Raw genomic sequence first — 57,671 nt, forward strand, 5'->3', positions numbered from 1 at the left:
GTTCACGCCCGTCATATTCCGTCTCCGATATAGGCGAGGATGTGTTGCCTATGCTGTTGGGGCTGATGTCGCTGAGCCCTAGCGTATGAAGGCTTTGATGAGTGAAATCACGCCTCGTCAGCTTCGCCAATGCGCGTGTAGTGTGCATCGGACGGGCCACCAATTCGCTATACTAGGATTTGCACTACTATCTTTCCGTTAGCGTCGGGCCGGTTAGGCACGGCAGGTCTAGATAGATCGCTTGGCTGACGATTAGCTGACGGAGAGTTTCAGAACCGTCCCGGGTTTGGCGAAGGCCATTTGGTTTGAGTCACGCGGCTATGGCTGGTTCTTGCAGCATGGCGTAGTATGGCACCGTAAAGTTAACCACGGCTGATGAAGATGTGCGAACATGGGCCATGTCAGAAGTTGCTCGTGATCCGCTTTATCGTTGCCACCGCTTTCCCGCCGAGATCATTGCGCACGCGGTATGGCTCTACTTTCGCTTTCCGCTCAGCCTGCGCATGGACATGTTGGCGGCCCGCGGCATCATCGTCACGCATCAGACCATTCGAAGCTGGGCGGAGAAATTCGGGCGGCATTTCGCCCGGGAGATCAAGCGACGGTCAGCCGGCTGCCTGGGCGACAAATGGCATCTCGACGAATGTGTGGTGGCCATCAATGGCAAGAAGCAGTGGCTCTGGCGTGCCGTCGATCAGGACGGCTTCGTCCTCGAAGTGCTGGTGCAAAGCCGCCGAAATGCCAAGGCGGCAAAGCGTCTGATGCGCAAGTTGCTGAAGGCTCAAGGGCGGACACCACGAGTCATGATCACCGACAAGCTCCGGTCCTATGATGCCGCCAGGCGCGACCTCATGCCCGGTGTCGAACACCGGTCGCACAAAGGCCTCAATAATCGAGCGGAAAATTCGCACCAGCCGACCCGACGACGCGAAAGGACCATGAAACGCTTCAAGTCGGCACGCCAGCTTCAGCGGTTCGTTTCCATCCATGATCCGATTGCCAACCTGTTCCACTTTCCCCGCAATACGCTGTCATCGGCTCAACATCGAGACCTGCGTAACGCCGCCATGCAAATCTGGAACAAAATCGCGTGTCTCGCCGCAGCGTGACAGCCGTCCCGGCCAGCTATCGCTGCATCAATCCGCTGATAACTTTACAGTGCCGAAGCAACCCCCGTTTGCTTAACAGCTGCAAAGTCTAAGGGCGGGCCGCTCCTCAGACCACGGTCATAACGTCTAGTGCACCACATCGCGGATTTGGAAAAACTTTCGGGTGATGCAGGCGTGCTGTCGGGTCGTCAGGTTGTCGGGCAGTACCCAAAACCCTAGAGCAGCATGCTCGATGCCGGCCATCGCGAGAATCAGCCACACCTGCGATCCAGGCCACTGCCGCTCTGCCAGGGGTTTCCCAGATTGCGCCTCTGTCTACTAAGCTGGTTGGAATCCACAAAATGCCGATGTTACGCCGGCCCATTTCGCATATCGGCCCGGTCGCTCAACAAGGACTTACAGAACGCCGGGGTGAGCTTGCCGCGGTGGATTGCGTTGTCGTAACCCTTCTTAGCCCGGGAGGTCTGCCACTGCCGATTATGGCCGCGCTGTTCATTGGACTTGACGTGGCAAGCGGCGAACTCGGCGCTGTCCAGCGTTGCCAACTGCTGCGCATATATCTTTCGTGTCGTGTGGATGTGCACCCACATTGGACTCGGTAGTGTACGGTTGCTCAGCGCCTTGGGCTGCAGCCTAATCTCGAACAGATTGCTCGGCTCTGGGTTCAACGCGCACGGGGGATCTGCAGGCGTCAACTCCCGGGCCGACCGCAACTGCTCAAGGTGGTTTTGCGAGGGAAATGGGTACCTCTTCATGCAATCCATGATCATATCAGGCTTTTGTTCGTCCCAAGCTTTAGCCAATCCCCGCACATTGGCCAACATGTCCCTGAACTGAACCGTTAGTCGGTGCACGTCGTCCATCTTTCCCTCCTTGGAGAGACGAGACGCCTCCAACGCTGGGAGGCAGGGCTCCATCTCGACAGCCTGCGTTTGCAGGCGCTGGACCACGAGGCCGACGGCGTGTTCGACGTCCTCGGGCTTCCCGGAGCGCGCTCGGGAGATCAAACTTTGCTGAGCAGGCAAATCGAACTTCAAAAGTTCGGTCGACCGTGCGACTAGTGACTTCGTGTTTTCCCCCGTCGTTGGATTTTGCAAGATCGCCAAGCGTGCTGCCGCGGACGACGCACTGTTCTGCGCCTCCTCTGCACTCACGAGCTTCTTCGTACCTAAATCCGTGCGTACGAGCACCTTGGCTGCTGGCGCAGGGTCGCTGACGGCCGCAGCGACTTGCGGCTCCGGCCGCCCGGCCGCCGAACTCCCGGCGCCAGCGGCCTGCTTGCTCTTGTCTTTTCCTTTTTTTCTGGGCGCTGTAGTGCTTTCGGCCACCATAGTCTTGCCGGCAGTTCCAGTCGGCATCGCAGCGGCAGCGTCGGCCGTCAGGTCAGGGGCTGGCGGCTTCGGCTGCAGTGCGAGGAGGTCCGTAACCTCGTCCGAAGCGATCCAGGCGTCGTCCACGATCCGGGTCAACAGTTCCAATGGGAGGCCAGCACCTGCTTGGTGATCCCTTAGCCTGTCAACCACGGAGTGCGAGGCCGACGCAAAATCCGCAAGCCGCTCCACAACTCCTTCCAGAACGGCGCAGTGTTCCGCGTCGAGCGGGCGCCCTTCCTTCCTCAGTACAGCTTCGGCCGTCGAGACGAATGCCGGAAAAACCTCGCCGATGAAGTTACCCAGCAGACGCGTTTGCCCGTTGTCACCGATGAGGAGTTCCCTGATGGGTGCTTCGAGCATGATCGCCTGCGGGGCCATGTTGACCTGCGCGAGATTGATCCGCGATTGCAGCTGCATTATCTTTGAATTGACAACCCAGCCCGAGTGCAGCCGCAGCGCGGCCTCTTCTTCCCGCCGCATCTCGGCTGTTGAGCTTGGTAAGTCGGCTGTCGCGACGCAGACGGCCCGCATCAATTCGTGGCGCTGTACTTTCTTGTCCCAACGCTCCACGCAGGCCACGGGATACTTCGCCATACTGGGAGCCGATCGGCTCAGCTGGTCGAGGGTGGCATTGGATTTGACCAAGTTGTGGAGAATGTCCTCCATCCGCTTCCGGTTCTGTTCCTCCTTCTTGAAGATCGTATGGGCCAGCTCGTTGGCACTGTCCGCCCGATGAATCACGTCGGCGCGGTAGTGACGCACATCATCGTCGGACAGAGTGCTGCGCGCCTCATCCTTGGGCAGGCTCGCGTAGCATTCCAGAAGTTCTGCGCCCGCATTAGCGAGCTGATCAAGCTCGTCTCGGAAGCCCTCCATCGGTTTTCCGCTATGCAGGCTCTTCTCTTCGAGAACTTGGATTTCGTCAATCAGCGAGCCCATTCGTCGCTTTGTCTCGTTGATGACTTCGCCTGACGAGGAACTGGGGACTGTCACACCCGAAGTTGACGGCTGGCTGGCGACCGGCGCCAGGGCTTCACCATCCGACGTTGAGGAAACACTGCGCCTCCGCGAACCGGCCGCACGTGGCCCGGCGGCTGCACGTGGCGCAGCCGCCGGGATTCGATGTGGGGGAACGGAAGGGCCTGAAGATTTGCCGCCAAGGTCATCATGGGCACCTCGCGCAGCGCCAGCCGAGGGTGAACCTTTACCTCCCTCAGAGCGCATCCGCTCCAGGACGGAACCGAACCCTTGGCTGCCTTCCCCGGAGGCAAGACCTGATTGCGAGCGCGAACTGCTCGATCCGGCTCCAGCATCTCCAATGCGCGATTTTCCAGATCGGCCAATGCCCGTCATTTTTTCATCTCCGATATAGACGAGAACGCGCTGTCTGTGGATTGGGGCTGATGTGTCAGCCGTAGTGCATCAGGGCTCTGGCGGGTAAGTGCAATCGCCCAGATGACAGGTGGCATGACGTCTGAGAACCAGCGGCATGTTTTCGTCAGTCGTCATGGCCAGCCCGGATCGACCCTGCCGCGCCGGTCCAGCCTGAACCCAATGCAAAACACACGAAGACCTGTCGATCTCCACGATAGGAGGCCGCGAAACTAGCGAGTACGGGCGTGCCGGCGCTGGAGACGAACTCGCATTGAGACCAGGCGGCGCCATGTGCGCAAGTGCTTGCCAAAGCCGTCGCTGCCCTTTGACCGTACCGGGTCGTTAGCTTGGTTGGAGCTTTCGGATGAGCCACTTTTCCGACCGTACATGGCATTCGTTCCCTTTTTGGCGGAAGTCTTTAATATGATTTTGAGTTGTTAGGTCTCTCTCGAAGAGAGCTACTCGAACGAGCTGACGGTGAGCTGACGCGCTGTAAGCTAGTTCCGGCGGGGCGATGCACATACTGCGTTCGCTTTTTCTCTCGGGGGCCGTCGAATTCCCTCGCCTTCGGCACTCGCGCAGCGCATCACGGATCGGAATTAACTTTCGGATGATGCGGGCGTGCTGTCGGGAATGCCGCCCTGTCGACTGTTGCGCACGATGATGATGGCGGGCGCAACCATCGACCTACTGGCCGGCCAAGCGTTTCTCGTGGCGGGTTTCCAAATCGAGACAAGAACCGCGCGTCATCACCGATCAGCGGCCAAGCGCGATCCGCGCTCGCCCGGGCTGCGTAACCTGACCAACTCCGCCCGGCCGAACGCTGATCGCTCCCTGTAGTCTCGGACGGTGAAGGCCGGCGAGGCCCCGGCGCTGATCCATGCCTGGTCGGCCCCACGCGGAAGGGGCACCTGTAGAGGCCAGAGCAGCACTGCGCCGCATAGGGTCCAATGCCCTCTGGCAGGTCGGGCACCGCTTCGCCATTGAGATGGAAGTCGGAGGCGCCCGCAGAGAAGCTCAAGACCTGGCGCGAAGTTGTTGGGCCGGTGTTTCGCGGCACCTGGCCACTTGACGCCGAACTCCAAACGCCGAGGGCCAACTTCAAGTTGGTTCAGATGCTACGGGCCACGGGAGACGCGTTTCCAGAGGCGGTCGACGATGTGATTCCCCTAATCACGCAAGAGCCTGCGGTCAGGGGCACAACCGTGTTCTCTTTAAGAGACGCCGATCCGGCACTCTACAAACTGGCCCCTAGTCTTACTGTGTCGTAAGTTTCGTTAACGACTGATTGCGAGAATGGCGATTCGTGCTTCATATGGAGGGAGCGATGGATCTCCAGGACGGAATCGAAACGAGTGAATCGCGTTTTGCGGCCTATGTCGAGACGCTGGCCTCGGTATTGGGTCATGCTGACCGGGTGGCGCCGCTGAAGGCCTATTGCACCGGGCTGCTTTTGCCGCGCGAGCGCAAAAGCGTCGAGCCGATGGCGGCACGGGTGGAGCCTGGGCGTGTCCAGGCGGCGCACCAGTCGCTGCATCATTTCGTAGCGAAGGCGGATTGGTCGGATGATGCCGTGCTGAGCCGCGTGCGGGAACAGGTGCTGCCAGCGCTTGAGCGTCAGGGGCAGATCCGTGCTTGGATCGTCGACGACACCGGCTTTCCCAAGAAAGGCAAGCATTCGGTTGGGGTTGCACGGCAGTATTGCGGGCAGCTCGGCAAGCAGGACAACTGCCAGGTCGCGGTCTCTCTGTCGGTTGCCACCGAGCAGGCGAGCCTGCCGATTGCCTATCAGCTCTATCTGCCGGAAAGCTGGGCGAACGACCCTGACCGGCGGGCCAAGACAGGCGTGCCGGAGAATGTGGTCTTCCGCACCAAGCCCGAAATCGCCCTCGCGCAGATTCGGGCGGCGCTGGAGGCCGGCGTCTCACGGGGCGTGGTGCTGGCCGATGCCGGTTACGGCAACGACACCGCCTTCCGCACCGGGCTGACAAAGGTGGGCTTGACCTATGTCGTCGGGGTCCAGTCCTCGATCCGCCTGTGGTCGCCCGGCACGCAACCATTGCCGCCGAAGCCGTGGAGCGGACGCGGACGCCCGCCCTCGCGCGTTCGGCGGCAGGCTGAACATGCGCCGGTCTCAGCCAAGGAACTGGCGCAAGCGCTGCCCGAGGACGCCTGGCACATGGTTACTTGGCGCGAGGGCTCCAAGGCGTCGCTTGCCTCACGCTTTGCCGCCGTGCGGGTTCGGCCGGCCCATCGCGACTACTGGCGCTCCGTCCCCCACGCTGAGGAATGGTTCCTGATCGAATGGCCGGACGGTGAAGTCGAGCCAACTAAGTACTGGCTCTCGACCTTGCCTGGAAAGACCAGGCTTGCCGACCTCGTCGATCAGGCCAAGATGCGATGGCGGATCGAGCGGGACTATCAGGAACTCAAGCAGGGGTGCTGTCACATTGATTTTGGCTTAACGGTTTGACGATAAGTCAGGTTGGCATGGTCGAAGCATGCGCCACCTACAAGAACCATCGCTTCCCGATCGAAATCGTTGCTCATGCCGTCTGGCTTTATTACCGGTTCGGGCTGAGCCTGCGCGATGTTGAAGAAATGCTGCTGGAGCGGGGGATCGTCGTCTCCTACGAGACCATCCGCCGCTGGGGAAAGAAGCACAGTCCCGATTATGCACGTCGCCTGCGCCGCAAGGCGCCATCGAAAGACGATGTCTGGCATCTTGATGAGGTAGCCGGGCACCGTAAAGTTAACCGACGGCTGATGAAGATGTGCGAACATGGGCCATGTCAGAAGTTGCTCGTGATCCGCTTTATCGTTGCCACCGCTTTCCCGCCGAGATCATTGCGCACGCGGTATGGCTCTACTTTCGCTTTCCGCTCAGCCTGCGCATGGACATGTTGGCGGCCCGCGGCATCATCGTCACGCATCAGACCATTCGAAGCTGGGCGGAGAAATTCGGGCGGCATTTCGCCCGGGAGATCAAGCGACGGTCAGCCGGCTGCCTGGGCGACAAATGGCATCTCGACGAATGTGTGGTGGCCATCAATGGCAAGAAGCAGTGGCTCTGGCGTGCCGTCGATCAGGACGGCTTCGTCCTCGAAGTGCTGGTGCAAAGCCGCCGAAATGCCAAGGCGGCAAAGCGTCTGATGCGCAAGTTGCTGAAGGCTCAAGGGCGGACACCACGAGTCATGATCACCGACAAGCTCCGGTCCTATGATGCCGCCAGGCGCGACCTCATGCCCGGTGTCGAACACCGGTCGCACAAAGGCCTCAATAATCGAGCGGAAAATTCGCACCAGCCGACCCGACGACGCGAAAGGACCATGAAACGCTTCAAGTCGGCACGCCAGCTTCAGCGGTTCGTTTCCATCCATGATCCGATTGCCAACCTGTTCCACTTTCCCCGCAATACGCTGTCATCGGCTCAACATCGAGACCTGCGTAACGCCGCCATGCAAATCTGGAACAAAATCGCGTGTCTCGCCGCAGCGTGACAGCCGTCCCGGCCAGCTATCGCTGCATCAATCCGCTGATAACTTTACAGTGCCCGAAGCCTTCCGACCATGAGGCGAATGGAGGCCAGCTTGAGGAAGGCGAGCGCCCTGGTGCGATTCGAAATTGAATTTGTCTTCCTCAGCCCCTTTTGGAACTCCGGCCCCTGGAATGGCCGCCACCGGCGTAGAGCTTGAACAGGAAGGGATCGAGTCCGAACAGCTTCGCCATCACCATCACGCCGCCATCGCAGTCCTGGATGTCGGCGGCATGAACGAGGGCGTGCATCAGGAGACCTTGGTATTGACGAGAATATGCCGCTTCTTGCCTTTGATCTTCTTGCCCGCATCGCGCTGCCCAAAGTCGGGCTCCCGCTGGAGCGCGTCAACCTGGAAGCGTGCTCGCTGACGGCCTGGCCTCACGACGGATTGCGCGCCGAAGGCCAGCCGGTGCATGTCAAGAGCTGGCAATGCCGGCTCTGGCGTTCTCTCCTCGTTCACCGCCACCCGGTGCTGAACGAAATGCGCAGCATCGAGAATATGGTCCGGACGATCCTGCGGGAGGCCTGTATCAACTGGGCACGCGGTCGCGAACCACCATCGCCGGTCGTGTGCAGGAGCTGGCCGGCGCTGACGCCGAGGTGCTGGAAATAACCGGTCGCTGACCAAGGTGTGTCGGGCGGAGCATGTGCACAGCTAGCGCGACCGCGCCAACGCACTCAGGTCCGGACTTCCTTTAAAACGCAAGCGACAGGTCGAGATTGTGCTGCACCATCTGATTCCCAGGCTCTGTCTCGAGAGCTTGCCGATACAGCACCTGTGCCGCGTCATGCCGCCCCTCAAGGTCCAAGATCACTCCCTTCGCGTTCAATGCGCGCAAATTTCCTGGGGCTGCAACCAAGAGCCTGTCCAGTACCTGAAGCGCCTCATGCGGACGCTTCTGCGCGACCAAAGCATTCGTAAGACGGATCGCCGCATCGACATTGTCTGGGTGCTGCGTCAACTCATCCCGCAGAGCCCGCTCTTGTGCATCCTGGCCGACCGCGCTCAAAATGCGTTCTCGCATAGCCGGGTCGATTTGGTTGGCGTTGAGCAGCTCTGGGGATGACGTCTCCCTCACTGAAAGAGCAGGCTTGTCCAAGCTGGCGCAACCGCCGAGAGGCAGCATGGCGAGTACAGAGAAGAAAAGTGAGTTCCTAAATGCTCGGCCGTCTGTATTCTGGTGTGAATTCATGCTTGGTTTCCAATTATCATAGAGTGCTATCACGTTCATTCGATGGCAAACGGATTGGGTTTACTCTGACAGCCCACTGATCAATCCATGCGGGAATTTGACGGACCCGGCGGGTTTAACTGTAAAGTCGGAGGCGATATCTTGATAAGACAGCACGGCAACATCGATCCCGTTTCTGGTGAAAAAGCCGCGGACGAAGCGTCGGATGTCCGTTGAGGTTAAAACGACAGGGCGGGTCTGACCCGGTGCTGTGTTCGAAAGGATCTGACGTACCTGTGACAGCAGCGCTTCGCTTTGCCGGTCCTCTAGTACGAGGTGGGGTCCTGCAGCCGAATCTCGAACTGCATTGCGCATCACATCCTCACTCTGGCGTTCGACGACCAAGGCGGGCACGATGCCCTCTGTGTTGGCATAGCGGTGACAGATCTGACGCTTCAAACCAGAACGAATATATTCCGTGAGCAGGGCAACGTTTGGCTCACGTTCGCTCCATTCCGCCAATCCTTCTAAGAGAAGGCGGGTGTGGCGGATCGGGATTCCTTCATCCAGGAGCCGGCGCAGCACATCCGCAATCCGAGGTATTGGCGTCGTGCGCAGCACCTCCTTGACCAGATCAGAATAGTCCTTCTCCATTCGGCCTATCAATTGTCGGGTCTCTTGAATACCGATCAATCGGGGTGCGAAACGGGTCAACGCTGTATGGAGGCGCAAGGCGAGGAATTCGCCAGGACCGTAATGTGTGATGCCGGCACTCTTGAGAGCCGGTGCATGGCTTTGGTCGGCCACGAGTCTGTCCGTTTTTGGATCACGCCGATACGGGATACCGCTCGATTCGATGTTCGCCACATCGTCTTTGAGCATCAGCTGGCTCGGATCAAACACACCCTGTTCAACTGGCACCCCCTCGATATCTATTCGAAACTGAGACTCCAGCAACTGCTGGTCGACAGTGACAGGGATGGGGGGAACGACAATGCCAAGATCGGCTGAAAGTAGTTGCGAAACGCGTGCAATCTCCTGCTGCAATTCGACTTGTTCAATCGCATGCATCAGGTCTGGCGCAAGGAAGAAAGCGATCGGACATTCCTGCGCGGGCGCGGTTTGTTTTTGAGTGTCCCCTGCACTTGTGGTATCGACAACATCGCCCTTCACAAAGCTTATCGCGGCGAAGATTGCGGCCAACACCAAAAAGACGGGCAGGGGGAAGCCAGGAACGAACCCCATCAAAACCAGGACGCAAGCTGCGACCCGCACTGGTCGCTTGCTGGCAGTGATCTGATTCACTATTTCGGTACCAAGGTTGACCCTCGCCGCCCCCGTGACACGAGTGACGACGGTCGCCGCTGTAATTGATAGCAGCAGGGCCGGAATCTGCGATATCAATGCATCGCCTATCGTTAGCAGAGTATAGTGATGCAGCACATCGCCGAAGGACATGCCCTTCGAGAGCAGGCCGATCGATATCCCACCCAGCATGTTGATGAAGATAACCACCAGTCCGGCGATGGAATCGCCCTTCACAAACTTCATCGCGCCATCCATCGCGCCGTAAAGTTGGCTTTCCTTCTCCAATGCGGCGCGTCGCCTGCGGGATTCGTTGGCATCGATGTGGCCGTTGCGTAGCTCTGCGTCGACCGCCATTTGCTTACCCGGCAGAGCGTCGAGCGTGAAGCGCGCCGCCACTTCGGCCACGCGTTCGGCGCCCTTCGCGAGGACCATGAATTGTACCATGGTGACGACCAGAAATATGACGAAACCGACCACGATATTGCCCGAGATCACGAAATCGCCGAACGTATGGATGATGGCGCCTGCCTCCCCCTCGGCCAGGATCAGGCGCGTCGTTGCGACGGTGAGCGCCAGGCGGAACACCGTGGAAAGCAAAATGATGCCGGGCAAAGAGGAAAGATCAAGTGGAGTACTGACATACAGGGCAACCATCATCAGCAGGATGGCCAGTCCCATATTGAATCCTATCAGCGCGTCGACCACCACGATCGGGATAGGCATGACCATCATAGCGATAGCCAGAAGCAGCATCAACGCGACCATCAGGTCCGGGTTGGCCGGCGAACGGTTGATGAACTTACGCAGGACGTTGGCCATCTAGGCCCCTTTACGATCGCTTGAGAATTATTCTGCTGCTACGCAGTGAAGCGTAGCATTCGAAGTCCGAGGGCCAAGTCCCTCATTGGGCAGCCCGCGAGCAGCAGGCTGTGGCATGAGAGCCCGAATGCGCGAAGCTGGGTGGTCAGCAAGTTTTCACTCTGTCCAGGTTTGTTGTGGTACTGGGCGCGGCAGAATGGTAGCTGACCACGCAATTCTGCTTGATAGGGCCTGCGGACTAATACGGGAGAGCAGCAAGGCGGCCATTACGGCTCAGCAGCACACGACCGTCCTCGATCCTGTCGACCGTCCATCCATCATCCAGAACGGCGCCAACAAAATACTTCTCACCACCTATGACAAGATACGGTTGCGGGCCACGCCAAACGGCTTCAACTGCGATTGCGGATGGCGCCTTTTCGTCTTTTATGAGCACTCCATTGACCAGTGTCAGGGCGCCCTTGGTGCGATGATCGAACCACTGCTGGAGCTTCCGCCAACTGATGACCGATTCAGACGTGACGGTACCCTCCGCCGTCACAGTGTCCTTTGCCGAGCCGACCTTAACATTGAGTAGGCCCGCTCTATCGACTTCCTCCTGCAGCTCTTTAGCCGCTGCCTCCGCAATCTGGTCGTCGGCGCGGTGGTTGGTCCGCTTCGACTCATGATCGGCACTGGGTGAATTGGGTCTCGATGCACCACCGTCCCCATTATAGGAAAAAAAGGCTGAGAGCATACCGACCGCTAGAGAGCTGACTATCACCGTGGCCAGAACACGCATCGAGAGGCGTGGTATGCCTATCGGACCACTTGTCACTTCATCCTGCACGGACCAGAGAATGGACATCTCGCCTGCGAGAACGACGACAGGAAGTGGCACCACAACGCACTCGCCCGCGGCGATATTCCGCTTACCCTTGATGCTGAGTCCGGCCGCAAGCGCCTCGACCTCGATCGAGTTGCCAAGGAGCGTTATACGAAAATGATGCGGTGCCAATCCTTGCTCGACGAAGATCATATCGGCGTCTAAGCCGCAGCCGATTAAGCTCGTTTCGAGAGCAGTCTTACCCGTCAGCCCGCAATAGAGCCCCGACAGAACTTCGAAATCAAGAGAAACGGCGTCATTCAAGGATGTTCTCCCGAACAAGAGAGAAGCCGCACGGCAATTGCCGTGCGGCTCATTTCGGTTCCACATCGCGCCACCTGGCGACGCGATCGGGAACCCCTGCTTCCGAACCTACTGAACGCGCTCGTCGGCCGCTTTCTTGATTGTGTTGAGGTTGGTCGTAACGGTGCGCAGCTGTATACTCCTAGCCGTAGCCTCCAAGCTAGCCGCCGTTAGATCCGCGATTTGCGCCTCGAAAGCGGCTTTCCCCGCGACTCTGGTACCTACGTCTGTAGCCACCGAAGTCCCAGTGCCAGCCGCACTGGTGCCAGTACCTGCTTTACTCATAACGTTTTCCTTCTGTTCAAACCGCGCCCGTCAGCACGGCACACACATCCTGACGCAGACCATCCACGTCAGGCATCCTCTTCAGTTTCTGCAATAGCCTCGTCGGCATCAGCCATGGCATCGTTCAAAATAGTTAGCGCAACGGAGTGGAGAACCGTGTCGAACGCTTCGGCTAGAGCTTGCTGATCATCCCCAGAGATAGTCTGACCGTCCACAGGATCTTTCCCGCCAACCGGCTTGTTTGGGTCATTGTTCCCGCTACCCGGTTTGTTAGGGTCATCATTCCCGCTACCCGGCTTGTCAGGTTGCTCTGGTTGGCTTTTCGGATCTCCATGCCCCCTGCGAGCTAAGGAAATGTTGCCAAATCCACTCCCAATTGCTGCGGCCATCAAGTACTCCTGCATGCGTTCCATTGGCGCCGACGCCTAAAGATAATCTCATCAGGCTACGAGCAGGAGCTTTCGAGAACCTGACGAGTCTGGACAAAAAGCGGGCTACCGGAAAATAATGATCGAGCAGGGTTCGGCCTCCTGCAAAGTGGTGAAAAGTGGGTACTGCGCTTCTGCCAAAGGAATAGCGCCTGACAGGAGGCCTGACATTCTTCGAACGTAGCGGTAAATTCCGAGGCTTCGTTGCTGCGACATCATCATTTCCCAACTTTCCCACGGTGGCGGGCTGAGGGCGCGGGAGGCGAACTCCCGAGCCCCGCCTTGCCCGGACCGTCTTCTGCTACCGACCTGCGCCAAAGCGAGCGGCAGCCTCGACGGCGCAATTGCACTTCCCGGCGATCTCACTAACATCCGGCAAACGCTGCTGATGACGCCCGCCGTGCTGTCAAATTGAGGAGAAAGGTCGTTCCCATTCATCGCGGGCCGGAAAAGTGCGAACTTGGTCGTGTGACCTGGGTGCGGTGATGCGCTCCCGCGTTCAGCTGCTGCTCCTCCTTTTTGCACCGAGGGAGCTCAGGCTCGCCGCCGAATCCAGCGAGATCCAAGGGCGTGGCTCCCCGGCGGATTGTGCGTTAATTCAGCCGATCAGAGCTCGGAAAACCGCAGAGGCAGCTCGGGTCAGCACGGCCGGCGTCTGTCCGCTCCAAAGCTCTGCATGCCACATGCGCCGCCGCGCTTGCCGACCACAAATGACAAACCGCTCAGCGGCAGCTTAAGTGGTCTCCGTGAAATGGCGCGGATCGGCGTGAGCAACCAAATCATGCGTTCAACGTCTTGCATGAAACCCGCCGACTCCCACGAATTTTTCAGGCTAGGAATGTTACACATAAAGGCCTCACGGAAGACCGCACTCCGATCACGTCCAAAATGGCACTAGCCCTCTTGTGTTACGGGGCGGCCACAGAGGCCCCAGGGCTAGGCCAATCCTGCGGCGAAGAGTGCTCTCGCCACGGGCTCGAAATATTGCATGGGAATGGGTCTGCCCAGTTGCGTTTTGCCGATGAGCTGATGCGCTAGGACATCGTTGTCGACAATTTCAAGACGTAGCGCTCGCGCCTCGCTAAGCAGGTGTGAAGCCCGCTCGCCATCGGCGCGGCAAACCAGGACGGGCACCCCGGTTTCACCGCGGACGTAACGCAGACCGATCAGTATCGCCGTTCCTTTGAAGATCAGCGTGGCGTGATGCACACCGAGGGGAGGTTCGTCAGCTGACTCGTCACGAATGCGACGTCGTTCACTCTTCAACTCTGGCGCCCCTTGCTGATCCTTCAGCTCGCGCGTGACTTCAGTCTTGGTCATCCTCATTTCGCGCAGAAACAACGCACGCTGCACCAGGAGATCGATCAGGCCAGCGGCCAGAAGTGCGCCGGCGCCAATTCCGATCAGCAGTTTTGCCCCCGTAACGACAAGGCCCAAACAGCCCATGCCGCAGAACGGCAGATAGACCATCGTCTTCCACATGCCGAGAAGGCAAAAGGAAAAGGTTGCGCCGAGAACGAATACTTTAAACAGCGTCTTCCCGAGTTCGACCATCGAACGCGCAGACGCCAAGCGCTTCAGCCCTTGAAAAGGATTAATTTTATCGAAGTTGGGCGTCATTGGCTCGAGAGAGAAAACAAATCCACCATTGGCTAATATGCTTGCCAAAAGCACCGCCGCGACAAGCGTTCCAAGCAGCGGGCCAACAGTTGCCAAGGTGAGTTCGGCAAGCACAACCAGCGCCTGCCGGACCGCGAAGTCAAATGGCAGGTTCTGCAGCTTGTCGACAAATAGTAGCGCTTCGCGGCATTTGTCTTCGATCGCGCTGCCTCTTAGCCAAAGGTATCCGAGACCAGCGCAAGTGCCGACCGCGCGAACGAAATCGGAGCTATGTGGCAGCTGCCCTTTTTTGCGTGCATCGTTTAGCTTTTTGGGGGTGGCGGCGTGTGTCTTCTCTTCGCTCGAGTCGCTCATTTCAGCAATCTATCGAACCACTCGAGCGCGCCATTCGCTTGTGTGATCTCCAGTTTCATACCCTCTACGAGATAGCCAGCGTATGTAACCATGAGAATCGGAAAGACAAGATTCTTGATCGCCGGGGACAGTTGGGTCAATTTGAATTGCGGCGCAAAGCGACGCAGTAGCATAAAGGATACATCAATCAGCGTCATAAAGAACACGACGGGCCCTGACACCAATAACGCCGTGCGCATAATCTGGTCGAGGAGCCCTAACACCTCCATTGCTCCTTGCGTGCTCAATGTAGGATAAAACTTATACACGGGCCAGATCAAATAGCTGCCATAAAGGGCGCCGATCAACGTTTCCAGCCCCCCTGATGCGACGAAGATGGCAATCGCAGTGATCCCGAGAAAGACTCCCATGGCGGAAGCCTGACTATTCGTCGCGGGGTCGGTCGGGGCGGACGGGTTGGTGACGCCGCGTTGGTTGTCGATAAACTCACCGGCCGCCTGAAGTCCCCATAAGGGAATGCCAAGGAAGGTGCCAAGTAGTGCGCCGACAAGAACTTCCTTCAATCCGAGCAGAGCTACCTCAATCAGACGTGTTTCAGGATCCAGCGCCTGCAACGCGTCGCTGACATGTGCCAGACATGGTAATCCGAAGCCGACAGCCAGGCAGCCGCGGATCAGGCCATCGGTCTGAGAACGTGTAAATACCGGTAGGATCATCATAATGCCTATCGCGCGCGCTGCGCCAAGACCGGCTGCTACGACGAGTTCGATAGCCGTATGCATGAGGATCTGAATCTCGGCCGGTGACGCATACATGGCGGAGACTAGTAGCTAAGTGTCATGGCGGGAAACTCGGTAAAGATCTGGTCGGTTAGCTCTATCAGCGGGGCGCTCAGCACAGGAGCAAACAAACCAATAACCGCGACAACAACCAGAAGCTTGACGGTTAGTGGCAAACTTTCATCCTGGATCTGTGTTGCCGCCTGGATGATGCCAATGACCAAGCCAACGACCACCGATGCAATGAGCGGCGGCAGAATCCAGATCATGAATACCACCAACGATTGGCTCATAAGAGTGACAATACTGGATTCAGCTATAATCAACCTCCCGGTATCGTGTAACTCAACACAAGCCCGTGCATCAATTTCGACCAGCCATCAATAGCGACGAACACGAAGAGTTTGAAAGGGACAGATATAAGCGTCGGGGATACCATAGACATGCCCATCGCCATCAAAATTGTCGTCACAATAAGATCAATAACGATGAAAGGAAGATAAAGAAGAAATCCGATCTCAAACGCGCGCTTTAGCTCTGAAATTAGAAAAGATGGAACCAGAATGGACAAATCATCAACTGTGGCTTTGGCACGCATTTCCGCTGGCCAGACTTTTTCGGTAGACGAGAGGAAAAACTGTCGCTGCTCCTCATTTGTGAACTTCTTAAGATGATCACGCAGGGGCTCGCTCCCGGATTTGGCGGCGCTTACCCAGTCGTCGAACGTCTGATAATGTAGCTTCGGATCGGTCATCCGATCATAGGTCTGTTCAACAACGGGCGCGCTAAGAAACATGGTGAGGATCAATGCGACAGCGTACAGCGCTATGTTAGGTGGTATCGTCTGAGTCCCGAGCGCATTGCGCACGAGGAAAAGAACAACCGATACCTTTACAAAGGCCGTGGTCGTGACGACCACTAAAACCAGCAGACCCAGTCCGGCGGTAACTGCGAGAAGCGCCAGGATTGGCGGCTGGAGCTCAGTCATTGCATCCCAACCGGCCACGGAGCCTGATGCCCAGCGTATCTCCAATGCGCACGATGTCGCCACGCCCGATACACTGACCGTTGGCAAGTATATCGACCGGATCCTGAATCGGCCGTCCAAGTTCGAAAATATGCCCTTCGCCGGCACTTCTTAATTCCCCTAGAGGAATAGGCCAGCGACCGCATTCAAAGACAAGCATGATCTCGACATCGTCGAGATCCTCCGTCGGCCCTAGTTGCGATCCAAGTTGTGTCATATGCGCATTCTCCAAAGAATAGGAACGCGGGCGGAAAGGCCCGTGCAGGACTAGCTGGTCGCCCTCAAGATCGGCGCTTGCCCACAACTGGCCCAAAGATAGGGCGATCTCGCCCCGGCCGAACGGCGCCAGGTCCGGCAACAGAGCATCACCGGCACATGCTTTTCGAAGAATCGCCGCAGGAACGTGCAGCGTGCCGATCTCTCCTGCAACCACGATCGGGAGGTCTGAAAGTAATCCGCGCGGCTGTCGCGGTAACTGGCCAAACAGTTCGCCCAGAGCACGAAACGCAGACGGCACCAAGCCATCGAGAGGCGAGAACAGGAACAGACGACCCTTGCCACTGACCGGGCCGAAGTCGATATCCAGTTCGAGATAAGGAGCCAGTGTCGCGGCTTCAAACACGCGCACGAGCTGCACGTTCAGCTGAGTCCTATACTCCAGTCGAGCAATAAGTGGCTCAAGTGCAAGTTCAACAATGAGTGAAGCCGTTGGCTCGGAAGGGAAAGTCAGCCCATTCTGCACTGTTGCGATGAGCCCCTCTACGAGCGACCGCGATATCGACAGCACGACCGTCTCAGCTCCGACCCTACAAATGCAGTCGAGCATTGGAATGGCGGCAAAATTCTCCTGCCAGACAAGCCCTGCCACACGCACCGACAGTGGCACGTCGTTGATCCGGGTCTGAAACGGTCCGCGCGAAGCCGCAGTGTCATTGAGCCACGAGGCGACCTCGTGGGACAGTGTCAGCGCTGGTTCCAATAGAGGGGGGCTCACCAAAGCGGCTGCCAAAAAGCTGCACCGTTCTGTCATTCGGAGGACCTGCAGGTTATCGAATCCGTTTCGCGACCTGGGAAAGCGGTCCCCTGCCAAATCGAAGCAGTATCTCATCGTCGGTCTCGATCTCGCCTGCGGCCTCCGAACGGATCTCGACGGCGCGCCCGACGTCGTCCTCGATCTGGCGCCATTTGTGCGTAGCCGCCGAACATGCGACCCATAGGTCCCTCGTCTCGGACGCCGCTGTCTCCGCCTTTTCTTGGGCGATTCGCGCATTACCAAGCATCTGCCGTCGGCGTGTGATTTCAGTTGCAAGCCGCTCAACATGCAGGTGGTGCCGGTCAAGCGCGGCGTTAGACAAGTTTTCGAGAGTCATCAGCTCCTGGTAGAGCGCTGCTTCCGCCGTTGCGCAATGTTGTTGTGCCATGGCAAGCTCTCGGGAGGCATTCTGTGCGGCTAAGGTGGCCATACGGCGCTCGGCTTCCTTCTTGGACAGCTCACTAAGGGCACGACGCTCTTGCATTTCCTTCAAGACCCGTAACCTGGAAGCCTGAACATGATTTACGCGGTCAGACGCGACATCCATGCGACCGTTTCCTCAAACCCTGAGATCTCGTCTTCGCTCTGGCGCAAAAACTCCCTCAGTTCGTCTATTGACTCGACAGCCCGGTCCGTCAGGGGATCGCCGCCTTGCTTGTATTCTCCGACGTTGATCAAGAACTCGGTCTCGGCATGCCGGGAAAGGAGTTCACGAAAGAAGGATGCCGCCTTGCGATGTGTCCGCGAAACGACCGCATCCATCACGCGGCTGCGACTCTGTAGTACATCGATAGCGGGGAAATGCGATCGCGCCGCAATAGCGCGCGAGAGCACGACATGGCCATCGAGAATGCCGCGCGACTCTTCAGCGATTGGATCCCCTGTGCCATCGCCTTCTACAAGCACGGTATAGAACGCCGTGATTGAGCCACGCTCACTCATGCCGGCGCGCTCAAGCAGGCCTGGCAGCATGCTGAAAACGGAAGGAGGGAAGCCCCGTCGCGTCGGCGGCTCGCCCGCAGCAAGGCCTATTTCACGCATGGCGCGGCAGAAGCGTGTCAGCGAGTCCAGCATGAGAGCAACGCGTAGCCCTTGTTCGCGAAAATATTCCGCGAGCGCTGTCGCCATCGGAGCACATTGCGCCCGCTCAACAGCCGAGCGGTCGGACGTTTCAACAACAACGACGGCACGGCGAAGGCCCTCTTCCCCGAGATGCCTCTCGATGAATTCACGAACTTCACGTCCTCGTTCGCCTATCAATGCGACTATGACAACGTCAGCGGCGGCACCTTTTACGATCTGTGACAATAAGGTCGACTTGCCACCACCTGGCTCGCCGTAAATCCCGATCCGCTGGCCCTCGCCGCACGTCAGGAGACCATCCAGAACACGCACCCCAAGGGGCAAGGGCCGTTCAATCATGCGCCTTGTCATTGGATTTGGAGCTCTGCCGTGCAGCGGCCGAGTTTCTGTGGTCTCGATTTGGCCTTTGCCGTCCAATGGACGGCAGCGACTGTCAATCACCCGGCCAAGTAAATCGTTGCCGACGGGTACTTCACGCATTCGTCCAGTGGCCACGACTTCCGCGCGGCTGGAGAGGCCGACCAGGTCGCCGATCGGCGTCAGCAATACGCCATCATCCAACAGGCCGATCACCTCAGCTTCCAGCGACAGTCCGGTTCGTGGGTCCTGTAGGAGGCAAAGTTCTCCAATACGAGTGTCTGGCAGGACGGCATGGACCAGTGTGCCGACAGCCCGCGTGATCCTGCCGCGCACGACGCGCGTGTCGATCCCCTTTGCCGTAGCTCTCAAAGACGAGATCGCCGGATCGACAGGGCAGATCGCATCGTCGTGATTATGTTCTGATACCTGCGTTGTCACAGTTCGCCTTTTTCAGAAAGCGACCCGAAGCCGAGACGCAACGCGCGCATCTGCGCATCAAGCCCCAGATCGACATTGCCGTACTCGCTCCACAGCACGCAGCGTCGCGGCGATAACGTCGGATCCGGTTTGATCCGAACCCTTGGCCGACCATCCTGGCCGTCCCATCCCGCAAACTCTCGCGCAAGCATGTCCACTTGCGTCGGATACACATGGAGGCAGACTTCCGCGCCGCTGTATTGGCGCTCAATGGCGTGGCGAACAGCCATGACCAACAGTTCGCCCGGATCGAACGCTCCTAGAAGCTCGCTTAGTATCTCAAGCACGAGCTGCGGCAATTGCTGCTCCAGAACCGCCTTTCGTCGTGCGACTTCGGCAACCGCCTGCGAAATCAGCGCCGCCATTTCCTCCGCGCCTGCATTCAGGCCCTCGGTATGGCCGCGCGCCAACTCACGCTGATACGCCGCGCGTGCCCAACTGCGTACGTGCTGCTGATGCCGTTCTGCGGCGGCACACGCTTTTGCGGCATTATCCCAGATTTCGAGCTCGCTCGCCGGTATCAGTGGCCCCAATGGGCGCATCTGCGGCGCTGCCGGCGCCACGGAAATATCGGCTGTCATATCGGCGGGTTCTCCGCCTCAAAATGGCGTACCACAAGCGACAACAACTGGCCTGCGGCGTTCCCGTGCTTAGGCTCTGGATTGTCGGCGGCGGTTCCTACAGGCAAGCGTAGGAGCACGCGGTTGCGCTCCATCACTGGACTGTGATGGAGCCAGGCACCAAGACAGGCGTGTCCATCGTGTTCAATTTGGTGCGCGAGTTTTCCCGGATCCGCGATCAATCTGTCCGCAATGGCATGCGCCAGATGTCGGATTCCAAACGCATGGGCATCAGCGCCGATACGTTGAATGAGCACTGTGAGGTCAGGCTGAGAGACAAGCTTAAGCAGCGATCGGGCATGCCATGCACTACCTGCAAGGAGGGCAGCCCGAAGCGGATCATTACCGCGCAGAAGGTCCAGCCCCCGCTCAACATCATTCGACTTCGAATCATTGTCGAGTAACAATTCTGTTAGTCTTCGCTGCAGTCTGGGACACTTCTGCAACTGAGCCAACGTAGCAGCCGATAACGCCGGATCAAGACGCGCGCCAAGACGGGTAGGATGGGCCGAAGCAGCAAGCTCGCTCCGACCCAAGGAAGGCAATTGGAACGAACCATCAGGTTGGGCGGTCAGTATCGGCATTGGCATTGGCATGTCACTGAGGCGCTATCGCCGGTGTCTTTTTGCGAATGGCATCGAGTGCGGAAACACCCGACCGCCGCTCGAGCTTGGGAACTTCGCCCGCTGACTGCTTGCGCCGGCGGCTAAGACCGGTGACTAAGAGATAGCACGCCACTGCGAACACAGCTGCGGCAATACCGGTTAAGCTGGCCAAAAGTGGCGCTGGAACGGGCCTGGACGCTTGGGCCAAAACAGTCGCCGGCACGGACCGTTGCTCAGGCGCGGAACGCTCCACCGACACCAAAACCACTTCGACCTTGTCGTAGGACAACCCTTCGATGCTGTCGGCCACGAGCATCTTTATCTTCGGCAGCAGAACCGAGAGATCTGCTTTGGCGTCGTGCCTGATAAAGACCGAAGCCGAGGATGGCGTGGCGCCTGCTCGCAAAAGGTCGTTATGCGGCAGAACTACGTGGACACGTACAGAGAATACGCCATCGATATCGCTGATCGTGCGGGACAACTCTTCGCTGAGCGCATAAACATAACGGGCACGTTCCTCGGTCGGCGAGGCAATGAGGCCTGATCCTTGGAAAATCTCTCCGAGGTTCTTGAATGACTGGCGCGGCAATCCCTTGCCATTCAGGAGGTCGATTGAGTAAGCGAGCAGCTTTTCGTCAACCTGGACCGTGCTAGTCCCATCCTTGGCAGCGACCCGAACCGCATGAACTCCGTTGTCCATCAGAAGGGCGAGCATTTCATTCGCCTCGCGCTCCTGCAGTTGCGTGTAGAGATCCACCTTGCAACCGCCGAGGGCCACGAGGAGTGGCAGCACGATAAGGCGAAGTGACCTCCGACCGCACGTGCCAGGCATGATTTCCTGGGCTAAGCCAATCATGTGCGCGGTTCAGCCTTCCTTTAGAAGTTTATTTACAGATGAGGTGATGCCGCTGACACCTTTGGAAACAAGCGCAACCTGAGTGACGCCATTGTACATATCCCGCAGACCAGCAATCATTGTTTCGAAATCATGCCGTCCTTGCGGAACGCCTGACGTTCCGGTTCCCGCATCACCTTCGGCAGGAAGCTTCTGCGGCCTAGGTAGAGCGCCCTTGAAAAGGCCTACCTGCTGGTCGAGCGCAGCCGAATTAACAGCACGGTCTGGGTACATCGCAGAAATCGTCTGCAACACGCGGTCCCCCAAGGGACTCATCTGCGTAGCCGCGCGTTGAAGAGCCATCGCCGGAGGAACTGGCACCCTCGATGGCGCCGATGCGGCATCGTTTTTCAGCGAGTCGGCCGCGTGCGCCAAAGCGCGCTCAAACTGGGCTTGCTCGCTGAACGACGGTGACCCGGCCCTGGCCAGACAGTCCGTTAAAGTGGCAGTGATCGACGTGATAGGGATCATCATGAAAGACCCGATAGCTTCCTCTTTGACCGGAGCGAACTCGGCCCTTCGTCATTCGTTATCAGGTCAACGTCTAGGTGGCCGAGCTGACGACAAGCTGACTGACGGAGCCTGGTTAGTATCTAGAGGATATGCTGGCGCCTAAGTCACTTGTGCAAATTTCAGACTCTAGTGTATCAGTGCGCAATGTTGAGAGCGCTCATCCGATCCGTCCGCCCACACGTTTTGAGACTTCTGTGTGCCGGTTTTTTTCTCTCCGCCGGAACCAACGGAACTCTCGGCGTCCCCTTATCCCTCTCCAAGACGCCGTACAGATATACGGTTCTCGATCAGGATATTTCTGAGGCGCTGCAGCAATTCGGCAACAACCTTAATATCCGAGTCAACATTAGCGCCGAGGTGAAGGGGCGGATCCGCGGGAGTATGCCGGATTTGCCACCGCGCGAGTTCCTCGACCGTTTGGCCAATATGTACGGTCTCCAATGGTATTATGATGGGCTTGTCCTCTACGTGTCAGCCGCAAAAGAATCACAAACCCGCATGCTTGTGCTGACTTCGATCCGCTTCGATACGTTTAAGGGTGCCCTAGACAAGCTTGAGATCTCCGATGACCGCTACGTCGTGAGACCCGCGCCGGGAGATGGCCTCGTTTTGGTTTCCGGTCCGCCGCGCTTCACCGCGCTCGTGGAGCAGACTTTCAATGGTCTTGTCGCAGAGGCACAGGGGCAGCCGCGCGTCCATGAAACGCCGACAAGCGAATCGGTCCTGACATTGTTTCGGGGTTCCTCCACCATGGTCGTCCGCAACGGATTGCCTGAAGCCGCTTATTCGTCCGACGTGCCGCAGCAGGATGGCGTTGGCGGGAAGCCAGAGCCACGCCAAAAATGATATCTGCGGTCGCAGCTTCGGGACAAAACAACACCGCGGCCACCCCAAATTGTGAATTCCTCTGAACTCGTCAGTTTACCGAAAGCTAAACCGCTCATGGTGGCAACCGCCAGCTTCAGCGATATCTCCGGTCATTATGCTGGTATTGCACATGGATCTGGCGTGGGGGATTGCAATTTCATTTTTGAGGAGACACAATGTCCGTCAATAATAATACAAGCAACGTTTTCAGTAGCCAGGATATTCTCCAGTACAGCAGCCTGAATCTGACATCTTCGTTGGAAAAGGCGCAGCAAAACGCATCGTCATTCGAGGCGATGCTCTCCCTTCACCTGCACGAAGACGACGCCAGCCCCTTCCCGTCGATGAAGGAATTGTGCCGGAACACATCGGAGTCGCTGTTGCCCGATGTCGCATCCTCGTTGGAAGAATTGCGCAAGAACCCATTGGATCTGCTGCCGCCAAGCATGAGGGCAGCCATCGAAGCAACGGATCAAGGCCCGCAGCCTGCGGTCGCCCTCCCTCCCATTGCGCACGAATCAGTTGATCAAGGCCCGCAGCCTGCGGTCGCCCTCCCTCCCATTGCGCAAGCGCCTATAAAAAGCGAGAGAATTACGTGGAACGGCGGCTCACTGTCCCAAGCCGAGTTGCAGATTGTCGCAGTGCTGAACCGTCACAAGGACCTATGCCCGCTTAGTTGGCAATCGCTGACGGATAAAGCCAATGATCCCTCTACGCCACCGGATCTGAAAGCGGCGATTGAGGGATTGCAGCAGGATCCAGAGCTTTTTTATGCGATCGGCTCGCAGGGCGATGGCCGCTGTGGCGGTAAGATCACGGCCAAGGATTTGTCCGAGTTCTCTCGCCATCACTCACAAGTTGCCGCATTTCAGGGCCAGCAGGCGCAAAGCTACGCGCAGAACTACATCCCATCCGATAGTACTGGAAGTGCGCAGCCGTCGGTTATGACCTTGAACGATGCGATGCGCGAGCTTTACCGGTACTCCGAAAACCTGCCCAAGAACCTGAGTCTGACTTATTTCAAGCAGATCGTCGACGGCGACGCGAAAACTGGCAAATGTCCGCCACAGGTCATTGCGGCGGCTCAGTACTTTGTCAGTCACCCGAATGAATGGAAGCGGTTGTACGGTGGCTCGATAGACAAAGCCCATAAAGAGGATTTTCTCCAAGTCGCTTCATCTTCGATGAGCCTCACGCAAACCGAGCTGAATACCCTTAAGACGATCAACAGCAACCAGCAAAAATTCTTTGGGAGCGGTGTCCTGACTCGTGACAAGCTCGCAAGCATGGCGCAAGACAAGAGCCTAGATCCGAGAGTAAAGCAGGCGGCATCGCAGCTGTTATCGGATCATCTGCTCTTCGGTCTTCTAAACAATTCGATTACGGGCTACAAGACCCACAATTCGTTCTTCGATTTCGGCGGCGGACACACGGTTGATTCCGGCAATATCAGCAACAAAGATTTTGGCCACTTCTACAACGGCATGTCGTCTGCAAACCGAGCCGTTCAGCAGCCAAAGACCCATGCGCCCGAAACTGCTGCGGAACAGGACGCCGTCTCGGACATGATGACGGGCCGGGCGGACCAGCCTGATACCAAGTCGGCCAAAAAGAACGGCGGGGCCTTCATCCACACAGTCGACGACGTGCTCAAGGTGTACTCGACAGTGGCTGATTGGGCTGCGACGGCGGTGGGTCTGTTGAGCTTCATTCCGGTCGTGGGCCAAGTGGCCGATGCCGTGTCGATGACGCTCGCGTTCGAGGCGCAAGCGGCAAATCTTGTCCGCACAGCCATTACCGGAGGCAATATGAAGCAGGCGCTGCTAGACGCTGGCATCAATATCGGAGCGCAGGCGCTCAGCCTTGTCGCGGGTCCCGAGGTCAAGCTTGCGATTCGCAACGGGCTGGTGAAGACGGCGTTGGAAGAGGCCGCCGCGGCCGGGATCGATCTGCCGATTTCCATGGCGAAAAGCTATGCAGAAGACTATTTGTCCAACCTGCAAGCATGCCTTCCGGCCGACACTATGCAAGCGGCCGGCCTCCTCAGCCCGATGGTGCCAATACTCCAGAAAGTGGCCTGACAACAAATGTGCGACTTCCTTCGCACGCTTCACTAGCCTATCAATCACCTTGTGGGGAACCTTTGCCTTTCCGCAAGGCGATTTGGCAGGCGTGCCTTGAGGATCGTGGTTAGGTCGCAGCAGGCCCGGGCTTAATCCGCTCATCCTTCGGCCTTGAGGTCGTTTTCACACTTAGCCTGAGAGGAGAAGGTGAGAACTGAGAACGGCTAGAAAAAACCGATATTGTTGAAAAAGTCCGCGTCGCGGTCGCCCGTGGCGCTTTCGTAGGATGGCGTTCCGCGGAGACCCCAAAATTGAATCCTGATTCCATGCAATGCGCCGGGGTGGAACTGGATTCTAATATCGGTGGGGACTTTGCGGTGCGCCGGACTTTTTCAACAGTATCAACCCAGAGCGGTCGTGCTGGCCAGTTGGCGCAGCGCCCGTCCCCCACTGCTTCTCCGGTGGTCATAGGGACCACCGGGCCGCAACATGGGCCGGTGGAGCGCAGCGACACAGCCGCCAGCTTTGTCGACACGACCGCCAAGATCAAGCTCGCTTGGCCACTTGAGCCACGCCGCCGTCGCGTGACGTGCGCCTTTAACCTCGCAAATGAAGAACGCCGCTCAGCGAGGCAACGTCATGAGCGCAGCGCCACCGGGCACCCCGGAGAGGTGAGGGACACCCCTATCTTGTTCAGGTCACGGTCGTGTATTGTGACGGCCGCGCTCACCACCAGATCCGAAGCAACGGCAATGCTACAGACTGGAGGCGGCGCCGTGCTCTACCAAGCTAAAACATACGACCCATGTCATTGACCTTTGCCCGCCCCGAACGTCCTGTATGTGGCAACTGGTATGGCCGCACGCTCGCCATCGCTCGGCTCGACAGCCTGGTTGTCGAGCAAATCGCGCGGATCGTTGACCATTGCAGCTAGGTTACGTCGTGTCGAACAGCCAAGGGGCTTTTCGAAGGATTTGTCACTGAGTAAAGAATACGACGGACAGGCAGGTGGGCGGGCATGATACACAATTGCTTCTACTTGGACTGCGCCGCCATCGTGTTGGTCGAGCAAATGGATGTTGTAAGTGTCTATACCCATCTGCCTGGCCTGATGCACCACCTCTGCGCTGAGCCGGGACGAGCCCCAGATAAGGAGGTGAAGGGCATCGCGGCGGCCGCTACTGGTCCTGTCAAGGAAAACACGCAAACGCTGCCGTTCGGAAGCGCGGAGGCTCTTTAATATCAGCACGGTGGTCTCCGGCCGGATAAGGATTGGCGCAGGGGGCTCGACATAGATCGGCACAGTGCTTGTGCAGCCACTTGCGCTGGCTGTCAGGGCGACCAGGAGAACTTTGATCCGCAAAGTCATTCGATCACCTATTGAATTATGAAGCCGCGACCGCGCTTGGCCCCGGGCGCGCCGGTGCGGGCAGCAGCGCGGCCTCGCGGCGGATCTGCCGGCGGATCGTCCAAAGCCGGCGCCATCCGGTCCGTGGGTGCGCTCATCTGGTTGGGGCTGGAGCCTGGTTTTACGATGTAAGGCGTAACCAGAATTATAAGTTCTGATTCTTCTTTTTGAAACGAGGAGGAACGAAACAGAGCGCCAAGAATCGGCATTTCGCCGAGCCAGGGAAACGCACTGACATTATTGTTCACGTTGCGCCTGATCAGACCGCCAATTGCAAAGCTCTGCCCACTGGCGAGTTCGACGACTGTGTCGGCTCGGCGCGTGGAAACTGCCGGCACGGAAATACCATTGATTTGAACGGCACCTTGGGACGATAGTTCACTGACCTCCGGCTTTACGTGAATGTTGATCCGGTTGTTGTTGAGAACGGTCGGCACGAATTCCAGGCTGACGCCGAAGTGACGGAATTCAACCGACACTTGCTTGTTTTCCTGCAGGACAGGAATGGGAAATTCGCCACCTGCGAGAAAGCTGGCAGTTTCACCGGACATCGCGGTGAGATTCGGCTCAGCCAACACGGAAGCTATGTGCTCCTTGGCGAGCGCGTCTAGAACCGCGCCGATGTTGACGGCACCGTTGTTGAATCCGATTCCTGCTGTGCCACCACCCTGCGCTGCACCAGAGCCAGTGCCTCCGCCGCTTAACAAGCCCACTCTGAAATTGTCGATTTGACCAAAGGCGGACAGGTTAACGCCGAGTGCCTTCATGGCGCTACGGGAGACCTCCGCTACGCGCACACTGAGATTAACTTGTAAGGACCCAGCGACCTTAATGTTGTTGACGACTTGCGCACCGTCCCCGAGATACTGCTCAGTGACCCTTTTTGCGGTGTCGGCGACCTCCGCATTGGGCGCTGTACCGCTAAGGATTGCGCCGCGCGGCGTATAGCTCACCTGGATTGAAGAGTCGCCAACCTGATCCATCAACATGGCGCGCAATTCCTCGATCGGTTGCGTAACGACAATTCGCAGCGCGGCGAGAGCCTCGCCCTTATCGTCCAAGGCGAACAGGCTGGTCCGCCCGGATTTCTTCCCGAAGACGAAGATCGTTGTATTTGAGGCTGCCTGATAATCAGCGATCGTCGGGTCAGCAACAAAGATGGTCGTGGCAGGCGCGGGCAAATGAACCGTCTTGCCGAGCGAAGAGGAAAGGTTCAGCGTGCCGTCGATGCTATTGGAAGCGGCACGCGGCGCCCCTTGATCCTGCATGTTTTCGGCCGGGGCAGAAACTGGATATGCCAGAATGAGCGCACAGAGAAGGCGGCCCAAGTAAGGAGAAACAGTAGCAGGTCTCGGGCAAACGATGTGCGGGGGCCGCCGATCGGTGTCAGAATGAGTTGTAATGATTTTCAAGGCGGTCTTTTCTTTCAAATTCGGCCAACTATACGAATGTCGCGCTAGTCACATTCAAGAATGTAACCAATGCCACGCACCGTTTTTATCCGTGGCGTTGCGTTTGAACTGCTCAGATATCGACGTAAGCGATAGATTCCGACTTCAAGCGCGTTGGCCGATACTTCATCGTTGAACGAATAGAGGTGATCTTCCAACTGCGAACGCGGCACGATGCGGCCTGCACGGTTGAGCAGATGCTCTAAAATACATAATTCACGGCGTGCGACCGTCAGTGGATAACCAGCAACGGAAACCTGTCGGCCGATCGGATCGAAGTGGAGATTGCCAAATACAATGATCGGGGCAGTCATCTGAGTCGACCGCCGCAGAACGGCTCTCATTCTGGCAATGAGCTCATTAGTATACACTGGCTTGAGCAGAAAATCGTCCGCACCACCGTTGAAAATCGCAATTCGCTTCTCAAGATCGTCGACGTCACTCAAAATGAGAGCAGGAACTGAATGTCCCTCACCCCTTAGCTGCTTCAGCCAATCCAAGCCATCGCCATCCGGCAGAACCAGCTCCAGCAGGAGAATTTCGTAGCTGGCGCAAGAAAATGCACTCGATGCTTGTTCCAGTGTGGGAACAACATCAACGGCGAAACCGCTATCGCCGAGTGCAACTCCCACCGCTCGCGTAAGATCCGCATGGTGGTCAACGAATAGCGTTCGCATTTCATCTCCTATTAATGGTAGGATAGGTCACCGAGACTGTTGAGACGGCGAAAGCAGAAGTCGCGCAACGCGTCGCAGTGTTCGTAATCCTCTTTGGGACGGCTAGTCGCAGGATCATGCGAGCCGTACGCCTGTAGTAGGCGAGGTAGAACCTGTGATGGGCTGAAGCGTCGTTTGGGCAGGCCAAGATGCCACTCCGCCTTCAATTCGTCTGCGCATCCTACCGATGTGGCGGCCCCTGCATTCGCCAAGCGACATTGCCCTCCAGAGCCCATAATTCCATGACCCGTAGGGGTTAGCTTTCGACAAGCGACTTGAGCAAATCGATTGTTCGGATGTAAGCAATCCACATCCTGGATTGTCCGCATATTCACCCCCCAGATCGCACTGTGAGGCTGATGCTTGGTACCGACGCCTCCCTGGTTTCAGCCTCAAATCAGGTCCGCCTGACCATGAAGTGCAATCGTTGACCGCTTCTGCGACACCTGGGGCGATTGGCAACGCCGCCACGTGCCCCAATGTGCCACGAGATAACCGTCGTCCTCGGAGACGGTTCAGTCCGGCACCGGCTCGTAACCCAAGCCCCCAATCACACAGGTCAGTGTCGGATCGAACCAACCGTCGGTTTTCCCTGGCAATCAGGTGCAACGGCCTCAAGAGCAAGCTGACACGGTTTTTGGTCAGGTTCTCGACTCGGCCTGTTGTAAAGCTGCACGATACCGAGTAGGCACCGGCGTATTGCACGCCCATCCAGAACGTTGTGGATATTGCGGCGGTCGACAGGGCCAAGCCTATAGCGGCGGTTGGGTGGGCGGCCGAGAGCATCTCCCTTCTTGGCCATCAGGAGGTGACGGCCGAGTTGCTGACACTGGCCTCGATTCTTGACCACGAAATTGCAGCCGATTATCACCGCTCGGGATGATAGATGCTGGGGAATGATGCCGTCCGCGCACCGCCTCGTCGCGCACCAACTCGGGTGCGGCAAATAAGGGAGCGTCGCGCCGGCATTTCGGATTGGTGCAGACTCGTTGCCAAAAGTTTCCGATCAGTATCGGTTCCATTCTCCTCTCCGCAGAACTCCTCGCGCTCCAGGGCGGCTCCGCCACATAATCTCGCTGAGAGACGCTCGCCTACTGGATGGCCGCAAGATGCGCTGGAAACCAAACGGCTCCCATCCGACATTATCTCGCCGCACCTAAACGTTGCCCAGGCTTGCCCGGCTGAATTGCGGCACTGATCGGCGCCCGTCTAGCATCAACCCTGTGGCGCGGCTTCATCTCGGCCGTGGTCGGGCTTGGGACAAATGCGATAGCGGTCATTCGCGCAGGTCGATGACGCCGAGTTCGTGCCACATCCACTCGGCGACCTTCTGACGGCCGCCGTTGATTTTGCGGCCGGACGTGGCGTTTGCTGCTCATGCCGACCAGTCAGCTGGTCAAGACTTTCGCGATGTCCATGGGTTGACAGACAATCTGCTCGCCGATTTCGGGCGGGTGTCTGAGGTAGGTTCCTCTGATCTTTGCCGGGACGTTCAGCTATCATATGCTCCACGGTGCCGATTTCAGTGAGCGGAGGCGCTGGAGATCACCAAGGGGTCTGCTGGATCAGCGTCTTTCCCGTTTCCGCACGCGGCCGAGTTGAACGGGGCCGTCATGGTACGACCCCGGATGAGGTCACGAGCTTGGGTACCGCCCTGCCCCCACCGCAAACATAGGCGTGCAGCGCGGTCAGGCAAGCATTCGCGTTCTTGAGATCCCGCTCATGCTGCGGGGCAATCGTGAGATCGGCAAGTGTATAGATTGGATTCCGCACATGCATCAGGTCTGTGATGGTCTGGGCTTGGTCGGCGGTCTGCACCTTTGGGCCTCTGATGTTATCTCTCAGGTTCCGCCTGATCACGTCCTCGCTGGTATTGAGCCAGATCGAGACGGCTTTCTCCCCGACATAATGCCGGATCTCCTCGATCATGAACGCTTCACCGCCGGTTGCGAGCACCGCCGACCCCAGTTCGAGTGACTGCCTGATCTCATTCACCTCAAGATCTCTGAAATAGGCCTCCCCATCCTCAGCGACGATCTTAGCTACGGACTTGCCGGTCTTCGCCTCGATTTTTCTATCGGAATCGACGAACCTCATTCCTAGTCGTTTGGCGAGTGCACGGCCCAAACTGGATTTCCCTGCGCCTTTCACGCCGACGAGCACGATCGATCGCGCGCCCAACGCGCCAAGAATCTCTGTTGCGATCGGGGAGCGCTCCGTTCGTCTCGGCGGGGCGACTTGCAACCGACGAAGTAGGCTGGCACCAACTGTGCTATCGGCGTGGGCTTCCCAGTGGGGGATCTCTATGGCCTCGTGAGGGATGATGACCTTGTTGCAGGCCTGTCGCGCGCGCTCCAAGAGTTGCTCGGCTATAGACTGATCCAGTGGATCTTGGCTCTCTCGCTGCAGCTCCTGCAGCTTCTGCAGCTCCTTGTAGGTGTCGTGATTGTAAATCTTGGTCGTGTAGCTGTCTGCAGTGTGGAACTCCACCTCGAAGCGGTAGCCCCCCGGCGTGGCGAGCACGGTCTTGATGCCGACGAAGGTCGGCGATCGCATCCTGAACCAGTTGGTCGTGCTGACCTCAGAATACCCGCTCTCGTCGAAGGCTATAATGGCTTTCTTGAAGGCACGGGTAAAATCTCTATCAGGGAGTTGGAAGCAGTGGCGTACAGCGTTGTTGATCAGCTGGGCGCCGGCTTCAAACGGGGCCTGTATCCCGGTGAGCTGGCCTGTCATCGAGCTTTCCGATCTCAAACGCTCAGCGAGATGGGGCATCTTCACGTTGATATCGGCTCTCCTGAGGGCTTCGGCAACCGAGATTACCATCGGGGTGATGTCCTTCTCTTCGGCTCGGGCGCGGCAAGCCTCCATTTGAGCTCGCTGTACGGCCAGCTCGGGAGTCAAGGTCATCGTCGTGGCTGAATCATCGGCAGAAGCCCCTCGAGCCGAGGGTTGAGGCAGAAAGCCTCGCTCGGCAGCAAGTTTGATCGAAGCTTGCATAACTGAAGCCGCCAGCGTCGGATTGTCCTGAAGATCCTGCAATGTGGCATCGACATCAAACCGACCCTGGTTGAGGGTAGCCGCAATGCTCTTGGTGTAGGGCACCGATTTCGAGCCTGGTGTTTGTTGCAGCAGGCGCCGAAGTTGCCTGCTCTTGAACATAAAGATGTGGGCCCCAGTGTCCGATTTATATGCGTCAGTTCCGACTTTGATACCGAGGCTCAGGAGATTCTTTGCACTCCGCACGAGGTCGTGTGGATTGTATCCATCCGGTCGCGGGGCAATGCGCGTAGGGTAACGGTCGACAAGAAGCTGGACGCGGTCGCGTGGCTGAGCCGTTGCCGAATAGATCTCCGCCAGCTCCGGGAACAGCTCGCAAAGCGGTTGGCTCATCGCGAGTGGTGCCTCGCTCAGGCTGACGACTGTTTCGGGCAGGAGTTGTTCGGGCAGAGCTTGCTCATCCAGCCTCGCGGCCCACGTCTCGAGCTCAGCGTGGAGCAACTCAGCAATCTCGCGCGCGACCGGATGGTCTGCCAGTTGGATGTCGTGCCGCGCCTTTTCAAGCGTCTCCTGGACGTTCTGAGCACTGACCTGTTCCTGCTCCAACACGCCTCGGATGTCTCGCTTGAGCTCTTGGTGAATGCCTTCGTACGTGCCGAAGATGGCACGCTCGGCAAACCACTGTCGGGCTTCATGGGATTGAGCGAGAAAGTCTCGCTGCAGACAAGTATAGATTTCCAGAACATTGCGCGTGGCGGCGAGGATCTGGCTGGCGCGCCCGAACTTGTAGCGACCATCCTCAATCGCCGGCGTGTGCGACTTTGGCGGCTTGAGCGAGCGCAATCCGCGAGCTTGCTCCTCTTGATCGAATTGCCTGACATGCTCGTAAAGCTGTGGCCGGTCGCCGACGATGACGAGGCTGTCTCCGTCGAAGTCGCCGTCAAGTTTCTTCTGTTCACCAGTTGGGACGGCAACCAACGAGCCCGGGGCAAACACCTCGGTCGCCTGCAGGATGCCGAGGCAGTCGACCGTCGTGTCCACCTTGACGCGGTCCTTGCTCGTGGTCCAGCTCGCATGGCATTTGACGTCCTCGGCAGACATGATTAGCGCACGGTCGGCGTAGGCGGCCGGCCACATCTTATCCGGTACAACGATCAGGATGCCTTTGGCAAAGAAAGTCGGATCGTCGGCGGCCAGTTCCCTCCCCGACTTCTGGGCGACATTGAAGCTGTATTGAATGGCCGTGCAGTTATCGAGAAATACAGCGGTCGGATCGCCGTCGACGGCCAACTTGACCCGCTCGGCGGCAAACGGGCGCAGGTTCGGCTTATCGTAGGGCGAGCGCCCGACCAGCACGCCGCTCGTCCCCGTCAATGTTTCGCTCTTCAGCGTCGGCACATGGAGACACTCATCGTTGGAGGGTACGGCAACCGCGCCGAGACCATCGATGTGTCCGGCCGTCACCGTTCTAAACAGCTCTTCGGTGGTCAACGTTGGCTCTTGTTGGCTCTCGAGCCAGGCCGTGGCCTTTTCACGGACCTCATCCGCCACTTGGTCGCAGCGCGGATAGTGTTGCAGCGCCGAGACTGGCAGGGATGATTTCCTTCCCTCACCAAAGGCAGACATCCGATCAGGACCCTGCTCGCCGGCGCGACATACAGCTGGCATAAGGTTGGCTAGCGAGGCCCTGATGAAACCGCAGCCGTCATGCGGTCGCAATGCAATGGGACCGTCCGGCCCCCTCAGCTTGAAGGGATGCTCCTGGTTGGCGGGACGGTCCGGCAGCAGCGACAGTTTGAAGGCGCCTTCCAGCGCGTAGTCGTGAACTCCCAGGCCCTTGATCGCCGGTGGCGCCGCAAAACCCCTGCGCTGGGTATAATAATAGGCCTCCTTGAAAGGGGCCCAAGTCCGAGACAGCTGCTCGAAGGCGGTGCCCGGTGCGGTATCGACATACGGAATCGCCAGCAGCTTTCCCCCGGAAAGCTTAGCTAGCTCGCCTGGAGCACGGGCCGCAATCTGAGACACGGTCAATCGCGGCGGCTTTAACTTGCTGCCTCCGAACAGGTCCATGCGGTATGGCACACCGTTGACGTTCACCGTACGCGCCAGCATGAAGGCGCTCGGCGTTCCTGGCATCTGGACCGCAACGACTGGCAAAGCCCCGGCAGTCAGGCGCTGAAATATCGAATACCGTCTCTCCGGCTCGGTGGCCACCGGCCGTCCCTGCATGTCAACTACCGGCAACTGCATCAGTCCTGCGTCACCCTGCGGCGGTCTTGGCTCGTGATCCATGGTTCGCAGGACCTGATACACGTCGAAGACCGATGCTGGATGTTGCCCCTGGATCGTCGCCGCATCCTGCTCTATGAAAAAGTCCAGCGCATCCACTGGATTCTCCGCCTCGATCTGCGCGATCAGGTTCCAGCTCATGCTGGAAAGGTCGCTTTCAATGAGGCCGCGCGTGCTGTCCAGGATCTCCTTCGTCTTGCGCTCCAGCGCTTGCTGCCTCACCCGCAAGTCGGACCTCTTGCCCTCGACATACGGTGACCTGAATAGTCTCTCCAGGACCGCACGGGTCTTAAGCGTCTGATAGATCGATAAAGCGGGGCGGCGGCTGGCAAGCGGTCCACGGGTCCGCTCGGCATCGCTTGCGTTCAGATGCGCCTCGATCTTCTGCTCGAGCACGGATTGGAGGTCGTTGAGCAGATTGAGGGCCTGCGTGCGGTGCGAGCGCAGCGGCCTCTGTGGGCTGCGAGCCAGCGGCAGCAGAGATGCACACAGATTAGCCATGGTTTCCAGATCGTTGTGGGTCGTAAAATCAGGGGCTTGACGCAATTCCGAGAGGCGGTTCAAGCCTGTCGGTGCGAGGAAACCGAGATCATCAGACAGCCGAGCCTTACCAAGTGCCTTGAAAACGGTTGTGATGTCTAGAACGTCAGCCTGCGCCAGGCGATCATCATCATAGTGCAGGTAATGAGCGAGCTTGTGCAAGCGATCCTTCGGCAGAGCCGCGTCCGTAATATCCCCAGTGTCTTCTGCCTTCATGATCATTCGCGACAAAGCATTGGCGAGAATACTTAGCTGAGCTGTCGTGAACACACCGAATCGTAGCTCTCGAGCACCCAATCTGCGCGCGATGTCCATCGTGGACTGCTGGCACGCCGACTCTTCCGGCCACTTGGTGAAGCCGTTCATCAAGGTCGCTACTCCCTGCGGAGCGAAATCGGAGAGCTGGCGCTGACGGGCTTCCCCGGCGATTGCGATCGCGGCTCTGCGACAGTCCTCCCCGACCGGCCACTTGCTGAAACCGTTCACCAGATTAGATAGGTGCTGGTGACTAAACTCACAGAGTCGGGCGCCGCGGCGAATGACCTCACCGGCGATGGCGATCGCGGCGTCGCGACAGTCCGCCCCGTCCGGCCACTTGCTGAAACCGTTCACCAGATTAGCTAGGTGCTGGTGAGTAAAGTCACGGAGTCGGGTGCCTCGGCGAAGGACCTCGCTGGCTATAGCGATTGTGGCTTGCTGAGTCGACGCCGCTTCCGGCCACTTGCCGAATCCGTTCACCAGGTTCGCCAGGTCCTGGTCATTGAAATCAGAGAGCCCGAACTCGCCGCGCCCGGCGCGGCGGGTGACCTCCCCGGCGATGGCGACTGTTGCCTGGCGAGACGCCGCCTCTTCCGGCCACTTGCTAAAACCGTTCACCAATGTCGCAAGTGCCTGCTGAGTAAGATGAGAGAACTGGTCATCGCGTTGAAAGACCTCGCTGGCGATCGCCAGTGTTGCATCGCGACAGTCCGCCTGTTGTGGCCACTTACTGAAACCGTTCACCAAGTTTGCCAAGTGCTGATGACTGAAAGCAGAGAGTTGGGCGCGGCGGCGGATGACCTCACTGGCGATCGCGACTGTGGCGTGATGATAGTCGGCATCGTCCGGGCATTTGCCGAACCCGTTCACTAGGTTAGCCAGCTCCTGCGGAGTAAAATGAGACAGCCCTTGCTCGCCGGCGCGGCGAGAGACTTCTGTGGCGATATTGGCTGTGGCTTGGCGGTAGACCGCCCCTTCCGGCCATTTCCTAAAACCGTTCACGAGGTTCGCTAAGTCCTGATGATTAAAATCAGAGAGCCCGAACCTGCCGCGGGCGGCGCGGCGACCTACCTCATCGGCAATCGCTCCGGTGACTTGGCGACACCGCTCCTCTATCGGCCACTTACTGAAACCGTTCACAAGGGTCGCCATGTGCTGGGGATTAAGATCAGCGACGCCGGCACGCCGGTCACGACCAAGGACCTCACCGGCCATCGCACTGGCGGCTTCGCGGGACGCCTGCTCTTCCGGCCATTTGCTGAAACCTTGCACCAGGTTCGCCAGTTCCTGGTGGGTGAATTCGGAGAGCCGGGCACGGCGGTCGCGGCGCAGGACCTCGCCCGCGATCGCAACTGTGGCTTGGCAACAGACCTCCTCTTGGGCACACTTTCCGAAACCGTTCACTAGGTTGGCCAAGTCCTGGTGATTAAAAGTTGAGAGCCCGAGGTTACGGCGGCGAAGGACTTCACCGGCAATCGTTCCGGTGGCTTGGCGGGACCACTCCTTTTCCGGCCACTTGCTGAAACCGTTCACCAGATTAGCCAGGTGCTGCTCCCTAAAATCAGAGAGCCCGAAACGGCGGTCCTCGCGACGACGGACCTCACTGGCGACGGCTTCCGTACCGTCACGAGTTTCCGACCGCTGCGGCCACTTGCTGAAACCGTTCACCAGCAACGACAGACTTTGACTTTGCAGTACGCCAAGTGTCCTGCCCTCATCGCGGCAAAATTCGGCGATTCTGATCGTTCCATTTCGGCATGTTCTCGACTGCGGATGCCGACCAAACGATGCCGAAAAGAGCGAAAAGGCTTTGGGGTCTACTTCGCACATTAACGCACTAGGAAGCTGCGACACCCGAGCTGCCATCGCCTTGCAAGCTTCCACACCTTCCTGACCTCCAGCCTCACGACTCACCGTATTGCATGCGGTGGCGTAGCCCCATGATTGCCCGCGGCGGATATTGTCCTCGAAGCATGTGACAAATTGAGCTTTGAACTGGGCGGCGGCCTTTTGCAGGAAGGCTGCATGGACCTCGTCGCCCGCCCCTTGCAGCCGTCTGTCATGCTCCACCACTGCACGCGAGAACCCCTCAATGTCACGGGCAAAACAAATGGCGTGTAGTGCGTTGTTAGATTGTTCTTCTGAGATTGCACTTTGCACGCTCTGCGCGGCGACATCGTCCAGGCGCCGCCTTTTTGGTCTGCGATCCAGGCCCGACACGGGCTGCCTGCGCGAGGAAGGACCACTTTGTTGTGAACTCCTGGACTGATCGGCATTGCGGACTTCTGCACCGGAACGCGACGAACTTTCTTGCCGATTTGTCGCTCCCAGATGCGGCAAGTCGCGAAAAACGGGCTGGCCGTCACACCTATTGACGGAGGGATCGCCGGACGTGCGGCGCCGGACATCGCTGGCCGAAGGTGGCCTTTCAGCTGAGGATGCCCCTAACTCTCGATCTTCAGAGCGCAAGCCCTGAACGACAGAACTGAAGGTCGAGCCTTTTTGACCACCGCCATGATCCGATTCAGCCCGGTGCGTGCCTGATCCGCTAGGCGCATTCAAACGCCGGTCAACTCCCGTCATAATCCGTCTCCAGGCGAGAATGCGCGCCGATTACAATGCGTGGCGCACACGGCGCCCTCCACAACCCGCAAAGCGCGGATCTGCCCAACCTGCGCGCTCTGGGATCGAACATATCCCCTTCACCTGACGTGACTCTGACCTGGGTCTATCTGGAGTCGCATTGCGTTCACCTATTCCGCCAGACGTCCGGGAGCTGCCCCTATCTCGGGCCAGCTGCGGCGGTGAGCGAGATCGCTGTGGACAAGCCTCGGCGAAGCCATGCTGATGATGCGTGACGATGAATATGCTCTGACGAGGCAAAGACGAAGGTTGGCAGAGCCGTGCCGCTTGGCTTTGAAGAGTGAGGCGACAGATGCTAAGGCTTTTGCTGCGATTGCCCGCCAGTGGCGCGTGAACTTGCCGCTGGCGGTACCGCCGGGACTTCTCGTGATGGCGAAGCTATTCTCCCTCGGAAGGGCGCCGGTGTAGAATATTCTTCCGCAGCAACGGCGTCGCGCTACCGGCCCAGGCCCTCAGCCGACACGCCGTATACGTTGATGCAGACCAGCCGCCATCAGAAATAAACCTCTTGCCGACGGGCGGGCATACGTCTTGAACGTGACGCCGCGCTTGTCGAGGAACATCCACACCGTTGAAGGAACAACCCGCACGCCGTGCCCGGACGCCAGTCTCTCGGCGATCTCGGCAAGCGTGATGTCCGGCGTCTCCTCAATCAGGCCAAGAATGAAGCGTTCGTGCGGGTCGAGCTTCGAGCCAGATGGCTGGCCCTGCTTGCGTGCGACCGCCTCGCCGCGACAAGCGCTGATCGCGAGAGCTGCTCTGGTCGCCGTCAACCGCGGCCAGGAAAATTTCTGAGTCGGCCTTGCAAATCCCGGCGATCGGGGACGAGGTCGTTGAGATCTGCTATGTGTTGCCCGTCCGTCTTCACCAATCGTTCAATAAGGGCCCGGGTGCCGTCCACGGCGAAAACGCCACAATCAAATTTGTTCTCCTGCTGACGTATGCTCGCTTGTTGCAGGTTGGCGCCCAACCGCGTTGCGAGCATCGCAGCTTGGCGGTCGTTGCCTCCCTCGTAGGAGTCGTAGTGATAGGCAACCGGGCTTTGCCGGTTGCGGCGATCAACGAGCAGCAGCGACCAATGGGTGCCGCGGGCCATACGATCGGCACGGCTAGCATCACTCACTGGCAGAAACAGGAAGTGGCGGTGTCATTACGATTGGGATCTTGGACGATGCGCCGAAATGCGCGCTGCGCCTCGCTCACTTCGCCCAGGCGCAGATGATAATGGGCTATGAGGGGATCGACAAGCCGCGTCCGAGCAGCGAGATTTGGATCGCGCGCCTGCAACTGCTCTCCCAGGAGCTCGTAATCCCTTTGGATGTGCTGATCGCCCAGGAATTCCCTGGCGCCGAGCGTCCGCCCGCTCGGGTCGGAGGACGAGACTTTCAACGCCCCGATCTGATCAGCGGAGAATGTGCTCGGAAGCGCGGGCGCATAATGAGCATGCAGCTTCGGGGTGGATGGCACCGGATAGCCAACACTCGCGGTGCTCCAGCCGGCAGGTACCTGTGCTCCGGCCTCCAGACGCGGCGGCTGACGTGACGGACCAGCTTCATTTATCTGCCCGGAGCGAGCATGATGGATGAGGCGAACGTCCCTGCGCCCTCCCGACCCAACGTGGCGGAGTAGTGCTCTCTGTTGATCGCGAACTGGGCTGGGCCGAACTGGTTCGGCAGCAGATTGATCTTACCCAGTTCCTCGATCAGGATCTTCGAGGCCGGTTGGGAGCCGTGGCGCCAGCCCTTGCCGACGATAGGTCCGATGTCCTGTAGGTCGGGGGGGCCTGCTGGCCCAACGAACGAAGGCGGTCTAGCAACGCCAGGCGCCAGCACAGATTGCGCATCGCTGCTCAACTTAGCCACTGTGAGCGCATTCGGATCAAGCACTGGGTCAAGGCGGTCGTACATGTTTGACGCCGCAGCGTCGGCTGACGATGATGACTCGGGTTGTTGTGTCTGCTCCCTAAGCCTGTCCCCATCCCAAGCTCCCGAGCTCAGCGTAGCTGGGGTTGCGGGAAGCTGCTGCGACGAGCTGGGCTGTGCGCCGCGCTGCGGCGCGGACAACGACGGGGTGGGAGCTTGCATCTGCTCGACGTTTTCGGCGGCAAATTTGAACCCTCTGCGGTCGGGAATTCGCTCAGCGGAGATCGGGTAGCGTGGCCGCTTTGGATCGATGCCGGTGATCCGGAATCGCTCGCTTCCGGTGCGGAACTCGCGTCCGAAGTCCGAAGGGGCCAATCCGAAGTGCTCTGCCAAGAACTCGAACCTGTCTTTTTCGAGATTGAATGCGGTGCCGTCGGAAGCGGGAATGCTGACGCGGAACACGGGCTCGAAGAAGAAGCCGGTATCCGTGCCGCGCCATCCGGCGCCCTCGATGACCAGGCCGTGGTCCTCAGCGATCTTCTGGCAGACTTCGAGCATGCGGGTCTGGATCTCTTCGCATGTCGCTGGCGTCAGACGGGTTATGAGCCTGCCCTTCGTCATTTGCCCTTCCTCACCTGATAGACAGTACCGCGTGAGACGCCGAGATCGCGGGCGATTTGTGTTGGGCCCTGACCCTGTCTAAGCCTTTGCTGGATCGTGTCGCGGTCGATTTTCGGCGGCCGGCCCTTGTATGTGCCGCGCTTCTTGGCGGCAGCGATTCCCTCCGCCTGGCGCTCGCGCCGCAGATTGGTCTCGAACTCGGCAAAGACACCAAGCATGTCAAAGAAGGCCTTACCGGCGGCGGTCGACGTATCGACAGGTTGTTCTGTCGCGGAGAGATGCGCGCCCTTCGTCTTGAGCTTGTCCACGATCATCTGCAGGTCGCGCAGCGATCTGGCCAGGCGGTCAATCCGGGTGACGACAAGCGTCTCGCCAGCATGAATGAAGTCGAGAATGGTGTTGAGTTGCGGACGGCCTTCCAGGGTAGAGCCGCTCTTCTGCTCCTCGCGAATGACCTCGCAGCCGGCGGCCTTGAGCGCGACGATCTGCGCGGCGAGGTTCTGGTCAGTGGTGGAGGTGCGGGCGTATCCGATGCGGGTCATGCAACTGTTCATTTTGGGTGTGCCGGCGCGATGCTCTGTTCATTAACGAAGATTGAGCCCAAAATATACAGGCTTTGCGGTTGCGACGTGTTCATGGGGGGTGTTCAGGCCGGGTATACCCAAATTAGAACACGCCCATCGGTTCCGGTGGTCAGTTACGCCGTCGTCGTGGTTTCAGCTTTCTGTAACCTCCGCCAGCCACGCGACTGCACCGGGCGTGGCCTGCCAGGCCTGGCCGTTTTCGTCGACGTAGTCAGCTGCCTCATCCTCCCCCCCAAAGTGATATAGCCGTCGATGGAAGCAACCAAAGGCTGCTTGCCGGAAAGGACGCCAGGCACATGGCTGTGCGCGAGCCAGGCCTCCTCGGCAAGCTTGCCGGCGCCCGGATCGTTTTCACGAAAGGCAAGAAGTGCCCGCGTGTAGAGCCATGCAGCAGCGCCATCGTCTTCGTGCTGTTTGAGAAGCTTCCTCAGGGCCTTGATATCGTCGCGCGCCAGCAAATGCCCGGCCAGCACGTAGCGGATGCCCTGATTGTCATTCGGATTGAGCTTGAGCATTGACTGATAATGGTCGATGGCCTCCTGGTGCTGACCAAGCCGCCAGAGTACCGCGGCAAGACCTGCCCGCGCCCGCATGTAGGGGCGCGTCTCGAGAAAACCCCAGAAGCGACCGGCATATCCCTCAAACCCGTCAGGGCCCAGCGCCTCTTCACCCGCCGCGACGCCCTTCTGGTAATAGTCCAGCACTTCCTCGACAGACCCCGCCTCTTCTTCGGCCAACAGCACATAGGCGTCGGCGCACAACGGCGAGACTTTAAGCGCTTTCCGGGCCAGCGTAATACGCTTGATGCGACTGGTTGCTTCCCAAGCCTCATACATGATGTCTTGCGCAGCGTCCGTCGGGTCGCTCCCACGCCCTCCGCCGAAAAGACCTGCCATGAACCCCTCCATGCCGCGCCGGTCCGGCATCGGAGGCAGAGCATTGTCATTTTCCGGCTTCTTGGATTTCGCCACTGCCTTCTTTCGGGCCTTCTTCGATACAGGCATTTCTACCATTCCCTTCGATGCTTCACGCCGCTTGTTTCTGCTCAAAATCGATCCTGCTGTTCAGGTCGAGGTTGAAGCGGCCATAAGGATTGACGTGACCGTATCAGCGGCTGTCGTGTTGCCTCACGTAATTTTGTTACCGGCTGCCTCACCAAGGATGTTACCCGCTCGCCAGACGTGCGGAATCTGAAGCGACATACGGCGCTAGGCGGCTGACCTCGCCGATGAGCCGCTGCACGGCTTGTTGTCGCCACGCCCTTACTCGCTTCTGCAACGTGTGAAGCTGGTGCAAGCTGTATCGTCCAGGATAACGGACCTGGAACTCGACGAGAAGTTCAAGTGCGGTCTGATCCGGACGCTCTTCAAGGCATCGTGCCATCTCTTCCCAATGGTCCTTGAAGATGTCGGGACGTCGGCCGCGCGGTTTGTCGTTGAGCCGACGTTAAGTCTTTGGCCCAACGACAACACCGCGGGCGCGGGCGAAGCGGCGCAGGATCGCTTCGGGATCGGCTAACCCGCTGTGCATTCTGCTCGATCTCCTCCCAGTTGATGACGCTGGAAAGAATGGGAAGCAGATTGGGCAAGCGCGCAGGCCTGGATGCGGCAGCGCCAGCGTCTGCCGGGCGATCGCCTTAAGGCGTGGCGCCAGTTCAAACCCGAGCAGATGGCAGAAGGCAAAGCCGATCGAGCTCTGGCCGTGGCTGTCGACATACTGCCGCTGGATCTCCATGTCGGTGCAATGCCGAAGCACGCCCTTGATCATCGAAGCAACTTCCGAGGACGAGCACCGCTTGAGTTGCGAGAAGACGCAGGTTGAACCCTTTTCGACGTGCCAGTAGATCATCACGCCGCGACCGCCATAGCGGACATGCCATTCGGTCATAAGGTTGCCGTCCCAGGCGCCGAATTTCTTGGAATCCGAGGCACAAGCCGTGCCGGCTTCGCCCCAGATGGCGGTGTTGCGGATTGCCAGCGTCGCATTGGCAACACGTCCGCAGGCCGCCTCCAGCGCATCCCGATGGATGAAGCGCCGGCCAACATGAAGCAGTTCCTCGTAGCTGACATCCGGGCATCCGGCCGCCACGCGCTTCAGGCCGGCATTCGTGCCCAGCCCGTAAAGACACAGGATCAGACGCCGGTCGAGCGCACCGCGCGAAAGCGCCACACGGGAAGCCGACGTTTCAAAGGCGTCCAGAAAGCCGGTGTCGAGCGCCGTCTCCTTCAACACATCCAGCAGTTCCGTCATCGGCCAACGCCGGCCGATCTCGGCCTTGACCGATCGTAGGCCTTGCGGTTCCGGCAGCGGCTGGAACGGCGTGATCGAGATGCGGTTCTCGCCGCGCCAGAGAATGCGTGCCTTGTCGTTGCGGGGGAGTTCGGCATTCAGCAGCCGCAATTCCCGCTCAAGCTCGGCCTGGATTTTGCGCGTGAAAGCTCGCGCATCCGACGTCAGGTTGAGCGCGTTGTAGTAGGCCGCCCGTCGGCTCTCGAAATCCTTGGGCAGATCGTCGTCCGGATTGCGATAGTGGTCCGCCCCGACCACCCAGATTTCCTTGGCCCGGATGCGGTCGCGCAACTGACTGAGCACGCACAGTTCATAGCTGATCCGGTTGATGCGTCCGTCCTTGCCGATGATCGCGCCGCGGCATTTCGGCGGAATGACGCCTTCGATCGGCACCCCGTTCCGCGGCACCACGCGGCAACCGGTTTCGAAGGCCCGCCTGATCCAGTCCAACGCCCCAAGCACGGGCCGATGCACGGCATTGTTCGAACGAAACTCCAGAACCGAAAGAAGCTTCGGCAGGATTCTTCGATAGTGACCGGCATAGGATCCACGCATAACCTGGTAGATGCGCCGTTCGAGCGTGCCCTTCGCCCGATGCTCCTTGACGATCGCCGCAAGCTTCTCCTTGCCCGCTACCGGAAAGATCACATCGCAGACCCGGCCACCCGGCGCCTCGATCGCGGCACCCGCGATATCGACCAGCAGCCGCTCCTTGCCGTAAACCTTCTCGATGTCACGCGCGATGCCGCCCACCACCTTGCGCTTCGAACGCACCCCGATCTTGTGGATGGTCTCCACCAGCAGGTCGATCATGCCGTCGATGATCTGTGCTTCCCGCATCATCAGGAAAACGGTATGGAGGCCCCAGTTGCCGCCTCGGGGCGTGGCGGCGCATCTCCGACGCTTTTTCGGCGCCGACCCGCCGAACGATCTGATCGATCCAGGTCTTGCCGGCAGCGGATAGAAGATCCCGCGGTAAATCCAGCTTCTTGATGAAGGCAAGCCGATCAGCCAGGGCAAGCATGTTGTCCAGCGTGGCTGCACCCGCATCTCCTTTGATCGTATGGAACCCGGTCGGGCTATCTGGATCGGCCAGCGATGTTTGCATCAGCGCGACCGTTTCCGGGCGAAGCCGATCCGCAACACCGCCAAGAAAGGATTCCAGAAAGCGTTGCCGCTCGGAGCGCACTATCCGCTCCATCTCCTTTCGCGACGGACCGAAAATCTTGCGATCCCGGCACAACAGAAAAACAGCCTCCATCATCGCTGCGACCGATGCTCCCCCAGGGCAAAGCTCCGTCGCTATCCGGCTCGCAAGTGCGGCTCGATCCGCCCGCTTCATCCGGCGGAAACCAAGATGGCGCTAAATCTCGGCGCAATGGCGCCGCCCTGAACGCCCCGAAAAATCATACCGGCAGAGATCTGCCTTGCTGACGCCAAGCTGCTCGGCCAGATACGAAACCGCGTCATCGGGGGCCTCAGCCGCCGCGGTGGTGAAATATCCGTTCGCGGCGAAGAACTTCAGTTGAACCGCCAGTCCAAGCCTCGACCCGGCCGCCTTGACCTTCAAAAAGTCGATGTCGGCAAAAGAGAGGCTCCACGCCCCGGTCAACACCTCGAGCGAAACGAGCAAACCCATACATCCACTCCCTCTTCCAAGAGTGAATTCTCAAGCGCCGACGCCATACCGGTCAATCTGTTCCGGCAACGTTCCACAACTTGGCCAAAATCGCAGCTTGGGGCCGATTAGGCCATGATCGGAGTGTCGATAGCGCAGCCAGGTGGCTGCGGAATCATCCCTCCGTCGAGGTCGTCAGCCGAGACCGCTGCCGCCTGTATGCGCAGGCCGTCCGTGAAGGCGCACCGCAGGCTCACCAGGTGGCCGACCGGTTTCATCTGGTCCAGAATCTTCGTACGGCAATCGAGGAACAGATGAGCCTTAGTGGACGTGCTTCAGGAAGACCCATCCTGTCCGAGGACGCTATTGTCGACGCTGCGACACATCGCCGGCGTGCCCGTCTCGCGCATAGTCCTTACGCCAGGAGGGTCTATCCTACCAGATAGGCGGCGAGCAGCATTGAACCCCACATCACCATGGTGCTTTGAAACGTTCCTTGCCCAATGCTGGAAGTAAGGGAACCGCTGCGGACGGCATCTTTTTCATGATGTCAAGCAGCGCGGCTACACCGGCAGCTTCTCCAATCTTTAGCGACTGCTGGGAGCTTGGCGGCGGGCCGAAAGAGTGCGCGCCGATGATGTTCCTTCGATGGCGATCAGCTCGGGACCCGTTCGAGATCCGGATACCGGCCACGCGATTTCGCCAGTTGTTGCCGCGGCGCTGTACATAAAGCCAAGAGGCCTGCTGACGCCTCGACAAGCAAGGAAAGTCGATGCCCTGAAGCAGGGATCTGACGCATTCGCCGAGATGCGACGCCTTGGCAATGCGCTTCAACGGTATCCTTCGGAGCAGGAGGTCGGAAACACTGGCCCCCTAGATCGACGATGCAATCGCCTCCGACATCATTCCGACAACAACGCCATCGAGCTGCCCTGGAGCAACGGACAGGCCGAAGGTCAGATCAACCGCCTCAAGACCCTCAAGCGCGCAATGTACGGCACCCGCGCGACTGGATGAACCTGCCCGGTTCCCGAGTACATCCGCCACCGTGACGACCGGAAGAAAATTCGAGCTGATCGTAGGCCGCTCGCTGCCTGAAGACGGCGCTCCGCGCTACATCGGTTTCGTCCACGGTGCGGATTCCGACGATGGCGCGCATGTATTCCGATCTGATGCCGCGCAGCGTTCCGATCTGATCGCGCGCAGGTGGAGCACCTGATCGTCGGGGAAGATGTCACTGCATTTGCGGTTCGGTCAAGCGGCAGCGGAGATGATGGATCTGCGCATGGATTCGCCGTTGAGTTCGAGCCGGTGAGCGTTGTGAACGAGGCGGTCGAGGATGGCATCGGCGTAGGTGGGATCTCCGATCAGATCGAACCAGCGGGCCACCGGGAGTTGGCTGGTCACCAGCGTTGAGCGACGCCCGTACCGGTCTTCGAGGATTTCGAGCAGGTGGTGACGGGCATTGCCGTCGAGCGGTTCGAGGCCCCAATCGTCGAGGATAAGGAGATCGACCCTGGCCAGGCTTTTCATGCGCGCGGCGATGCGGCCGTCGCCCTTGGCCAGGGACAGGTCATCGATGAGCCGCGGCAGTCGGGTGTAGAGGACCGAACGGTTGTCACGGCAGGCCTTGTGACCGATGGCGCAGGCCAACCAGCTCTTCCCGACCCCGGCCGGCCCGACGATGGCCAAGCTCTCATGGGCGGCGATCCAGTCGCCCTTGAGCAGCTTGTCGAACAGCCGGCGATCGAGACCGCGCGCAGCACGGTAATCGACATCCTCGGGCACGGCATGGTGGCGTAGCCGCGCATGACGAAGGCGGAGCGCAAGGCGCCGGTCATTACGGTATGTCGCCTCGTGATCGAGCAGCAGGGCAAGCCATTCGGCGTGGCTGAGGTTGTCGGCATCGCTGTTGCTTTCCAATTCGATGAACGCATGGGCCATGCCGGCCAGGCCGAGTTGCCCCAGCAGTTCGAGTGTCGGATGTTTGAGCATTGTAGTCCTTTCAGTTGTAATATCCGGAGCCCCGGATGTTGGTGTGGAAGATCGGCGTGTGGTCCGGGGCTTCGCGCGCCGGAACCTTGTCGAGCCCCTTCTCGAGGATCGATTTGACCGAGGGATAGTTGCGCGCCTGGATCTCCAGCGCGCGCCGCGCGGCCGCTTCCAGGCGTTCGGCGCCGAAGCGCTTCGCTAGCCCGATGATGCCGAGGCATGAACGGTAACCCTGCTCGGGATGCGGCCGATCCTCGATGATCTTTTCAACCAGCAACGACAGCATCGGCCCGATCCGCGCCGCTTCCTCCCGGATCTTCACGGGCGTCCATTCACGGTAGCGCCGATGGCTCGAGGGCATATGTTCGGGGATCGTCGTATGCCGCCCGTTGCCGCTGCCACGCATGTGCGCGGCGATGCGTTCGCCATCGAGGAAGATTTCGACGGTGCGTGTGGTAATTCGAGCCTCGACCTCGCGGCGGGCGAAGCGCCAGGGCACCGAGTAATGGTGGTGCTCAATCGCGATGTGATAATCGAGTCCGACTCGGCAACGCTTCCACTCAGCGTGGACCCACCGTTCCGCCGGCAGCGGCTTGAGGTTCGGCGCGTCGATCTCCTCGAACAGCTGGCGCCGCGTTTTGCTGAACTGGCGAAGCACCCGTGTGTCGTTGAGATCGGTGATGCATTCGGCGACCGCCGCGTTCACCTCGGCCAGGCTGTAGAAGATCCGGTTGCGCAAGCGGCCCAGGACCCAGCGTTCGACAATGCCGACACAGGCCTCGACTTTCGCCTTATCGCGTGGCTTCCTCGGTCTTGCCGGGAGCACCGCCGTGCCGTAATGACGCGCCATGTCGGTGTAGCTGCGGTTGACCATCGGATCGAAGTGACACGCCTTAATCACCGCGACCTTCGCGTTGTCCGGGACCAGAAGATGGGCCACGCCGCCGAAGAAGGCGAAGGCGCCATTGTGCGCCTCGATCCAGTCCGCGAACTGCTCGGTCCACGTCGCGCAGGCAAATGACAAGCTCGATCCGCCGAGCACCGCCACAAACAGATGGGCATCGCGCACCTCACCGGTCCGGCGGTCGACTACAACCGGCACCGTGTCGCCGGCGTAATCGACAAACATCTTCTCACCGCCCGCGTGGCTCTGCCGCATCGTCAGAGGCAGGCGGCCTTCCCAGCGCCGGAACAGGTCACACCAACGGCTGTAGCGATAGCCATCCGGGTGGGCGGCGACATACTCTTCCCACAGAACCTGCAGCGTCACATGCTTGCGCTTCAGCTCACGTGCTACCGCCGACCAGTCCGGTTCCGGCTGTTTGCGCCGGCCGGGCTTCATCCCAGGTAAGCCGTATAGGCAAGCTTCCAGGTCGGCATCGCTCATCTCGGCCGGGACCGGCCAGTTCAGCCCGGAGCGTGCAAACCGCTTCAGCATATCCCGGACCGTCGTCGGCCCGACCCCGGCACGCTCGCCAGCCATCCGCGTCGATAGCCCCGCTTCCAAGCTCAGACGTAAAATCTCGCGCACGTGGCGCATCCTAACCCTCCTCGTCGGCATCCATTCCTCCGGTCGTTGCCCGACCGGAACATGCCCCAAGGATCAGGTTCTCCTAACTCCGAACTGCGCGCGATCGTGTCGGAATCCCGCGCGGGTAATTCTCGGAATGCTGCGCGCCATCACTTCGGAATGCCGCGCGCGATCAAATCGGAACGGTGCGCGCGATGATCTCGGAATCCGCAGTCCACGGCTATGATCGCGAGCTGCAACGGCGCATTCTCGACCATCTCAAGAAGCAGGGCGTCCGGGCCAATCAGGATATTACCTTAATCACCGACGGGGGGAAGAAGTCCGCTCGCTCGCGGAAATGATCGCACCGGCGCGAGCATGTCCTCGACTGGTTCCATATCACCATGCGCATCACGGTTTTTCGCCAGTTCGTGCAAGGGCTCGACAACCACGACGAGCAGACCGGACAGGACCTGCTTGCAACCTTGCGCAGGATCAAATGGCATCTGTGACGAAATCGCCGAGCTGCAGCTCGACGCGGAAAGTCTCGACACAGGCTAGCCGAACATGCGCAAGTTCCTGACCCCCAATCGGCGAGTTCCAGGCCTACATCGCCTTCCAACAGTGCCAGCCTGATCAATTACGGCGAGAGCTACCGGGCCGGAGATCGCATCAGCCTCTCCGTCGGCAAAGAGCTGTTCTGGTTCATCCCAGCCATCGAGCTCAACGTCCCGCGTCGGAGCGCTCTCTGCTTCTGGAGGAAGCCATTAGGTCCGCTCGGGCTTGATCGGAGGCTTGGCCGATGGACGTTGTGTTTGCTTCGCTCGGCTGCCGCCCGATGGCGAGGCTTTGCGAATTGTCAGTCCTCTGCCTTTTCGCCGGTCTCAACGGCGCTGTGTAACGTTCAGTGTTGATGACGACGCCCCCGCTGTTCACGCGGTTGCTCCTGTCCAGTGTACTCGTCAGCTTGTCCTCGGCCTCGCGCGTCTTGCCCAAGTGCCGTTCCAACGGCGCTGGCGCGACCTGTCTGGCTTGCTGCTCTTGCAAGGCGGCGTGTTGCACCTGCGACCCGGGTGCTGCCAAAGCTTCGGCAGGGCTTGCGGCAAGCTCGTGCGGCAAGCGCCCCTCTCTCAGTCGGTTTTGCAGCGCCTGCCGATCGGCGACGAGGTAGTTGAGGTGCAGCGGCAGCTGCTGGTCTGGCCGCTCTTCGTTCGCCAATCGACGAACCAGCTCGCGCGTGCCGTCCACCACGAAGACGCCGCAGTCAACAGCGTTTTTCTGCTGCGCCATGTCGGGTGTTACCAGGGTCGCGTCCAGTCTTGTAGCGAGCTTTCGTGCAGGCGCGTCGTTGTATCGCTGTTCATTTTGCTGGATGGAGTCGTAGTGATAGGCGACCGCTCTTTCCGGATCGCGGCGATCTACGAGGAGCAGCGACCAATGGGTGCCGCGGTCAATACCCACCCCATCGTTCACTGGCACGAACAGGAAGTCGGATGGGCCGGCGTTTCGATTATAAATCGACTGCAATGTGCCTCGCGCGTCTTGCTGCTCCATGTGGCGCAGCAGATGGGAGACCGACGGATCGACCAGCCGCGTCCGGGCGGCGAGCGCTGGATCGGCCTGCTGCAGCTGCTGCTCGAGGAATTCGTAATCCCTCTGGATATGTTCGTCGCCCAGCAGTTGGGTGGCCCCGAGCACCGCCCCCCGGGGGAGATTGGACGAGCCTGACGGAAGGGCTTCGATGTGTGCATCGGAGGAGGTAGTCAGATCGACCAACGGAACCCCGAGATGGGTGTCTGAGAGCCTGGCGGTCGCTGGCAAGGCGGGTCCCGGAGCCCTTGCCGGTACTGCTGCCGCTCCAGCTTCCCTTATCGCTCCGCGATGGAGGAGCCAAACGTCGTTGCCCTCCTCTGGCCTCCGGGCGGTGTAGCCGTGGCCTTTAATCTCGTAGTTCCATTCCGGCTTGTCCGCGTCCGGCAAGAGGCCATAATGGTACAAGGAAGAGAGCATCGCCTCTGGGACGCGTTGAGTCCCATGGGAGAAGCCTTTGGGCACGGCGAACGAAACATTTATGGAGTCCTCGATCGCAGCCGGGGGCGCCTCGGACCTTGCTGAGGGCGCGGCCCCCGCATGCAGCCTTCCGATGTGTTCGGACCCTGTCCCTTGAACCGGTACCCCTTGCAATGGCAATTCACCCAATTGCCACATGGGGGGCTGCATCGGCATGCGGCCGCCTGAATTGCCGATTTCGCTCGGCTGCTGCTGAATGGCGGCGGCTTGCGGCGTATTCAGGGCCCTCTGCCTCTCCGCCGGCCGCAACGGCGCCGTCGAATGTTCATTGTTGATGATGAACCGCTCGGGTGGCAGGAGGTTGCCCTGGTCAAGCGCATCCGGCCAGGGCCGGATCTGCTGTTGGCTGGCAGCCAAGACTGGCGGGGCGGCGGCCTCAACTCCGGCGTGCCCAGAGCCGGCCGCTGCCAAAGCGTCCGCCACGATCCTGTCTGACGCAGGCTTCGCATCGCGAACCCGTTCAAGCGCCCAGCGGAGATAATCGTTGCCTGGAAACAACACCTCGGCGAATTCGATCCGCGAATCATGATCCAGCCCAGAGATCGTCCGGCCCCGCCTGTCAAGCGCCTCAGAAAATCTGCGAAGACTATGACCATAGACAACACGGGTGCTTGGGGCCAAGCTGCTGTCACTGGTCACTTGTTCCAAGACATGCGCATCTGCCTTTGAAGGCACCGTCACTGGCCACCGGCCAGTCGCTGAATAGCCCGGCTCATGATACGCACGCAGGACGTTCAACGCCGGCCTTATATCCCTTATGTCAGTGTCTTTCGGAAAGAAGGTATTGAGGTGATCGACCAGGGATTGGTGATTTTTTAGATCAGTCGCTTGGCCACGAGCACCGAGATCATTCGCCAATCGGCGAAGCGCATTCGAGTATATTCGGAGCGTCGGCGCGCTATGGTGTTGCTGAGCCTCAGCATGGGCGATCGCCTTATCAATCACGTCCCGGTGTTCGTCGGACAAGTGGGGATAGCGGTTAGCCGGGGCACCAACAGTCGCTGAATAGCCCGGCTCATGATAGGCACGCAGGACGTTCAACGCCCTCTTCATATCATCGTTTTTCGGAAAGAAAGCATCGAGGTGATCGACCAGGGATTGGTGATTTTTTAGATCAGTCGCTTGGCCACGAGCGCCGAGATCATTTGCCAATCGGCGAAGTGCATACCTGTATTTTAGGACCGTGCTCTCGCTATATTTTTGCTGAGCCGCAGCGTGGGCGATCGCCTTATCGATAAGGTCGCGGTGTTCGTCGGACAAATGGCGATAGCCGGTGGCACGGGCGCCACTCGCGACAGGTTCGGCTCGGCGCGGCTCGGCCACGTGCTGCTCAAAACCCGCTTGCCGCGCTTGGCCAGCATCCGGCAAGGGGCCAGGGCGGTCCAAGAAAGAGAGCATCGCGTCTGGGACGCGTTGAGTCCCATGGGAGAAGCCTTTGGGGACGGGGAATGAGACGTTTATGGAGTTCTCGATGGCAGCGGGGGGTGCCTCAGCCCTTGCGGAGGGCGCGGCCTCCGCATGCAGCCTTCCGATGTGTTCGGACCCTGTCCGTTGAACCGGTACCCCTTCCAATGGCAATTCACCCAACTGCTGCGTGGGGGGCTGCATCGGCACGCGGCCGCCTGAATTGCCGATTTCGCTCAGCGGCTGCTGAATGGCGGCGGCTTGCGGCGTATTCAGGGCCCTCTGCCTCTCCGCTGGCCGCAACAGCGCTGTGTCATGTTCATTGTTGATGATCACCCGCTCGGGTGGCAGGTGGTTGCCTTGGTCAAACGCATCCGGCCAGGGCCGGATCTGCTGTTGGCTGGCAGCCAAGACTGGCGGGGCGGCGGCCTCAACTCCGGCGTGCCCAGAGCTTGCGAAAGCGTCCGACACGCTTCTGTTAGGATCCTCCGGTCCAGCGGGCATCCCTGGGTTGCCGAACAAAGACGAGGCGGCTTGATCACCCTGCCGCTGCTGAAGCACTTCGCGGAACCCCTGTTCCAGTCGCAGAAGCTCCTCTGGATTGGTTGGCGGCTTGTCAGCTCGATTATCGAACAGCGGCCGCAAGGCCTCGGGAACCTCCGCATTGTGAACCCGCTGCAGCGCGAAGCGGAGTTTCTTGTTGCCTGGAAACAACGCCTCGGCGAGTTCGGTCCGCGAATTGTGATCCAGCCCAGAGATCGTCTGGCCCCGACTCTCGAGCTCCTCAGAAAATCTGCGAAGAAGACGACCATAGACGACACGGGTGCTTAAGGCCAACCCGCTGTCACTGCTTAATTTTTCCAGGATACGCGCATCTGCCTTTGACGGCACCGCCGCTGGCCACCAGCCAGTCGCTGCATTGCCCGGATCATGATACGCACGTAGGACGTTCAACGCCGTTTTAATGTTCTGGTCATTCGGAAAGAAAGTATCGAGGTGATCGACCAGGGATTGGTGATTTTTTAGATCAGTCGCTTGGCCACGAGCGCCGAGATCATTCGCCAATCGGCGAAGCGCATTCGAGTATATTCGCAGCGTGTCCGCGCTCTGGTTTTGCTGAGCCGCAGCGCGGTCGATCGCCTTGTCAATAACGTCCCGGTGTTCGGCGGACAGATGGGGATAGCTGGCAGCAGGGCCGCCAGCAGTCGCTGAATAGCCCGGCTCATGATACGCACGCAGGGCCTTCAAAGCGCTCTTCATATCAACGTCTTTCGGAAAGAAAGCACCGACGTGATCGACCAGGGATTTGTGATTTCTTAGATCGATTGCTTGGCCACGAGCGCTGAGATCATTCGCCAACCGGCTAAGTGCAAACGTGTATTTTCGGGCCGTGGTCTCGCTATATTTTTCCTGGGAGTGGGCGATCGCTCTATCAATAAGGTCCCGGTGTTCGTCGGACAGATGGTGATAGCGGGAAGCACGGGCGCCACTCGCAACCGGGTCGGCTCGGCGCGGCTCGGCCACGTGCTGCTCAAAGCCCGCTTGCCGCGCTTGGCCAGCATCCGGCAAGGGGCCAGGGCGGTCCAAGAAAGGGAGCATCGCGTCTGGGACGCGTTGAGTCCCATGGGAAAAGTCTTTGGGGACGGCGAACGAAACGTTTATGGAGTCCTCGATCGCAGCCGGGGGCGCCTCGGACCTTGCTGAGGGCGCGGCCCCCGCATGCAGCCTTCCGATGTGTTCGGACCCTGTCCCTTGAACCGGTACCCCTTGCAATGGCAATTCACCCAACTGCTGCGTGGGGGGCTGTATCGGCACGCGGCCGCCTGAATTGCCGATTTCGCTCAGCTGCTGCTGAATGGCGACGGCTTGCGGCCTATCCACGGCCCTCTGCCTCTTCGCTGGCCGCAACGGCGCCGTCGAATGTTCATTGTTGATGATGCCCCCCTGGGGTGGCAGGTGGTTGCCCTGGTCAAGCGCATCCGGCGAGGGCCGGATCTGCTGTTGGCTGGCAGCCAAGACTGGCGGGGCGGCGGCCTCAACTCCGGCGTGCCCAGAGCCGGCCGCTGCGAAAGCGTCCGTCACGATGCTGTTGTGGTCACCCGGTCCAGCGGGCATCCCTGGGTCGCTGAAAAAAGACGAGACGGCTTGATCATCCTGCCGTCGCTGAAGCACTTCGCGGAACCCCTGTTCCAGTCGCAGAAGCTCCTCTGGATTGGTTGGCGACTCGTCAGCTTGATCGAACAGCCTCCGGGCCTCGGCAAGGTGCTGCTCAAAGCCCACTTGCCGGGCCTGGACCGCTTGCCCCTCTTCCAAGCCGGCGTCCTGCACCTGCGGCAAAGCTGTTACACGGGATGTAATTTTTCGCTGGTCCACACTAGCCTCGCATCAAACTGTATCGTCAAAGTCCTGCGCCAATCCGCGCAGCGGCTCATCGAGTCGAGATTCTGCGGAGAATCCCTCCTCTGCTTCCGTCAAGGGTGCCGGCTCCGGGAGGGCGCCTGTCTGCCTTGCGACTCTTCCGTGTCATATGTGGCATGTCGAGTCGATCCGGAGGATTTGGAGATGCAAATTCCCATAGCCGTTCACCTGTAGTGGAGTTTCTGATCGCCAAGGGACGGGATACGCGAGACGGGCGCTTAACCTTCGGTGTCATCTGGATGACCCATGCTAGGCGGGTTGGCTTACGACAAGCTGACGGGCACCGTAACGTTAACCGGGCATCGATCAAAATGTGGGATCTGGCGGCATGACCAGATTTTCCCGTGATTATCGTCGCCACCGATTTCCGGCGCAGGTGATTGCCCGTGCCGTTTGGCTCTATTTCCGGTTTCCGCTCAGCCTGCGGATGGTCGAGGATATGCCGGCAGCTCGTGGCGTCATCGTCTCTCGCCAGACCGTGCGACTTTGGGCTGAAAAATTTGGCAGACACTTTGCCAAATGATATCCGGAAGTGATCGGCCGGCAAGCTCGGCGACACATGGCATCTCGATGAAGTTGCCATCACCATCGGTGGAAAGAAACACTGGCTTTGGCGCGCCGTTCATCAGGACGGGTTTGTTCTCGACGTGTCGGTGCAAAGCCGTCGCAATGTCAAGGCGGCAAGCCTGGTGCAACACCAGGTTCTCGATACCGTCCGAGAACAACGCGACCTCGTCAATGCGCCGCGGCAGTTGTCTCCAGATCGCGTCATCAACCTTCGCCATTGCCCCCAAACGGCATCGGCTGAGGTTGGAACATCGGCATAAAAGGCGTGAACGATCGCCGGATCAGCCGGCTCCCCATCGCACCCGATGAAAACGACCACGCCGTACGCTGAGGCTCATCACGGGTCGACCAAAAGGCGGTAGATTCTTTGTATCGAGCGGACAGCGTCTGCGGCGCCGTCGTGCAATCGGCCCAAAGGCGAGAATGCGGATGGCGGGTGTGTGCGTCCGTCACGCAGGCCTGGCTTCGAAAGAGGGCACCGTGGTCGACAAAATTCGAGCGCAAGTCCGGCCTAGCCGGCACTCGCCGTTGCGGCCAGCCAGAACCTCAACTCAGGCGACTTTTCTTCAGAATCCTTGATGTAGCGCTCCTGCCAGTCGTCTTTCTCGCTGAGGGGCTTGCCGAACGTGTCCGGGTATTTCTTCAGCCAATAGCGGTAGGCATAGTGGTCGTAGAGGTCGAGCACATGGCAGGCATAGGCCTCGGCCAAGGGACGATGACCATGCACGATCACCATGTTCTCGTCGTTGTTATGGGAGGCGCGATAGCCCAGATTGTGCGAACCGGTGATGACCACGCACTCGTCGCTAAATGGGTCAATGACCACGACTTTGTTGTGAATGATGGCGAACCCAACCTTATAGATTTCCTTCTCCCACCGGCCGAAGGCATCATCGATCGCATCAGCAGGGATCGCGCGGTAATCAGGCGCAGCTCCCACCTTGCCCTTGGCTTTCTTTACGCCGCCGTCCTCGCCAATCACCCCGACGTTGAAACCGGCTTTTCCAGGCTGTTCGTCACCTGAGCCTGCATGCAAGGCCTCAGCGAAGTTTGCGGCCCGCACCGTGCTTGTCAGGGCGCCTCGCACGAACAGGTTTGGGTTGTTCCGAAGCGCGTTGCCGGCAGCATCGAGGATGGAGTTGTTCCCCGGATCGAACGCCAAGAAGAGCACGGCATGTTTCGCCGCGCCGACCAGCTCGTAGAGCCGAGCCATGTCATTGGGAATTTCTTTAGGAGGAGTTTGCAGCAAATCCTCGGTGTTGGGAGAAAACAGCACCTCTATGTGAGCGCTGCCGTCTTCAAGAGTCATGGGGTTGGCGATCGCCTTGGCATTGGCCTCGCGGTTGGCTTGCCGAAACGCCGGATCCTGCAGCTTCTTTGGGGCATCAGCACCCAGTTCACTGAAATGCTTAACCGAGGTCCAATACTCTTTGTAGCGGGCAGCGACCAGTGGCGATTTGATGATCAATGTATTGTTGGTCTGCGTGGCAAGCCCGGTGCTCGTCCAATTGGTGGAGCCAGTCAGCACCTTCGTTGGTTTGCCGTTTTCCTCCAACACCATGAACTTGTTGTGAGGAATGCTGCCATCGGGCAAAATGCGGTCCGTCACATTCACGCCGGCGGCATGGAGGTTGTGACGATTGTCGGAATCCGCATCGTCGACCTCTACGCCATTCTTTTTGCCACGCTCGTTTCCAAGCACGACATTTCGAATCTTAGGATCGCCATGGTCATGGGCCTGGAGGCGAACTTCGAGGCCCCGCGGATCGTTGAGTTCATAAAGTGCGCTGAAGATTTCGGCGCCAGCCGTCCGGTCAGCCTGGTCTAGCAGAGACGTGACTCCCTTGAACAACTCTCCCTCGAGCGCGATTCTGACCGAGTCGTGGGGATCGGCGACGCGCTTGAGCAAAAGGTTTCCGTTCGCTTTGTCACCAAGGGCCCGTGTCACGGCCTGCGTCGCCACAATCCCGCGGTTGAAATAGGCTTCGAAAATGCCCCTATCCGCGGTGACGGCCACCGAATTGGACAAAAGCGGTTCGGCGTCTTTTAGCGGCTGCAATTGGCCAGGTGTTCCACCCATCGGCACTATTCGATAGCGCACCTGAGAACCTCGCCGGACATAGAGGTCTTTCCACCAGAATTTCTGGATCGGGGCGTCTTCGGTTGTCGCGTCCTTCTGATCCTCGAACCCGGCGAAGCGTGCCATCGCCGGTAGCGCTTGTTCCGTACCAGCAGTCAGGTCCTGCCGGAATATCGCAAACCCTAGGCAGCCGTCGAGATGGCGATCATAGGTCCACGCGACGAGGGCAATGTCGTTATTGGAGAATGCCAGAGCTTTCATGGGACGTTCCTCATTGAACCGGACAGGCAGGGAGGCACGAAATCACGAGCGCGCGTAGGCGCCAGAACGGCTTTAAGGCAGGGAGCATGCGGGAGCTGTGGCCAACCAGCGGTTCAGAACCGCAGCAAGCCTTAAACCCGCGCGGCCGAGCTGCTCATCCACGACGGGCAAAGCTTTTGCGTAATAGTCGTTGTCGAGATTTGCGCCGTTAGTGATGCCGGCGGCCATCTCTTGCGCCAAGGTGTGGGCTTCTAGCGCCCAGGCTACCGGGTCGAGCGTCTCAGAGGCCTCGGGATGCTTGAGCAGCCAGTCAGTTTCTAGGCGATCCACATAGGATCCCCAGGCATAGGTGGTTTGTTTGATGATTGTGCTGTCCCACACCGCATGAAGGTTGTCGGCAGGGGTCTTAGGCGGACTTTTGATCAACCCACCGAACTTCACGGTGACTGCGAGCGCGTTCTCGCCGGTGTTGTCAGCCACGGTGTGGAACGGTTGGTGGAGATCTCCCACGATGTGAATGAGGTAGCGCAGGCTATCCCTGCGCTGCAAAGGGTCTGTTGCGCAGGTAATTTCATGCTCGGCGCGATCGATCTCAGCGATGGCGCAATCACCTTGCACATTCGCGGCGCATTGGGACACAGGGTCGTATTTGCTGTCGGCCAGAGGAATGTCGACGAAGTGCCAATTGTAGCTTTCCGGATGGATTGCATAACGGACGTCATCCGCCCAGCTCGCGACAGATGCCATCGCCACTTCTCCGCCCAGGATGCGCTTGACTTCCATCAGCGCTGTGGAGGAAAGACGCCGTTGGGCGATTTCTGCCACGATCGAATGCCCTTCCGGACCCCATGCAAATGCTTGGCTGCAAGCCGCGCCGGTGAGCAAGATCCCCAGCACCAAAGATTTCATGGGTGTCCTCCGTTTGATGTGCCTAACCATCCAAGGTGTATTCGGTCTCGACGGTTATCGAGCCAACGTAGTTGGGATAGGTCGTCATTCCCTCGTCATCGAGGACGTCCTCACGACTATAGTTTTTGTTTGAGACGTAGAAATGAACCTTGTCGCCAATACAGTCCATGGTGATGTCACCGGCTTCGTTCTGTGTCACGATTTTATAGCCGGTATAGTAGTTTAGATGGCGGGAGGGCGCTTCGCCGATGACGATGATCTGCGGGTCCAGCCTCTCCAACCAGGAATTCGGGATCTTGCCGCTGTCGCGC

41 protein-coding genes and 8 pseudogenes (2 of these 49 cut by a window edge) are annotated in these 57,671 nt (G+C 59.2%); 13 read left to right on the forward strand and 36 right to left on the reverse strand.

Going from position 1 to position 57,671, the window contains the following annotated elements; genetic code table 11:
- Positions 1-15, reverse strand: the 5' portion of a protein-coding gene (locus tag JG743_RS29840; protein WP_010913990.1) for a shikimate kinase. The gene continues 9,156 nt to the left of window position 1, outside the view; only the first 15 of its 9,171 coding nucleotides appear in the window; its start codon is at positions 13-15; the stop codon falls past the left edge of the window.
- A 383-nt stretch (positions 16-398) separates the two neighbouring features.
- On the opposite strand from JG743_RS29840, the gene JG743_RS29845 reads away from it, so the two are divergent.
- On the forward strand, positions 399-1,109 hold the full coding sequence (locus tag JG743_RS29845; protein WP_202295920.1) for an IS6 family transposase: 711 nt from the start codon (positions 399-401) through the stop codon (positions 1,107-1,109).
- Positions 1,110-1,459: 350 nt separating this feature from the next.
- On the opposite strand, the gene JG743_RS29850 is transcribed toward JG743_RS29845, so the two are convergent.
- Positions 1,460-3,835 carry a hypothetical protein gene (locus JG743_RS29850; RefSeq protein WP_446720452.1) on the reverse strand — a complete coding sequence of 792 codons (2,376 nt, stop codon included), beginning with the start codon at positions 3,833-3,835 and terminating at the stop codon, positions 1,460-1,462.
- Positions 3,836-5,183: 1,348 nt separating this feature from the next.
- Here JG743_RS29850 and JG743_RS29855 point away from each other — a divergent pair.
- The 3 genes and pseudogenes from JG743_RS29855 to JG743_RS29865 form a co-directional block, all read left to right on the forward strand.
- A pseudogene (locus JG743_RS29855) lies at positions 5,184-6,293 on the forward strand (IS701 family transposase); the annotation flags it as partial.
- Between the two features lie 53 nt (positions 6,294-6,346).
- Positions 6,347-6,497: pseudogene (locus tag JG743_RS34825) on the forward strand (IS6 family transposase); the annotation flags it as partial.
- Positions 6,498-6,645: 148 nt separating this feature from the next.
- Positions 6,646-7,356, forward strand: coding sequence for an IS6 family transposase (locus tag JG743_RS29865; RefSeq protein ID WP_202295920.1), 711 nt, complete (start codon positions 6,646-6,648; stop codon positions 7,354-7,356).
- 44 nt (positions 7,357-7,400) lie between these two features.
- Here the strand turns inward: JG743_RS29865 and JG743_RS34830 are convergent.
- Positions 7,401-7,704 (reverse strand): annotated as a pseudogene (locus JG743_RS34830) (transposase); the annotation flags it as partial.
- Between JG743_RS34830 and JG743_RS29875 the strand changes: the two are divergent.
- Positions 7,705-7,979, forward strand: a pseudogene (locus tag JG743_RS29875) (IS110 family transposase); the annotation flags it as partial.
- Positions 7,980-8,089: 110 nt separating this feature from the next.
- Here the strand turns inward: JG743_RS29875 and JG743_RS29880 are convergent.
- The 12 genes from JG743_RS29880 to sctL all read right to left on the reverse strand — a co-directional run bounded on the left by JG743_RS29880 (position 8,090) and on the right by sctL (position 19,888).
- Positions 8,090-8,587, reverse strand: a complete 498-nt coding sequence (locus JG743_RS29880; protein ID WP_010913980.1) for a tetratricopeptide repeat protein — start codon at positions 8,585-8,587, stop codon at positions 8,090-8,092.
- Between the two features lie 60 nt (positions 8,588-8,647).
- Positions 8,648-10,693 carry a type III secretion system export apparatus subunit SctV gene (gene sctV, locus JG743_RS29885; RefSeq protein ID WP_010913979.1) on the reverse strand — a complete coding sequence of 682 codons (2,046 nt, stop codon included), beginning with the start codon at positions 10,691-10,693 and terminating at the stop codon, positions 8,648-8,650.
- 238 nt (positions 10,694-10,931) lie between these two features.
- Positions 10,932-11,822 carry a SctD/MshK family protein gene (locus JG743_RS29890; RefSeq protein WP_010913978.1) on the reverse strand — a complete coding sequence of 297 codons (891 nt, stop codon included), beginning with the start codon at positions 11,820-11,822 and terminating at the stop codon, positions 10,932-10,934.
- A gap of 392 nt (positions 11,823-12,214) precedes the next feature.
- Positions 12,215-12,535 carry a hypothetical protein gene (locus JG743_RS29895; protein WP_044551341.1) on the reverse strand — a complete coding sequence of 107 codons (321 nt, stop codon included), beginning with the start codon at positions 12,533-12,535 and terminating at the stop codon, positions 12,215-12,217.
- 975 nt (positions 12,536-13,510) lie between these two features.
- Complete coding sequence (locus tag JG743_RS29900) at positions 13,511-14,548, reverse strand: EscU/YscU/HrcU family type III secretion system export apparatus switch protein (protein ID WP_010913977.1); 1,038 nt, start codon at positions 14,546-14,548, stop codon at positions 13,511-13,513.
- Positions 14,545-15,363: a type III secretion system export apparatus subunit SctT gene (gene sctT / locus JG743_RS29905; RefSeq protein ID WP_010913976.1), complete on the reverse strand. Its 819-nt coding sequence runs from the start codon at positions 15,361-15,363 to the stop codon at positions 14,545-14,547. Before sctT ends, JG743_RS29900 begins: the two co-directional genes overlap by 4 nt.
- A gap of 8 nt (positions 15,364-15,371) precedes the next feature.
- Positions 15,372-15,620, reverse strand: coding sequence for an EscS/YscS/HrcS family type III secretion system export apparatus protein (locus JG743_RS29910; RefSeq protein ID WP_010913975.1), 249 nt, complete (start codon positions 15,618-15,620; stop codon positions 15,372-15,374).
- Positions 15,621-15,649: 29 nt separating this feature from the next.
- On the reverse strand, positions 15,650-16,315 hold the full coding sequence (gene sctR / locus JG743_RS29915) for a type III secretion system export apparatus subunit SctR (protein ID WP_010913974.1): 666 nt from the start codon (positions 16,313-16,315) through the stop codon (positions 15,650-15,652).
- Positions 16,308-17,384: a type III secretion system cytoplasmic ring protein SctQ gene (gene sctQ / locus JG743_RS29920; protein ID WP_096453933.1), complete on the reverse strand. Its 1,077-nt coding sequence runs from the start codon at positions 17,382-17,384 to the stop codon at positions 16,308-16,310. The genes sctR and sctQ overlap by 8 nt, the downstream gene beginning before the upstream one ends.
- A gap of 16 nt (positions 17,385-17,400) precedes the next feature.
- On the reverse strand, positions 17,401-17,934 hold the full coding sequence (locus tag JG743_RS29925; RefSeq protein ID WP_202295923.1) for a hypothetical protein: 534 nt from the start codon (positions 17,932-17,934) through the stop codon (positions 17,401-17,403).
- Positions 17,910-19,268, reverse strand: a complete 1,359-nt coding sequence (sctN, locus tag JG743_RS29930; protein ID WP_096453929.1) for a type III secretion system ATPase SctN — start codon at positions 19,266-19,268, stop codon at positions 17,910-17,912. The genes JG743_RS29925 and sctN overlap by 25 nt, the downstream gene beginning before the upstream one ends.
- Positions 19,265-19,888, reverse strand: a complete 624-nt coding sequence (gene sctL, locus JG743_RS29935) for a type III secretion system stator protein SctL (protein WP_010913970.1) — start codon at positions 19,886-19,888, stop codon at positions 19,265-19,267. The genes sctN and sctL overlap by 4 nt, the downstream gene beginning before the upstream one ends.
- Before the next feature lie 170 nt (positions 19,889-20,058).
- Here sctL and JG743_RS34635 point away from each other — a divergent pair, with 170 nt between their 5' ends.
- Positions 20,059-20,331 (forward strand): hypothetical protein, encoded by a 273-nt coding sequence (locus JG743_RS34635; protein WP_157866081.1) that lies wholly within the window; start codon positions 20,059-20,061, stop codon positions 20,329-20,331.
- Positions 20,332-20,524: 193 nt separating this feature from the next.
- On the opposite strand, the gene sctJ is transcribed toward JG743_RS34635, so the two are convergent.
- Together sctJ and JG743_RS29950 are read right to left on the reverse strand one after the other, a co-directional pair.
- Positions 20,525-21,388: a type III secretion system inner membrane ring lipoprotein SctJ gene (sctJ, locus tag JG743_RS29945; RefSeq protein ID WP_044549206.1), complete on the reverse strand. Its 864-nt coding sequence runs from the start codon at positions 21,386-21,388 to the stop codon at positions 20,525-20,527.
- Between the two features lie 9 nt (positions 21,389-21,397).
- Positions 21,398-21,901, reverse strand: a complete 504-nt coding sequence (locus JG743_RS29950) for a nodulation protein NolB (RefSeq protein WP_010913967.1) — start codon at positions 21,899-21,901, stop codon at positions 21,398-21,400.
- A gap of 183 nt (positions 21,902-22,084) precedes the next feature.
- Between JG743_RS29950 and JG743_RS29955 the strand changes: the two genes are divergently transcribed.
- Both JG743_RS29955 and JG743_RS29960 read left to right on the forward strand, forming a co-directional pair.
- Positions 22,085-22,786: a hypothetical protein gene (locus tag JG743_RS29955; RefSeq protein ID WP_063825847.1), complete on the forward strand. Its 702-nt coding sequence runs from the start codon at positions 22,085-22,087 to the stop codon at positions 22,784-22,786.
- 197 nt (positions 22,787-22,983) lie between these two features.
- Positions 22,984-24,888 carry an HrpF/NolX family T3SS translocon protein gene (locus JG743_RS29960; protein ID WP_202295929.1) on the forward strand — a complete coding sequence of 635 codons (1,905 nt, stop codon included), beginning with the start codon at positions 22,984-22,986 and terminating at the stop codon, positions 24,886-24,888.
- A 790-nt stretch (positions 24,889-25,678) separates the two neighbouring features.
- Here the strand turns inward: JG743_RS29960 and JG743_RS29965 are convergent.
- The 13 genes from JG743_RS29965 to JG743_RS30020 form a co-directional block, all read right to left on the reverse strand.
- Positions 25,679-26,239: a CpaD family pilus assembly lipoprotein gene (locus JG743_RS29965; RefSeq protein WP_010913964.1), complete on the reverse strand. Its 561-nt coding sequence runs from the start codon at positions 26,237-26,239 to the stop codon at positions 25,679-25,681.
- Between the two features lie 8 nt (positions 26,240-26,247).
- The gene (locus tag JG743_RS29970; RefSeq protein ID WP_044551336.1) at positions 26,248-27,690 is read right to left on the reverse strand and encodes a type II and III secretion system protein family protein; all 1,443 of its coding nucleotides are present in this window, start codon (positions 27,688-27,690) and stop codon (positions 26,248-26,250) included.
- A gap of 44 nt (positions 27,691-27,734) precedes the next feature.
- Positions 27,735-28,406, reverse strand: a complete 672-nt coding sequence (locus tag JG743_RS29975) for a winged helix-turn-helix domain-containing protein (protein ID WP_010913962.1) — start codon at positions 28,404-28,406, stop codon at positions 27,735-27,737.
- A gap of 1,650 nt (positions 28,407-30,056) precedes the next feature.
- Positions 30,057-37,115, reverse strand: a complete 7,059-nt coding sequence (gene xopAD / locus JG743_RS29980; RefSeq protein WP_244672977.1) for a XopAD/skwp family type III secretion system effector — start codon at positions 37,113-37,115, stop codon at positions 30,057-30,059.
- A 512-nt stretch (positions 37,116-37,627) separates the two neighbouring features.
- A complete protein-coding gene (locus JG743_RS29985) occupies positions 37,628-37,948 on the reverse strand; it encodes a helix-turn-helix domain-containing protein (protein ID WP_096453910.1) in 321 nt (106 codons plus the stop codon).
- On the reverse strand, positions 37,945-38,271 hold the full coding sequence (locus JG743_RS34340) for a Ulp1 family isopeptidase (RefSeq protein ID WP_244672978.1): 327 nt from the start codon (positions 38,269-38,271) through the stop codon (positions 37,945-37,947). The genes JG743_RS29985 and JG743_RS34340 overlap by 4 nt, the downstream gene beginning before the upstream one ends.
- 23 nt (positions 38,272-38,294) lie before the next feature.
- Positions 38,295-38,642, reverse strand: a complete 348-nt coding sequence (locus JG743_RS34345; RefSeq protein ID WP_010913959.1) for a hypothetical protein — start codon at positions 38,640-38,642, stop codon at positions 38,295-38,297.
- A gap of 89 nt (positions 38,643-38,731) precedes the next feature.
- On the reverse strand, positions 38,732-39,658 hold the full coding sequence (locus tag JG743_RS34350) for a hypothetical protein (protein WP_244672979.1): 927 nt from the start codon (positions 39,656-39,658) through the stop codon (positions 38,732-38,734).
- The gene (locus JG743_RS30000; RefSeq protein ID WP_202295932.1) at positions 39,655-40,200 is read right to left on the reverse strand and encodes a recombinase family protein; all 546 of its coding nucleotides are present in this window, start codon (positions 40,198-40,200) and stop codon (positions 39,655-39,657) included. Before JG743_RS30000 ends, JG743_RS34350 begins: the two co-directional genes overlap by 4 nt.
- A gap of 155 nt (positions 40,201-40,355) precedes the next feature.
- Positions 40,356-41,291 carry a tetratricopeptide repeat protein gene (locus JG743_RS30005; protein ID WP_202295935.1) on the reverse strand — a complete coding sequence of 312 codons (936 nt, stop codon included), beginning with the start codon at positions 41,289-41,291 and terminating at the stop codon, positions 40,356-40,358.
- 397 nt (positions 41,292-41,688) lie between these two features.
- Positions 41,689-43,374, reverse strand: coding sequence for a Tn3 family transposase (locus JG743_RS30010; protein ID WP_202295938.1), 1,686 nt, complete (start codon positions 43,372-43,374; stop codon positions 41,689-41,691).
- Complete coding sequence (locus JG743_RS30015) at positions 43,265-43,795, reverse strand: hypothetical protein (RefSeq protein WP_197535288.1); 531 nt, start codon at positions 43,793-43,795, stop codon at positions 43,265-43,267. The genes JG743_RS30010 and JG743_RS30015 overlap by 110 nt, the downstream gene beginning before the upstream one ends.
- A gap of 99 nt (positions 43,796-43,894) precedes the next feature.
- The gene (locus JG743_RS30020) at positions 43,895-44,170 is read right to left on the reverse strand and encodes a DUF4158 domain-containing protein (RefSeq protein WP_202295941.1); all 276 of its coding nucleotides are present in this window, start codon (positions 44,168-44,170) and stop codon (positions 43,895-43,897) included.
- A 116-nt stretch (positions 44,171-44,286) separates the two neighbouring features.
- Between JG743_RS30020 and JG743_RS30025 the strand changes: the two are divergent.
- Positions 44,287-45,166 (forward strand): annotated as a pseudogene (locus JG743_RS30025) (transposase); the annotation flags it as partial.
- Positions 45,151-45,290: pseudogene (locus tag JG743_RS30030) on the forward strand (ISKra4 family transposase); the annotation flags it as partial. The pseudogenes JG743_RS30025 and JG743_RS30030, both read left to right, overlap by 16 nt.
- A 113-nt stretch (positions 45,291-45,403) precedes the next feature.
- Here JG743_RS30030 and istB read toward each other — a convergent pair.
- Entirely contained in the window at positions 45,404-46,144 is a 741-nt protein-coding gene (istB, locus tag JG743_RS30035; protein ID WP_202295168.1) for an IS21-like element helper ATPase IstB, read from the reverse strand.
- A gap of 10 nt (positions 46,145-46,154) precedes the next feature.
- A complete protein-coding gene (gene istA, locus JG743_RS30040; RefSeq protein WP_202295162.1) occupies positions 46,155-47,681 on the reverse strand; it encodes an IS21 family transposase in 1,527 nt (508 codons plus the stop codon).
- A gap of 203 nt (positions 47,682-47,884) precedes the next feature.
- Between istA and JG743_RS30045 the strand changes: the two are divergent.
- Positions 47,885-48,328: pseudogene (locus JG743_RS30045) on the forward strand (ISKra4 family transposase); the annotation flags it as partial.
- Positions 48,329-48,374: 46 nt separating this feature from the next.
- Here JG743_RS30045 and JG743_RS30050 read toward each other — a convergent pair.
- On the reverse strand, positions 48,375-52,649 hold the full coding sequence (locus JG743_RS30050) for a Ulp1 family isopeptidase (RefSeq protein ID WP_244673235.1): 4,275 nt from the start codon (positions 52,647-52,649) through the stop codon (positions 48,375-48,377).
- 396 nt (positions 52,650-53,045) lie between these two features.
- Between JG743_RS30050 and JG743_RS34355 the strand changes: the two genes are divergently transcribed.
- Positions 53,046-53,717, forward strand: a complete 672-nt coding sequence (locus JG743_RS34355) for a hypothetical protein (protein ID WP_244673248.1) — start codon at positions 53,046-53,048, stop codon at positions 53,715-53,717.
- Positions 53,718-53,895: 178 nt separating this feature from the next.
- Positions 53,896-54,226 (forward strand): annotated as a pseudogene (locus JG743_RS30055) (IS6 family transposase); the annotation flags it as partial.
- 395 nt (positions 54,227-54,621) lie between these two features.
- Here JG743_RS30055 and JG743_RS30060 read toward each other — a convergent pair.
- The 3 genes from JG743_RS30060 to JG743_RS30070 all read right to left on the reverse strand — a co-directional run.
- Positions 54,622-56,451, reverse strand: coding sequence for a phospholipase D-like domain-containing protein (locus JG743_RS30060; protein WP_010913946.1), 1,830 nt, complete (start codon positions 56,449-56,451; stop codon positions 54,622-54,624).
- Positions 56,452-56,523: 72 nt separating this feature from the next.
- The gene (locus tag JG743_RS30065) at positions 56,524-57,360 is read right to left on the reverse strand and encodes a S1/P1 nuclease (protein WP_010913945.1); all 837 of its coding nucleotides are present in this window, start codon (positions 57,358-57,360) and stop codon (positions 56,524-56,526) included.
- A 22-nt stretch (positions 57,361-57,382) separates the two neighbouring features.
- Positions 57,383-57,671, reverse strand: partial view of an MBL fold metallo-hydrolase gene (locus tag JG743_RS30070; RefSeq protein WP_202295947.1) — the final stretch only. Its footprint extends 617 nt past the window's final position; the window shows 289 of its 906 coding nt (coding positions 618-906); its start codon lies off the right edge, out of view; the stop codon is at positions 57,383-57,385.

The sequence above is a fragment of the Mesorhizobium sp. 131-2-1 genome, from assembly GCF_016756535.1.
Lineage (GTDB): Bacteria > Pseudomonadota > Alphaproteobacteria > Rhizobiales > Rhizobiaceae > Mesorhizobium.

What these genes read in the sequence shown, in the direction of transcription:
- JG743_RS29895 (WP_044551341.1), bottom strand. Translation starts at nt 12,535, where the DNA reads ATGGCCGCAGCAATTGGGAGTGGATTTGGCAACATTTCCTTAGCTCGC.
- JG743_RS29960 (WP_202295929.1), top strand. Translation starts at nt 22,984, where the DNA reads ATGTCCGTCAATAATAATACAAGCAACGTTTTCAGTAGCCAGGATATT.
- JG743_RS30060 (WP_010913946.1), bottom strand. Translation starts at nt 56,451, where the DNA reads ATGAAAGCTCTGGCATTCTCCAATAACGACATTGCCCTCGTCGCGTGG.
- JG743_RS29975 (WP_010913962.1), bottom strand. Translation starts at nt 28,406, where the DNA reads ATGCGAACGCTATTCGTTGACCACCATGCGGATCTTACGCGAGCGGTG.
- JG743_RS34355 (WP_244673248.1), top strand. Translation starts at nt 53,046, where the DNA reads ATGTTCATTGTTGATGATGCCCCCCTGGGGTGGCAGGTGGTTGCCCTG.
- sctV (WP_010913979.1), bottom strand. Translation starts at nt 10,693, where the DNA reads ATGGCCAACGTCCTGCGTAAGTTCATCAACCGTTCGCCGGCCAACCCG.
- JG743_RS29845 (WP_202295920.1), top strand. Translation starts at nt 399, where the DNA reads ATGTCAGAAGTTGCTCGTGATCCGCTTTATCGTTGCCACCGCTTTCCC.
- JG743_RS29900 (WP_010913977.1), bottom strand. Translation starts at nt 14,548, where the DNA reads ATGAGCGACTCGAGCGAAGAGAAGACACACGCCGCCACCCCCAAAAAG.
- JG743_RS29880 (WP_010913980.1), bottom strand. Translation starts at nt 8,587, where the DNA reads ATGAATTCACACCAGAATACAGACGGCCGAGCATTTAGGAACTCACTT.
- JG743_RS29950 (WP_010913967.1), bottom strand. Translation starts at nt 21,901, where the DNA reads ATGATGATCCCTATCACGTCGATCACTGCCACTTTAACGGACTGTCTG.
- sctT (WP_010913976.1), bottom strand. Translation starts at nt 15,363, where the DNA reads ATGTATGCGTCACCGGCCGAGATTCAGATCCTCATGCATACGGCTATC.
- JG743_RS30015 (WP_197535288.1), bottom strand. Translation starts at nt 43,795, where the DNA reads ATGATGGAGGCTGTTTTTCTGTTGTGCCGGGATCGCAAGATTTTCGGT.
- JG743_RS30010 (WP_202295938.1), bottom strand. Translation starts at nt 43,374, where the DNA reads ATGATGCGGGAAGCACAGATCATCGACGGCATGATCGACCTGCTGGTG.
- JG743_RS29955 (WP_063825847.1), top strand. Translation starts at nt 22,085, where the DNA reads ATGTTGAGAGCGCTCATCCGATCCGTCCGCCCACACGTTTTGAGACTT.
- JG743_RS29865 (WP_202295920.1), top strand. Translation starts at nt 6,646, where the DNA reads ATGTCAGAAGTTGCTCGTGATCCGCTTTATCGTTGCCACCGCTTTCCC.
- sctQ (WP_096453933.1), bottom strand. Translation starts at nt 17,384, where the DNA reads ATGACAGAACGGTGCAGCTTTTTGGCAGCCGCTTTGGTGAGCCCCCCT.
- JG743_RS30020 (WP_202295941.1), bottom strand. Translation starts at nt 44,170, where the DNA reads ATGGGTTTGCTCGTTTCGCTCGAGGTGTTGACCGGGGCGTGGAGCCTC.
- JG743_RS29925 (WP_202295923.1), bottom strand. Translation starts at nt 17,934, where the DNA reads ATGGATGTCGCGTCTGACCGCGTAAATCATGTTCAGGCTTCCAGGTTA.
- JG743_RS30065 (WP_010913945.1), bottom strand. Translation starts at nt 57,360, where the DNA reads ATGAAATCTTTGGTGCTGGGGATCTTGCTCACCGGCGCGGCTTGCAGC.
- JG743_RS30000 (WP_202295932.1), bottom strand. Translation starts at nt 40,200, where the DNA reads ATGACCCGCATCGGATACGCCCGCACCTCCACCACTGACCAGAACCTC.
- JG743_RS29850 (WP_446720452.1), bottom strand. Translation starts at nt 3,835, where the DNA reads ATGACGGGCATTGGCCGATCTGGAAAATCGCGCATTGGAGATGCTGGA.
- istB (WP_202295168.1), bottom strand. Translation starts at nt 46,144, where the DNA reads ATGCTCAAACATCCGACACTCGAACTGCTGGGGCAACTCGGCCTGGCC.
- JG743_RS34340 (WP_244672978.1), bottom strand. Translation starts at nt 38,271, where the DNA reads ATGGCCCGCGGCACCCATTGGTCGCTGCTGCTCGTTGATCGCCGCAAC.
- istA (WP_202295162.1), bottom strand. Translation starts at nt 47,681, where the DNA reads ATGCGCCACGTGCGCGAGATTTTACGTCTGAGCTTGGAAGCGGGGCTA.
- sctL (WP_010913970.1), bottom strand. Translation starts at nt 19,888, where the DNA reads ATGACAGCCGATATTTCCGTGGCGCCGGCAGCGCCGCAGATGCGCCCA.
- sctR (WP_010913974.1), bottom strand. Translation starts at nt 16,315, where the DNA reads ATGACTGAGCTCCAGCCGCCAATCCTGGCGCTTCTCGCAGTTACCGCC.
- JG743_RS29910 (WP_010913975.1), bottom strand. Translation starts at nt 15,620, where the DNA reads ATGAGCCAATCGTTGGTGGTATTCATGATCTGGATTCTGCCGCCGCTC.
- JG743_RS29965 (WP_010913964.1), bottom strand. Translation starts at nt 26,239, where the DNA reads ATGACTTTGCGGATCAAAGTTCTCCTGGTCGCCCTGACAGCCAGCGCA.
- xopAD (WP_244672977.1), bottom strand. Translation starts at nt 37,115, where the DNA reads ATGACGGGAGTTGACCGGCGTTTGAATGCGCCTAGCGGATCAGGCACG.
- sctJ (WP_044549206.1), bottom strand. Translation starts at nt 21,388, where the DNA reads ATGATTGGCTTAGCCCAGGAAATCATGCCTGGCACGTGCGGTCGGAGG.
- JG743_RS34350 (WP_244672979.1), bottom strand. Translation starts at nt 39,658, where the DNA reads ATGACGAAGGGCAGGCTCATAACCCGTCTGACGCCAGCGACATGCGAA.